Source organism: Leptospira abararensis (assembly GCF_016918735.1).
Classification (GTDB): domain Bacteria; phylum Spirochaetota; class Leptospiria; order Leptospirales; family Leptospiraceae; genus Leptospira_A; species Leptospira_A abararensis.
In genome coordinates this window covers 115,343-173,013 of the sequence record NZ_JAFFPR010000018.1, presented here as the reverse complement: position 1 = coordinate 173,013, position 57,671 = coordinate 115,343, and the positions used below count along the sequence as shown (strand labels likewise).

53 protein-coding genes and 1 tRNA gene (2 of these 54 running past the window's edge) are annotated in these 57,671 nt (G+C 40.4%); 26 read left to right on the top strand and 28 right to left on the bottom strand.

Annotation, left to right across the window (positions count from 1 at the left end; genetic code table 11):
• Window positions 1-1,646: the 3' portion of a PAS domain-containing sensor histidine kinase gene (locus tag JWG40_RS05635; protein WP_205284871.1), read on the top strand. It extends 388 nt beyond the left edge of the window; the window shows 1,646 of its 2,034 coding nt (coding positions 389-2,034); its start codon lies beyond the left edge, outside the window; it ends in the stop codon at window positions 1,644-1,646.
• The gene (locus tag JWG40_RS05630; protein WP_205284870.1) at window positions 1,633-2,028 is read left to right on the top strand and encodes a response regulator; all 396 of its coding nucleotides are present in this window, start codon (window positions 1,633-1,635) and stop codon (window positions 2,026-2,028) included. The genes JWG40_RS05635 and JWG40_RS05630 overlap by 14 nt, the downstream gene beginning before the upstream one ends.
• Before the next feature lie 13 nt (window positions 2,029-2,041).
• Here the strand turns inward: JWG40_RS05630 and JWG40_RS05625 are convergent, their stop codons facing one another.
• From JWG40_RS05625 to JWG40_RS05575, 11 genes are all read right to left on the bottom strand, one after another.
• The gene (locus tag JWG40_RS05625) at window positions 2,042-2,497 is read right to left on the bottom strand and encodes an EVE domain-containing protein (RefSeq protein ID WP_205284869.1); all 456 of its coding nucleotides are present in this window, start codon (window positions 2,495-2,497) and stop codon (window positions 2,042-2,044) included.
• A 9-nt stretch (window positions 2,498-2,506) separates the two neighbouring features.
• Window positions 2,507-4,459, bottom strand: a complete 1,953-nt coding sequence (gene ftsH, locus JWG40_RS05620) for an ATP-dependent zinc metalloprotease FtsH (protein WP_205284868.1) — start codon at window positions 4,457-4,459, stop codon at window positions 2,507-2,509.
• Window positions 4,460-4,488: 29 nt separating this feature from the next.
• A complete protein-coding gene (gene pth, locus JWG40_RS05615; RefSeq protein WP_205267925.1) occupies window positions 4,489-5,052 on the bottom strand; it encodes an aminoacyl-tRNA hydrolase in 564 nt (187 codons plus the stop codon).
• A gap of 19 nt (window positions 5,053-5,071) precedes the next feature.
• Window positions 5,072-5,704 carry a 50S ribosomal protein L25/general stress protein Ctc gene (locus JWG40_RS05610; RefSeq protein WP_002977145.1) on the bottom strand — a complete coding sequence of 211 codons (633 nt, stop codon included), beginning with the start codon at window positions 5,702-5,704 and terminating at the stop codon, window positions 5,072-5,074.
• Window positions 5,705-5,721: 17 nt separating this feature from the next.
• The gene (locus JWG40_RS05605; RefSeq protein ID WP_205284867.1) at window positions 5,722-6,663 is read right to left on the bottom strand and encodes a ribose-phosphate pyrophosphokinase; all 942 of its coding nucleotides are present in this window, start codon (window positions 6,661-6,663) and stop codon (window positions 5,722-5,724) included.
• Complete coding sequence (locus JWG40_RS05600; protein WP_205284866.1) at window positions 6,660-7,421, bottom strand: sugar phosphate nucleotidyltransferase; 762 nt, start codon at window positions 7,419-7,421, stop codon at window positions 6,660-6,662. Before JWG40_RS05600 ends, JWG40_RS05605 begins: the two co-directional genes overlap by 4 nt.
• 27 nt (window positions 7,422-7,448) lie before the next feature.
• A tRNA-Gln gene (locus JWG40_RS05595) sits at window positions 7,449-7,524 on the bottom strand.
• Between the two features lie 4 nt (window positions 7,525-7,528).
• Entirely contained in the window at window positions 7,529-8,449 is a 921-nt protein-coding gene (locus JWG40_RS05590) for a 4-(cytidine 5'-diphospho)-2-C-methyl-D-erythritol kinase (protein ID WP_205284865.1), read from the bottom strand.
• A 2-nt stretch (window positions 8,450-8,451) separates the two neighbouring features.
• The gene (locus tag JWG40_RS05585; RefSeq protein WP_205284864.1) at window positions 8,452-9,408 is read right to left on the bottom strand and encodes a WYL domain-containing protein; all 957 of its coding nucleotides are present in this window, start codon (window positions 9,406-9,408) and stop codon (window positions 8,452-8,454) included.
• Window positions 9,408-10,580, bottom strand: a complete 1,173-nt coding sequence (locus JWG40_RS05580; RefSeq protein WP_205284863.1) for an ACP S-malonyltransferase — start codon at window positions 10,578-10,580, stop codon at window positions 9,408-9,410. The genes JWG40_RS05585 and JWG40_RS05580 overlap by 1 nt, the downstream gene beginning before the upstream one ends.
• Window positions 10,581-10,697: 117 nt before the next feature.
• The gene (locus JWG40_RS05575; RefSeq protein WP_205284862.1) at window positions 10,698-10,841 is read right to left on the bottom strand and encodes a hypothetical protein; all 144 of its coding nucleotides are present in this window, start codon (window positions 10,839-10,841) and stop codon (window positions 10,698-10,700) included.
• A 178-nt stretch (window positions 10,842-11,019) separates the two neighbouring features.
• On the opposite strand from JWG40_RS05575, the gene JWG40_RS05570 reads away from it, so the two are divergent.
• A complete protein-coding gene (locus JWG40_RS05570) occupies window positions 11,020-12,612 on the top strand; it encodes a sodium:solute symporter family protein (protein ID WP_205284861.1) in 1,593 nt (530 codons plus the stop codon).
• 80 nt (window positions 12,613-12,692) lie between these two features.
• Window positions 12,693-13,004: a hypothetical protein gene (locus JWG40_RS05565; RefSeq protein ID WP_205284860.1), complete on the top strand. Its 312-nt coding sequence runs from the start codon at window positions 12,693-12,695 to the stop codon at window positions 13,002-13,004.
• A gap of 23 nt (window positions 13,005-13,027) precedes the next feature.
• On the opposite strand, the gene JWG40_RS05560 is transcribed toward JWG40_RS05565, so the two are convergent.
• The 5 genes from JWG40_RS05560 to JWG40_RS05540 form a co-directional block, all read right to left on the bottom strand.
• Complete coding sequence (locus JWG40_RS05560; protein WP_205284859.1) at window positions 13,028-13,795, bottom strand: M23 family metallopeptidase; 768 nt, start codon at window positions 13,793-13,795, stop codon at window positions 13,028-13,030.
• Window positions 13,752-15,170 carry a flavin-containing monooxygenase gene (locus JWG40_RS05555; RefSeq protein WP_205284858.1) on the bottom strand — a complete coding sequence of 473 codons (1,419 nt, stop codon included), beginning with the start codon at window positions 15,168-15,170 and terminating at the stop codon, window positions 13,752-13,754. The genes JWG40_RS05560 and JWG40_RS05555 overlap by 44 nt, the downstream gene beginning before the upstream one ends.
• A 174-nt stretch (window positions 15,171-15,344) precedes the next feature.
• The gene (locus tag JWG40_RS05550) at window positions 15,345-15,905 is read right to left on the bottom strand and encodes a hypothetical protein (protein WP_205284857.1); all 561 of its coding nucleotides are present in this window, start codon (window positions 15,903-15,905) and stop codon (window positions 15,345-15,347) included.
• A gap of 36 nt (window positions 15,906-15,941) precedes the next feature.
• Complete coding sequence (locus tag JWG40_RS05545) at window positions 15,942-16,415, bottom strand: thioredoxin family protein (RefSeq protein WP_205284856.1); 474 nt, start codon at window positions 16,413-16,415, stop codon at window positions 15,942-15,944.
• A 3-nt stretch (window positions 16,416-16,418) separates the two neighbouring features.
• Window positions 16,419-16,568, bottom strand: a complete 150-nt coding sequence (locus JWG40_RS05540; RefSeq protein WP_002972862.1) for a hypothetical protein — start codon at window positions 16,566-16,568, stop codon at window positions 16,419-16,421.
• Window positions 16,569-16,686: 118 nt separating this feature from the next.
• On the opposite strand from JWG40_RS05540, the gene JWG40_RS05535 reads away from it, so the two are divergent.
• The 6 genes from JWG40_RS05535 (at window position 16,687) to JWG40_RS05510 (ending at window position 25,241) form a co-directional block, all read left to right on the top strand.
• Entirely contained in the window at window positions 16,687-19,371 is a 2,685-nt protein-coding gene (locus tag JWG40_RS05535; RefSeq protein WP_205284855.1) for a valine--tRNA ligase, read from the top strand.
• Complete coding sequence (gene purD, locus JWG40_RS05530) at window positions 19,361-20,638, top strand: phosphoribosylamine--glycine ligase (RefSeq protein ID WP_205284854.1); 1,278 nt, start codon at window positions 19,361-19,363, stop codon at window positions 20,636-20,638. Before JWG40_RS05535 ends, purD begins: the two co-directional genes overlap by 11 nt.
• On the top strand, window positions 20,638-21,477 hold the full coding sequence (locus JWG40_RS05525) for a hypothetical protein (RefSeq protein WP_205284853.1): 840 nt from the start codon (window positions 20,638-20,640) through the stop codon (window positions 21,475-21,477). Before purD ends, JWG40_RS05525 begins: the two co-directional genes overlap by 1 nt.
• A 23-nt stretch (window positions 21,478-21,500) precedes the next feature.
• Window positions 21,501-22,628, top strand: a complete 1,128-nt coding sequence (gene prfB, locus JWG40_RS05520) for a peptide chain release factor 2 (RefSeq protein WP_205284852.1) — start codon at window positions 21,501-21,503, stop codon at window positions 22,626-22,628.
• Between the two features lie 4 nt (window positions 22,629-22,632).
• A complete protein-coding gene (locus JWG40_RS05515; protein WP_205284851.1) occupies window positions 22,633-24,129 on the top strand; it encodes a sigma 54-interacting transcriptional regulator in 1,497 nt (498 codons plus the stop codon).
• Window positions 24,130-24,191: 62 nt separating this feature from the next.
• Window positions 24,192-25,241, top strand: coding sequence for an OmpA family protein (locus JWG40_RS05510; RefSeq protein WP_205284850.1), 1,050 nt, complete (start codon window positions 24,192-24,194; stop codon window positions 25,239-25,241).
• Window position 25,242: 1 nt separating this feature from the next.
• Here JWG40_RS05510 and JWG40_RS05505 read toward each other — a convergent pair whose 3' ends face one another.
• Genes JWG40_RS05505 through lepB form a run of 3 tightly spaced genes read right to left on the bottom strand, consistent with a single transcriptional unit; the run spans window position 25,243 to window position 29,567 of the window.
• Window positions 25,243-27,153: a motility associated factor glycosyltransferase family protein gene (locus JWG40_RS05505; RefSeq protein ID WP_205284849.1), complete on the bottom strand. Its 1,911-nt coding sequence runs from the start codon at window positions 27,151-27,153 to the stop codon at window positions 25,243-25,245.
• Window positions 27,154-28,965, bottom strand: a complete 1,812-nt coding sequence (locus JWG40_RS05500) for a penicillin-binding protein (protein ID WP_205284848.1) — start codon at window positions 28,963-28,965, stop codon at window positions 27,154-27,156.
• A 2-nt stretch (window positions 28,966-28,967) separates the two neighbouring features.
• Window positions 28,968-29,567 (bottom strand): signal peptidase I, encoded by a 600-nt coding sequence (gene lepB, locus JWG40_RS05495; RefSeq protein ID WP_232369190.1) that lies wholly within the window; start codon window positions 29,565-29,567, stop codon window positions 28,968-28,970.
• 95 nt (window positions 29,568-29,662) lie between these two features.
• On the opposite strand from lepB, the gene thrC reads away from it, so the two are divergent.
• From thrC to JWG40_RS05480, 3 genes are read left to right on the top strand one after another with little or no spacing between them, the layout of a single operon-like run.
• On the top strand, window positions 29,663-31,012 hold the full coding sequence (gene thrC, locus JWG40_RS05490) for a threonine synthase (RefSeq protein ID WP_205284846.1): 1,350 nt from the start codon (window positions 29,663-29,665) through the stop codon (window positions 31,010-31,012).
• A gap of 50 nt (window positions 31,013-31,062) precedes the next feature.
• On the top strand, window positions 31,063-31,773 hold the full coding sequence (locus JWG40_RS05485) for a hypothetical protein (RefSeq protein ID WP_205284845.1): 711 nt from the start codon (window positions 31,063-31,065) through the stop codon (window positions 31,771-31,773).
• Window positions 31,773-32,933: an LIC10486 family protein gene (locus tag JWG40_RS05480; protein ID WP_205284844.1), complete on the top strand. Its 1,161-nt coding sequence runs from the start codon at window positions 31,773-31,775 to the stop codon at window positions 32,931-32,933. The genes JWG40_RS05485 and JWG40_RS05480 overlap by 1 nt, the downstream gene beginning before the upstream one ends.
• 661 nt (window positions 32,934-33,594) lie before the next feature.
• Here the strand turns inward: JWG40_RS05480 and leuS are convergent.
• Window positions 33,595-36,198 (bottom strand): leucine--tRNA ligase, encoded by a 2,604-nt coding sequence (leuS, locus tag JWG40_RS05475; protein WP_205284843.1) that lies wholly within the window; start codon window positions 36,196-36,198, stop codon window positions 33,595-33,597.
• A 552-nt stretch (window positions 36,199-36,750) separates the two neighbouring features.
• Between leuS and JWG40_RS05470 the strand changes: the two genes are divergently transcribed.
• Window positions 36,751-37,527: an ABC transporter ATP-binding protein gene (locus JWG40_RS05470; protein ID WP_205284842.1), complete on the top strand. Its 777-nt coding sequence runs from the start codon at window positions 36,751-36,753 to the stop codon at window positions 37,525-37,527.
• A complete protein-coding gene (locus JWG40_RS05465; protein WP_205284841.1) occupies window positions 37,524-40,067 on the top strand; it encodes an ABC transporter permease in 2,544 nt (847 codons plus the stop codon). The genes JWG40_RS05470 and JWG40_RS05465 overlap by 4 nt, the downstream gene beginning before the upstream one ends.
• A gap of 57 nt (window positions 40,068-40,124) precedes the next feature.
• On the opposite strand, the gene fcpA is transcribed toward JWG40_RS05465, so the two are convergent.
• Window positions 40,125-41,027, bottom strand: coding sequence for a flagellar coiling protein FcpA (fcpA, locus tag JWG40_RS05460; RefSeq protein WP_039925880.1), 903 nt, complete (start codon window positions 41,025-41,027; stop codon window positions 40,125-40,127).
• Between the two features lie 233 nt (window positions 41,028-41,260).
• Here fcpA and JWG40_RS05455 point away from each other — a divergent pair, with 233 nt between their 5' ends.
• The 3 genes from JWG40_RS05455 to panB are packed head-to-tail and all read left to right on the top strand — an operon-like array spanning window position 41,261 to window position 43,383.
• Window positions 41,261-42,124: an ATP-binding protein gene (locus tag JWG40_RS05455; protein WP_205284840.1), complete on the top strand. Its 864-nt coding sequence runs from the start codon at window positions 41,261-41,263 to the stop codon at window positions 42,122-42,124.
• A gap of 4 nt (window positions 42,125-42,128) precedes the next feature.
• Window positions 42,129-42,602, top strand: coding sequence for a 2-amino-4-hydroxy-6-hydroxymethyldihydropteridine diphosphokinase (gene folK / locus JWG40_RS05450; protein WP_205284898.1), 474 nt, complete (start codon window positions 42,129-42,131; stop codon window positions 42,600-42,602).
• The gene (gene panB, locus JWG40_RS05445) at window positions 42,577-43,383 is read left to right on the top strand and encodes a 3-methyl-2-oxobutanoate hydroxymethyltransferase (RefSeq protein ID WP_205284839.1); all 807 of its coding nucleotides are present in this window, start codon (window positions 42,577-42,579) and stop codon (window positions 43,381-43,383) included. Before folK ends, panB begins: the two co-directional genes overlap by 26 nt.
• Before the next feature lie 77 nt (window positions 43,384-43,460).
• Here panB and JWG40_RS05440 read toward each other — a convergent pair whose 3' ends face one another.
• Genes JWG40_RS05440 through JWG40_RS05425 form a run of 4 tightly spaced genes read right to left on the bottom strand, consistent with a single transcriptional unit; the run spans window position 43,461 to window position 47,004 of the window.
• Complete coding sequence (locus JWG40_RS05440; RefSeq protein WP_205284838.1) at window positions 43,461-44,510, bottom strand: 3-deoxy-7-phosphoheptulonate synthase; 1,050 nt, start codon at window positions 44,508-44,510, stop codon at window positions 43,461-43,463.
• Between the two features lie 2 nt (window positions 44,511-44,512).
• On the bottom strand, window positions 44,513-44,854 hold the full coding sequence (locus JWG40_RS05435; protein WP_020776119.1) for a rhodanese-like domain-containing protein: 342 nt from the start codon (window positions 44,852-44,854) through the stop codon (window positions 44,513-44,515).
• Window positions 44,854-46,794 carry an ABC-F family ATP-binding cassette domain-containing protein gene (locus tag JWG40_RS05430; RefSeq protein WP_205284837.1) on the bottom strand — a complete coding sequence of 647 codons (1,941 nt, stop codon included), beginning with the start codon at window positions 46,792-46,794 and terminating at the stop codon, window positions 44,854-44,856. The genes JWG40_RS05435 and JWG40_RS05430 overlap by 1 nt, the downstream gene beginning before the upstream one ends.
• Window positions 46,795-46,842: 48 nt before the next feature.
• Window positions 46,843-47,004 (bottom strand): hypothetical protein, encoded by a 162-nt coding sequence (locus JWG40_RS05425; RefSeq protein WP_205284836.1) that lies wholly within the window; start codon window positions 47,002-47,004, stop codon window positions 46,843-46,845.
• Between the two features lie 110 nt (window positions 47,005-47,114).
• Between JWG40_RS05425 and JWG40_RS05420 the strand changes: the two genes are divergently transcribed.
• A complete protein-coding gene (locus JWG40_RS05420) occupies window positions 47,115-47,951 on the top strand; it encodes a YihY/virulence factor BrkB family protein (protein WP_205284835.1) in 837 nt (278 codons plus the stop codon).
• Here the strand turns inward: JWG40_RS05420 and JWG40_RS05415 are convergent.
• Complete coding sequence (locus JWG40_RS05415) at window positions 47,936-48,349, bottom strand: hypothetical protein (RefSeq protein ID WP_205284834.1); 414 nt, start codon at window positions 48,347-48,349, stop codon at window positions 47,936-47,938. The two genes, JWG40_RS05420 and JWG40_RS05415, sit on opposite strands and share 16 nt — an antisense overlap.
• 152 nt (window positions 48,350-48,501) lie before the next feature.
• Between JWG40_RS05415 and JWG40_RS05410 the strand changes: the two genes are divergently transcribed.
• The 4 genes from JWG40_RS05410 to JWG40_RS05395 are packed head-to-tail and all read left to right on the top strand — an operon-like array spanning window position 48,502 to window position 51,380.
• Entirely contained in the window at window positions 48,502-48,942 is a 441-nt protein-coding gene (locus tag JWG40_RS05410) for a hypothetical protein (RefSeq protein ID WP_205284833.1), read from the top strand.
• Entirely contained in the window at window positions 48,923-49,495 is a 573-nt protein-coding gene (locus JWG40_RS05405; protein WP_205284832.1) for an LIC12231 family lipoprotein, read from the top strand. The genes JWG40_RS05410 and JWG40_RS05405 overlap by 20 nt, the downstream gene beginning before the upstream one ends.
• A 5-nt stretch (window positions 49,496-49,500) precedes the next feature.
• The gene (locus JWG40_RS05400) at window positions 49,501-50,526 is read left to right on the top strand and encodes a sulfite exporter TauE/SafE family protein (protein ID WP_205284831.1); all 1,026 of its coding nucleotides are present in this window, start codon (window positions 49,501-49,503) and stop codon (window positions 50,524-50,526) included.
• A gap of 53 nt (window positions 50,527-50,579) precedes the next feature.
• On the top strand, window positions 50,580-51,380 hold the full coding sequence (locus JWG40_RS05395) for an EAL domain-containing protein (RefSeq protein WP_205284830.1): 801 nt from the start codon (window positions 50,580-50,582) through the stop codon (window positions 51,378-51,380).
• Here the strand turns inward: JWG40_RS05395 and JWG40_RS05390 are convergent.
• Entirely contained in the window at window positions 51,377-52,561 is a 1,185-nt protein-coding gene (locus JWG40_RS05390; RefSeq protein ID WP_205284829.1) for an Acg family FMN-binding oxidoreductase, read from the bottom strand. The two genes, JWG40_RS05395 and JWG40_RS05390, sit on opposite strands and share 4 nt — an antisense overlap.
• A 52-nt stretch (window positions 52,562-52,613) precedes the next feature.
• Between JWG40_RS05390 and JWG40_RS05385 the strand changes: the two genes are divergently transcribed.
• Complete coding sequence (locus JWG40_RS05385; RefSeq protein ID WP_205284828.1) at window positions 52,614-53,285, top strand: DsbA family oxidoreductase; 672 nt, start codon at window positions 52,614-52,616, stop codon at window positions 53,283-53,285.
• 66 nt (window positions 53,286-53,351) lie between these two features.
• The gene (locus tag JWG40_RS05380) at window positions 53,352-56,438 is read left to right on the top strand and encodes an efflux RND transporter permease subunit (protein WP_205284827.1); all 3,087 of its coding nucleotides are present in this window, start codon (window positions 53,352-53,354) and stop codon (window positions 56,436-56,438) included.
• A gap of 6 nt (window positions 56,439-56,444) precedes the next feature.
• Here JWG40_RS05380 and JWG40_RS05375 read toward each other — a convergent pair whose 3' ends face one another.
• Window positions 56,445-57,476 (bottom strand): DUF2804 domain-containing protein, encoded by a 1,032-nt coding sequence (locus JWG40_RS05375; RefSeq protein ID WP_205284826.1) that lies wholly within the window; start codon window positions 57,474-57,476, stop codon window positions 56,445-56,447.
• A gap of 132 nt (window positions 57,477-57,608) precedes the next feature.
• Here JWG40_RS05375 and JWG40_RS05370 point away from each other — a divergent pair, with 132 nt between their 5' ends.
• On the top strand, window positions 57,609-57,671 hold the start of the coding sequence (locus JWG40_RS05370) for a GMC oxidoreductase (RefSeq protein WP_205284825.1). Its footprint extends 1,686 nt past the window's final position; 63 of the gene's 1,749 nt are visible here — the first part of the coding sequence; it begins with the start codon at window positions 57,609-57,611; its stop codon lies off the right edge, out of view.

Sequence of the window (57,671 nt, the reverse complement as noted above, 5' to 3'; positions counted from 1 at the left end):
TAATGGAAGAAATATCTAAAGTCGGTCTATCTCAAAGAAACGAATTGATTTTATTTGGACATAAAGCAGATGGAACTCACTTTTCTGTTTATGGCACAGAACAAGCGATAAACGAAATCAAAAAAATGGAAAAGGCTCTCCGTATCAGCGAAGATGCATTTCGCGGAAATTTTGATAACGCTGCGATTGGAATGGCCTTATTAGATGAAACTGGTAGATGGCTTAAAGTTAATAAACGAGTTTGTGACATCCTTGGGTATACTGAAAAAGAATTGATGGAGCTCACGTTTCAGGATATCACTCACCCCGAGGACTTAAACCTGGATTTAAGTTATTTAGAGGAACTCGTAACTGACAAAAGAAAGTTTTATCAAATGGAAAAGCGATATTTTCATAAAAAAGGCAATATCGTATACGCTATTTTAGCGGTTTCTATGGTAAAAAATGAAGAAGGAAAAGTCCTTTATTTTGTATCTCAAATTATCGATATCACGGAATGGAAGTTAGTTGAGAGAGAATTAAAAATAGCGTTAGCAAAAAACCAAGCTATTTTAGATGCGAGTACATTGGTATCAATTATCAGTACAGATACGGAAGGTACGATCACAGAATTTAATCATGGTGCCGAAAAAATGTTAGGTTTTACGGCAGAAGAATTAATTGGAAAGTTTACGCCTAAAATTTTTCATATTGAGAGTGAAGTAACAAATAGAGCCAAATTACTTTCCAAAAAATACAATCGAACCTTTGAGGGTTTCGAAATCCTAACTTATAATGCAAAAATTGGAGAACCAAATACACTGGAATGGACTCATAAAAGAAAGGATGGATCTACATTTCCTGTCCTTTTATCCATTACTGCAGTAAAACAGAACGATAAAATATCTGGTTACTTAGGTGTTGCGGTTGATATTTCAGACCAGAAAAAAGCAGAAGCGGAAATCCAATCGTTACTTGATATCACGAATGAACAAAACCATCGATTGAAAAATTTTACGAATATTGTCTCTCACAATTTGCGATCACATAGTTTTGGAATTAGTGGAATGATGGATATACTACAGAACTCTTATCCTGATTACTTCCAAAATGAAATGATGCAATTATTGTTTGGAGCCACAGAAAACTTAAAACGCACCATTGAGGATCTTACTGCAGTCATTAAAGTGAATCTTGCACAAGAAAATTATGAGTCTGTTGATATCGCTCAAATTGTTCAGAAAAATATCGAAAGTTTGGCCTTACAAATTTTAGAGTCAAAGTTAAAAATTGAATTTAACCTTCCAACACCATTTTTTGTAAGCGGAATCCCTGCTTATTTGGATAGCATAGTGCTGAACTTGATCACGAATGCAATTAAGTACAAAGCGAGCGATCGGAATAGTTTTTTGCAAATCTCTGGGTTACAAAAAGGAAAATTTATCGAAATTTATTTCAAAGACAACGGTCAAGGAATCGATTTGCGAAAACATGGAGATAAACTTTTTGGAATGTACAAAACATTTCACGAAAACAAAGAAGCAAGGGGAGTTGGATTGTTTATATCAAAAAACCAAATAGAGACCATGGGTGGAAAAATTGAGGTTGAAAGTGCGGTAGGAGTTGGTACAAAGTTTACGGTATTTCTACCCTATGAACAAAATTAATTTAGCATGTGTTGTTGAAGATGATCCCGTTCATCTTTTTTTGACAAAACAAGTCATCACTCTTTCTGGACTCGTCAATCATACTTTAGTTTGTCAGAATGGAAAAGAAGCATATGATATGCTTTCTTCACGAATTTCCTTAAAAGAAAGTTTGCCTGAACTAATATTATTAGATTTGAATATGCCTGTTTGGGATGGTTGGCAATTTCTGGATGAGTTCACATTGATTCCGTTGATTCAAAAAATTACCATCTATATTGTAACTAGTTCTTCTAATGAAGAAGATTTAAGAAAGGCAGAAAAATACAACCTAAGAGGCAATTATATAATCAAACCAATCACTCTGGAAAAACTAAGGGAAATCATCCATCAAATGAATTGATATTGGCTTTATGTTACTTTGCTAATTTGACTACGATATCGAATTCTTTTTTTGTCACGGGTTGAATCGAGAGCCTAGATCCTTTTTGTGTTACCACCATTTTTTCTAATCCCTTGGTGTTTCGTAAATCATCCAAAGAAATCAAATCTTTAAATTTGGAATGAGGTTTTAAGTGTACTCCAAACCATCTTGGTTCTGTTCCTTTCAATTTCGGATCAAAGTATTTATGGTTGGGATCAAATTGGTAAGGATCAGGGGTTGCTTCTTTGGCAACTTCTGCAATACCTACAATTCCTGGTGGATCTAGTCTGCTGTGATAGAATAAAACCAAGTCACCTAACTTCACTTCGTCGCGAAGATAGTTACGTGCTTGGTAGTTTCTTACCCCTTCCCAATAAGAGAGTTTTTCTCTGATTAGGTCGTCGATGGAAAACACATCTGGTTCTGTTTTAAAGAGCCAATACTTCATTAATGTTTCTTACGAAGAGTATGCCGGTTTTGTTGCCGAAGCACCTTTGCCTTTTTTAGCCCCTATACCAGATTTAGAATCTGCATATTTGTCAAAGGAAGGTTGGACAATGTCCATGAGCTCCTGTGCATCAATCGTTTCTTTGGCAAGGAGCGCTTTCGCAATGGAATCCAATTTTTTTTGGTTCTTTTTCACCAAATCACGACCTTTGTCAAGGCAGGTTTGGATGATGCGTTTCACTTCTTGGTCAATTAGGGCCGCAAATTCTTCTGAGTAAGGTTTACTTGTATGACCGTAGTCTCGGCCCATAAATGGGGAGGTTTCGCCTGATCCGTAATGGATGGTTCCGAGTTTTTCAGACATACCCCATTCACAAACCATACGTCGTGCAATATTCGTTGCTTGTTGTATATCGTTGGAAGAACCATTCGAAGGATCACCAAAGATCAGTTCTTCGGCAATGTATCCACCCATAGACATTACAATTCGATCCAAACAGTAGTTTTTACGATAGGAATGCCTGTCTTCCACAGGAAGGGATTGAGTGAGGCCAAGAGCACGACCTCGAGGGATGATGGTGACTTTATGAACAGGTTCGGTATACGGCAGTAAGGTGCCGAGTAGGGCATGACCCGCTTCATGGTAAGCTGTCATTTCTTTCTCTTTGTCAGAGATAAACATAGATTTACGTTCTGGTCCCATCATGACTTTATCGCGTGCTTCTTCGAGTTCTTCTTGGGTGACACGTTTTTTGTTACGACGAGCTGCAAGAAGTGCCGCTTCATTGATCAAGTTCGCAAGATCAGCTCCTGTAAAACCAGGAGTTCCGCGAGCAATGGAGTTCAGTGAAATATCAGAAACTAATGGGACTTTTTTAGAATGAACAGCCAGAATTTCTTCACGGCCTTTAAGATCGGGAAGATCTACAATCACTTGTCTATCAAAACGACCTGGACGAAGGAGGGCAGGGTCGAGAACGTCAGCACGGTTTGTTGCTGCCATTACAATGACTCCTTCGTTCATTTCAAATCCATCCATCTCGACTAACATCTGATTGAGGGTCTGTTCTCTTTCGTCGTGACCACCACCAAGACCGGCACCACGAAGGCGACCGACAGCATCGATCTCATCTATAAAGATGATACAAGGGGCATTTTTTTTCCCTTGGTCAAAGAGATCACGGACTCGGGATGCTCCCACACCCACAAACATTTCTACGAAGTCAGAACCAGAAATAGAGAAGAAAGGAACTCCCGCTTCTCCCGCAACTGCTTTTGCCAGTAAGGTTTTACCAGTTCCTGGAGGACCAACGAGTAATACTCCTTTGGGAATTCTGGCACCAATGGCTTGGAATTTTTTTGGATCTTTTAAGAACTCAATGATTTCAAGTAATTCAACTTTTGCTTCTTCACATCCAGCTACATCATTAAATGTGGTTTTGACTTTTGGATCCACATTCATTTTGGCACGAGACTTACCAAAGGTAAATGCTTTGTTGCCCGATGCTTGGAGTTGGCGCATCATGATAAACCAAATGATACCGAGGGCAAAGAGCCATGGAATGATTCCTGTAACTACACTCCAAAACTTGTTTTCTTCTGTAGACTTAGCAGTAAAACTTAGGCGTGACTTACGAAGTTTTGTCACCAAATCATCGTTCACCTGTGCGACGTTAGTTTTGAAAGGTTTTGGTTTGTTGTCTTTGCTGATTTCTGGAATGTACCAACCTTCAATCAGTTCTTTATCGATGATGATTTGTTGTTTAGAGGAGATATCCTTTCCATCTTTCGAAGTGATCTTTCCAATTGGCTTTTTCCCTTCGATGGGTTCCACCATATTCAAAAAATCGGAATAGCTGATTTCGTCGGGTTTACCGGCGAAGTCCTGACCTTTATAAACCGTTGCCAAAATGACAAGGAATACGAGCAAAAATAGAAATACGGTTTTGATGTTTTTATTCATGTAAAGACTTCTCGCTAGTTAGACTGAAATCAAAGGTGATATTTCTGAATCACTTCGTCAATATCCCCCATGGATATGGAACGAATCGCCGCTTCGGCGTCATTGATGATCTGTATCAAGCTCAGGTTCTCTAATGGCTCAAAATCTTCACGTAAAAATTCTTCTCTTTTTTTTGGATCAAAGGCTGAATTAAGAACGCCGATCCGAATTCGTATAAAATTAGGGGATCGTAATGAGACAGAAACCGAGTTGACCCCAGGGTTGACATCGTTTTCCCCACCTTTGGTGACCACGATTTGTCCGAGTTCTAACCCGACATCCTCATGGATGACCACAATGTCTTTTACCTGGATTTTTAAAAAGGAAGCAATGTACAGAACTGACTCACCGGAAAGGTCACTGAAGGTTTGTGGTTTGAGTAAAACCACTTCGTCCCCTTCAAAGTCACCTCGACCGATGAGAGATTTCTTTTTCTTCGTTTTGATTTCGATGCCAATGTTGTTGGCAATGACATCCAGAATTTTGAAACCAATGTTAGATCGATTGTTATTATATTTATCGCCAGGATTTCCTAGCCCTACAATTAACTTCATTGGTTCCTAAAAGTAGATCTTATTTCTTTCCAGCTTTTTTCGCTGCTGGTTTGCCTTTGGTTTCTGCTTCTGCTTTTTCGGCACGTTCCGCAGCTAAGATTGCTTTTGTTTTACTACAAGAAGCAACAATAGGATCACCATTCATTAGGATTTCCCAAGACGCCGGGTGTGGAAGTTCAGAAACTTTTATCATGTTTCCGATATCAAGACCACTCACATCAATTGTGATTACGTCCGTTAAATCTTCAGGAGTTGACTTCACTTTGATTTCGTGAACGAGGTGTTCGAACTGTCCACCAGCTTTGGATCCTTTTGCAACACCAGTTGTTTTGATTGCTACTGTTGTTAGGATCTTTTTACCAGGAGTTACTTTAAAGAAGTCGATGTGACGGATTTGCCCTGTGTGTGGAAACCTTTGGATTTCTTTTACGAAGACTCTTTCTGTTTTACCATCAAGTTCGAGGTCAATGAGAGTTGCCTTTCGGATTCCGGAGTCGATGAGTTTTTGGATTTCTTTTTCGACAACACTTGCCGATTTTGCTTCACCGCTTCCGATGATGTTCGCCGGTACTAAACCTTCCACACGCATTCTTCTTGCAGGACCTTTTCCTTTAGAAGTTCTTGTTTGTGCTTTGATACTGATTTTTTCCATGATTATGTTCCTTAAAGTTATGAAAACAGACTAGAGATTGATTCTTCGTTATGAATCCGCTCGATGGCTTTAGCAAAGAGTGGGGCGATGGAGAGCGTTTTCAAGTGATTTATTTTTTTGGTCTCCGGAATGGCGATAGAATTTGAGAGCACAATTTGTTTGAAGTCAGCTTCATTCAATTTGGCAGGTGCTTCCCCTGAAAGAACTCCGTGAGATGCACAACATAATACAGATTTTGCTCCGTTTTGGTACAAGGCAGTTGCTGCTTTTGCAATCGTTCCGCCTGTATCGATCATATCATCAAGTAATAAGCAGTTTTTGTCTTTGATTTCACCAATGACATGCATCACCACAGACTCGTTAGCTTTTGGTCTACGTTTGTCAATGATGGCAAGAGATCCGTTTACTTTTTTACCAAAGTTACGAGCTCTTTCTGCACCACCAGAATCCGGGGAAACAATGACAAGGTCATCCATTCCGAGTGAATTGATGTACTCGGCAAGGACTGGTGAAAAGTATAAATGATCTACAGGAATGCGAAAGAATCCTTGGATTTGGTCAGCATGTAAATCCATTGTGAGGACTCGGTCAGGACCAACAGTTTCGATTAAATCGGCAACCATACGAGCAGAAATTGGAACCCGCGGTTCCACCTTTCTGTCTTGGCGTCCATATCCATAATAAGGGATAACGGCAGTAATACGACGAGCAGAAGCTCTTCTTGCGGCATCAATAATGAGTAAAAGTTCCATTAAACTGTCGTTTGCTGGGAAACTTATGGATTGAACCACAAATACATCCCTTCCCCGAACGTTTTCTTCGATTTTTACAGAACTTTCCCCGTCGGAGAATCTCTTCACAGAGATTTGGCCGTTAGGAATGTCTAGGTGTTTACAAATTTCCTCGGCAAGAGGTCTGTTTGCATTTCCAGAAAATACAACTACTTCGCTGGGATTCATACTCCAACCAACCCTTTATCTATATATTGTTTTGCGAGAGCCAAATCATCAGGGGAATTGATACCGTGGCTTTCTAATGCATTTGCCAAAGTTTTTACCCCGACTTTTTTCCCTAAAGATCTGAAAATTTTGATCACATCTGTGAGGTAATATTCTTTTTGAGCGTTGTCATTACCGATTTGTTTTAGGGCACCGAAAAGATCTTCCGTTGTAAAACAATAGGTTCCAGTGTTCACTTCGGTTACGACCTTCTCTTCAGGACTTGCGTCCTTTTCTTCTACAATACGCAGAAGACTACCGTCATCGGCAGAACGAATGATCCGACCATAACCTGTAGGGTTTTCCATCTTGGCAGAGAGAACAGTCGCAGAATATCCGTTTGATTTATGAAGGTTTATGAGTTCAGAAAATGATTTTGCTGAGATGAGCGGTGCATCACCACAGGCAACTATCGTATAACCTGAATATGGCGAAAGGGCAGGTTCTGCCGAAAGGACAGCATGTCCTGTTCCCAATTGTTCTGTTTGTTCGGCAAATTCTACGCCAGAAAATGATTTTGCGATATCTGTAACGATATCTTTGCGGTAACCGACAACCACGACTTTTCGCTCTATGCCGGCGGATTCGATATTACGAAGAACGTGAATTAAAAGTGGAGATTCGTTCAGTACAACCGCAACCTTGGGAAGTTCACTCTTCATTCGAGTTCCTTTCCCCGCCGCCAAAATAACAGCAGTTACAGTATTATGTAGGTTCATCGTTCGTTCTATCGGATCTTTTAAAACTGGCTGGCCTGCTAGGATTCGAACCTAGGGAATGGCGATACCAAAAACCGCTGCCTTACCGCTTGGCTACAGGCCAGTTTCTAAAAAGAGAACGTTCGAAATTCCATATCGGGGAATCGATCGGAGACAATGCGTTGGGCTTCGTCTCTCTCTCTATCTGAAGGATAAATGCCATAAAAGCAAGAACCCGAACCCGATAAAGAAGCATAGACTGCTCCCGACTCATAGAACCCTAATTTCAATTCCTTTAGTAAGGGTTGGGTCTGAAAAGCGATTTTTTCAAACTCGTTCTCGAGCCTGTTTTGCAGGTATGCCCAATCCCCGACCTGAAGACTTCGAATTAAATCCTCTGCCAGAGATTTCCATACTTCGGAACCATAGGGTTTTTGTAAACTTTTTTGAAGGCCTAAATACATAGATGCTGTAGAAAGTCCGAAGGGAGGAATGGCCAAAATTCCTGACCCATTGGCGACGGAAATGGGTTCGAGGACCTCACCGATCCCACTCACATAGCAAGCCGAGGACTGTAGAAAAAAGGTGACATCGGCACCGATAGATTTTGCTAAGGGAATCTCTTCTTCTTTCGGAAGGTGGGTCCAAGGGAAGAGTTCTTGTAGAAAAAGGCCCGCATTGCTACTGCCTCCACCAATTCCCCCTTCGGGTGGTAGGTATTTTTGTAAATGGATGGAGATAGAAACGGGTTCTCGCAAGTACGAAGTTAACTTTTGGAAGGTTTTGTAGAGTATGTTTCGGGTGAGGTCTCCCCTTTCCGAAACTTCTTCGAATTTTTCATAACGGTAACCGTGGAGATGGTTTTCGGAAACCAGTTGGAAACTTGGGATTTGGCTTTCCGGGAGAGGAGTGATTTGAATTTCCATGGGATCACCAAAATTAATGGGGACAAAAACACTACGGATTTCGTGTAACCCGTCTTCCCTTTTGTAAGGAACTATTAAACCAATGTTAATCTTTCCCTTTGCAATGGACTTCAAGGAATTCATCCCTAAGATAGCGTTTGAAGATTCGGTTGTGAAGGAGCTATGGATTGTAAGTGGAATTGAATGGAGTCTTTTAATTCCTTCGGTTCTGCAACGAGTATGGAGGTTCCATATCCTAGAATGGTTTGGACAAACCAGTTTTGGTCTCGGATGGGAGCCGTGAATTCTCGGTAAAGAGTATCCCCAATTTGTTTTTGGACTCCGGTGGATGTTAGGGTGAGTTTCATTCCCAAATGGTAGGAAGCAGAATCAGTAATCCATAGTTTGGCCAAGTTTGTGTTCTCGGAATCGGCACCAAACAGTTGTTTGAATCCTTCTAAAAATTCCCCTGCCGTGTCAGGTAGGGTCGGGTATTTTGTATCAGTAATGGTAATATCTAAAATGTAATCCAATCGAAAGGAGCGGAATCCTTTTTTGGTAAGGTCATAGGCCAAAAGATAAGAATCATTTTCTTCCCAGAGAATCCACGGAGCTAGAGTTCTTGTTTCCTTTTCTTGGTTATCCCTTTTCCAGTAAACAATTGTTAGTATTTTTTTTTCGTTTATGGCATTTACAATCGTTTCTTTTGATTTTTGATAGGGAGACCAATCACCCGAAGGAATTACCGAATCGATTTTACTTAAGATAGAATGATTTAGTGCGGAATCTTCTTTTGTTTTTTGTGTGAGTAAAAGTGATCTTAGAAGTGACCATTCTTTTGGGGTAAGGGGGAGTGCGGAATCAATAGCGATGGGGAGTCTGATTTTTACCTTCTCCCCATCAAAATCTAAATCCACAGCATCGGTCGGTGAATAAGGATACATCTCAATCATATACAATTCACCCAAATCTTTTTTGAGTGCTGAGATTGATTTGTGTCCCGTTACGCTTTGGATTTCTTCTAACCCAAGACCTTCTGGATGTGAAGCCAGAAGGCGGATTAAATTTAATTTGGAAGCGGCCCGAAGAGTGGATGGATTCATTATGCTTCTAGAATTACTTTTAATTCCTTAGCATTTGAAGCACATAATGATTGTTTTTCGATGTTTTTTGCCTTTAGGTGTCCGCCAGTGAGTCTTTGGCTCACAACACTTGGTCCAAAGTCAATGATTGTGTTAATCGCACTGTCATTAAAAATCGGCGCGATCGCCAAATCCCAGTAAAGTGGTTCAATCAATACCATCTTAAAAAGGATGTCACGAAGGTTTCCGTCTTTTTGCAAGTTATGACCATCAAAGATACTATACACAGGAACTTTTAAATCAGCACCAGTATAAGGAAATGGAACTACAGATGCATCTTCTGAATTGAATTTGTCGAGAGAGGTTTCCATAAATGGGCAGTGGAAAGGTGCTGTTGTTTTTAAATAAACAAACTTGAATTTTTTCTCATCCATCTCGGCTTTCCATTGTTTACGGAAGGCAAGAAGGGAAGACGGAAGTGCCGAAAGGATCATGGAATCAGGAGTGTTATAAAGAGAAATAAAAACTGTGTCTTGGCCTTTGAGTCCAAGAGAGTCATTTGTTTTTTTCACTCTTTCTTCTAATTCATCTTTAGTGTAACCAATCACGGCAACCATAGGAGCTGGATTTTTATCGCCGTTTGCTTCGTTTTCTTTTACGACTTCTTCAGATACTACAAAGTTAGGATAAACTTTTTGACCGTTAAATCCTAGGTAAAAAACAAACTTTAAAAAGTCGGAGTATGCTTTAAGAAAATCGGCCCCATCTAATCCAAGACCCACTAAGGCAGAAGCAATGACCCCTTGGCTATGACCACTGAGTGCTCCCGTTGCTTTGATCAAATCTGCTGTTGGGTAGCCACGTTTGGAAACCAAAACATAATTTGCAATTTGAGTCATAAAGATTCCCGGTACAGAGATGGGGGCACGGGCTAAATAATCTTCGGAAGGAGCAGCGTCTGGATTTTCAATCCAAGATTTGAAATCGAATCCCTCATTGAGGAGGGGACTTTTGCCATCACGTGCGGCAATTTCAGCTATAGTGTTGAAACTAGTTTCGAAAAATTCTTTGAGTTCTGGTTCTGCGTACAATTTTACGAGTTCTTTTAGATAAGGTGAACCCTGTCCCCCAAATTGAAGGAAAAATTTTTGAGAATTTTGGAGGGTAGCAGTAAGGAGTTTGGCCGATGTCATTTAATCTTCCTGAGATGTGATTTTTCTGTTACCGTACAGAGAGGACTTCCTAGAACAAGGAGAAAATTCCGTAAGGAACCTGGCAGGAAACCCCAGGTTTTTAGTGTAGGATTCGAATTAAGCGGCTTTACTTTGTTCTAGATTGGATTTGATGCGTTCGTGGTCTAGGGCGAGAAGGACGGTATTTTCGAAATAGGTAGAGTAATCGATTCTTCCTGAAGAATAGTCTTCGTGAAGCAGGGCTAAAAGAAGATAGAACATAGGTCCTCCTGGTGGTTCCGAATCTATCAATGTGACATAATTCGAAAAGTCTTTTTCGGTCAAAGAGTTACAATGAATGTCGGTAAATCTTCAAAATTTTGAAGGAAAATAAGCAAGGGTAGGTGAGATTCGGGATTTCCACTTTACAAAGGTTCGTTTTCTCATCTTTTACGAGCTTATGTTCGTTACCCTTTCTCTCATCGATTATCTCATCCTTTTTGTTTTTGTTGGATTTATGGTGGTGATTGGAGTTTTATTAAAGAAATCCATGAACCAGTCCAGCGATTTCCTTCTCGCAGGACGGAATATCCCCAGTTGGATTACGGGAATTGCTTTTATCTCGGCCAATATCTCCGCCTTAGAATTGTTAGGAATGAGTGCCAGCGGGGCAGAATATGGTTTTTTGACCTTCCATTTTTACTATTTAGGGGCGATCCCCGGAATGATCTTTCTTGGGATCTTTATGATGCCATTTTACTATTCCTCAAAAATCAGAAGTGTTCCCGAATACCTGCGTTATCGTTTCAATAGGCCCGCTCATTTAGTCAATTCACTGATTACCTTGTTATCACTGGCACTTGGTTCTGGAATTTATCTCTACTCATTGTCTTTGGTCTTTGAAACTATGTTTGGTTGGAATCCTCATTTCTCCATTTTGTTTAGTGCCGGTATTGTTCTCATTTATACTTACTTTGGGGGACTCAGTTCTTCTATTTATACAGAGGTAATGCAATTTTTTTTAACTGTCCTTGGTTTGTTCCCACTAGTTATCATCGGATTGACTAGGTTAGGCGGTTGGGATGGGCTTATGCAAAAAATTCCAAATTCTCACAAACATATGTGGCAGGGGCTTGTGAGTGGACAAAATGAACTTGGATGGGATTTGTTAAGTGTAACAGTCGGCCTTGGTTTTGTATTATCTTTTTCCTATTGGACTTGTGGGTTTACAGAAGTGCAGCGGGCCATGGCGGCTAAAGATTTTCGAGCCGCAAGAAGAACTCCTCTTATCGGAGCTATGTTCAAATTATTTTTACCATTTTTAACAGTGATACCGGGATTAATTGCCTTAACAGAATTTTCGAAAGAGATGAATGGCGAATATAATAAAAGTTTTATCATCTTATTGAAGAACTTTTATCCCTCTGGAATGTTAGGTCTTGGAACGACAGCACTCCTTGCCGCCTTTATGGCAGGTATGTCCAGTTCCATTACCGCCATGAATACTATCTTTACTTATGATATTTATCAAACATATATTAGTAAAAACAAAGAGGATAAAGACTATTTAAAGGTAGGAAAACGTTCCACTATGTTTGCTATTGTATTCGCCATTTTTGCTTCTTACATTGCCATGCAGTTTGAGAACATTATGAATTACATCCAACTTCTGTTTTCTTTTTTTAATGCACCTCTCATTTCGATATTTTTGCTCGGGATGTTTTGGAAACGTGCTTCCGGTTGGAGTGCCTTTTACGGTATGATCCTTGGAACATCTAGTGGCCTCGTTCATTTTATCCTATATTCATTGGGAATTTTATATTACAAATCGGATATGGTTTCTAATTTTTATGGGGCGATTTATTCAGGTTTAGTTTGTTTTCTCTCGATGGTAATTGTGAGTTATATAGAAACAGAGGATACCACCAAAGATCTTCATGGTTTGATTTATTCAGATCGGGATAAAACAAATCCATTTTGGGATCCTCGAATTTTAGCCTGGGGAGTTGGACTCATTGTCCTTCTTGCAGGATTCAATATCGTTTTTGCATAAAGATTTATAGGAACGTAATAAAATAGTAATTGAATGAGAGTATCAATGATACTATGTTTGTTGCAATATACACCAAGACTATGAAACCAAATCATTATACTGAAATCCCCGCCACATTCGAAGTTCAATTGGAACACCTAAAGGATTATGATTCTAAAAAACATATCAGTGCCAGGGGGATTATGTTTTTCCATCCTTATGACATCGAAGTGCCTTCGATATTGAAAGTTTCCTTAAAAATGATTTCTATGACAGGTTCTGTCGACTTTCTTGTGAAAACTTTGAAGTGCGAAAAAGTGGGAAGTGAACCTCTTTATGAAATCCATTGTAATTTTTATGACACAAATGCTGAGAAAGAAGACGAAGTGTTAGGTTTTATCAGCAGTTACTAAATTCGTATATAAAAAATAATAGATCAGAGAGTTCCTCCCTTTTCGATGAGAAACTGAAAACTATCCTCAGAAAAAGATTTTTCTTTTGGTCCATACTGCATAAGCCACCGAGTGGGTGGCAAAAAACCTTCAGTTTTCAGAGCATATCCTCCACCTAACGGTGCCCCAATGACCGAACGAAGTTCGAAATGTAAGTGGGCCGGATAATTTCCACCTGCATCTCCAATGGTTCCAATCCATTCGGTTTTTTTTACCAATTGTCCAGGTTCTACATCAATCGTGTGGAGGTGGGCATAGACCGTTTCTAAAAACCAAAAATCTCCATTGCCGACATTATGATGGTGAACGATCCGAACCACTTTTCCCCAACCACCCCCGTAGTCGGCGATCTCGGAAACCACTCCGTTTCCAAACGCATAAACAGGGGCAGCAAAGTCACTATCCCCGCCAGTCACGGAATTCCAGTCTTCCCCCAAGTGTTTGCGACCGCCAAACTTTCCATTTTCAGCGCCAAATTTTTGGGCCAAATAATACCCTTCGGCATACTTTCCCCCTACGGGAAATTCGAAATCAGTGGCTTGGAAGGAGGGATACCGTTTGAGAATGGGATAAGGGTCTGTGGTTCGAATTTCGCCTGAGGATTCCATCCATCCGAAGAGAGGGTTTCCTTGGTAGGAATACCCTTTGGAAGCACAACCTGTCCCGAGTAGAGAAAGACAGGTTGTGAGGAGGAAATGAAGGAATGGGTTACTTACGCACCAATTTCTTTTGTGAGGATTTGGAAGATACATGAAGGCTTTCCGAAAACAATCCCGCTCGGGCTTCGATTGGCAAATGGTTTCCGAGTTTTGCGGCTCTTTTTTTACCAGCTTTCATTTCCTCTTTCATATTATAAATGAAGGTATCGTAATCCACTTGGATGGTATGGCGTGTGCTACTCACATAGCGTTTTTTCATATCCGCTTGGTCCTTTTCTATGGCCTTCTCCATATCTTCTTTGGAAGGCAACACATAATTTCCCGTGAGATATTGCGCGATCCATTTTCCTTGGCATTCTGCCAGTGGCATGATAGCACCTAACGGTTGCATAAGACCGACAAAAAACAAATCTTTGATTCCGGGTTTCATCATTTTATAAAATAGCGGGATGTAGTTATTGGGTGCAGATAAAAAATCTTCCTCAAAGAAAGGAAACTTGATATTGTATCCCGTACAATAGATAAGAACATCTGCTTCTTCTTCTGTTCCATCGGCAAAGGCAATTTTTTTACCTTTGAGTTCGGTGATCACCGGTTTTGGTTTGATATCACCACGCCCTAATCTTACCAGTAAATCTTGTGAGATGGTAGGGTGAGCTGATCCAAACTTATGATCTGGTTTTGGTAAACCAAAGTCTTCCATTTTCCCTACGCCGAAACGAATGAGAAGGTGAGCGAGTGTTTGTTGGATAAAAAACGGAACCCAATGTGGTGTATACTCGGTTAGTTTATCTAAAGGTTTTCCAAATAGATAGTTGGGAATCACATAAGCGCCGCGTCTTGCTGATAAAAATACTTTTTTAGCAACACCGGGCCTTGAAAGTTCTACAGAAATATCCATCGCACTGTTACCCATTCCAAGAACCACGACATTTTTTCCTTCGCAATTAACAGGTGTTTTTGGGTCAACGTATGAATGGGAATGTATGATTTGGCCAGAAAATTTTCCAGGGAAGGCGGGATCGGGCCAACGTTCATTCCAATGGTGTCCATTGGCGACAACTAACACGTCGTAGTATTGGACAGGTCCTTTTTCGGGAGTGATTTTCCAAATTCCCTCTTCGGTTCGCTCCGCTTTTTTCACACCATTTTTAAACTGGATGTGTTTACGAAGCCCAAAGTGGTCTACAAAAGATAAAAAGTATTTTTGAATCGGTTCGTGGTTGGGATAATCAGGATAATTTGCGGGCATCGGATAATCACGGTATTCCATCCGGTCCCGATGCGTGTTGATATGGAGAGACTTGTAAATATTACTCAGGCCATTGTCGTTTTTGTAACGCCAGTTTCCACCCACATCACTTCCTTTTTCATAACAATCAAAAGGAATGCCATGTTCCTTTAAGGATTTAATGACTGTGATTCCGGAGGATCCGGCGCCAATTACACAAACTTTAGGAAGTGCCATAGTATTTCTCTCGTAACGAAAAAGATAGGTTCAGGGAGAGATTTTGTGAATAGAGAACGTCGTTTTCAAGTAGATTTTACATTTTAATGGAAAAAAGAGGTATTTTGACACAAATTCGCCGGTATGCGAAAAGTAGGATCTAAGTTGGTTCTGGAAAGGAAGAGATTTCACTTATTATTTGCCTTGCGGTGTATCCAAAAAGCTACGAATCTCCGTTTCCAAATTTGTTATATGGATTTTTGTGATCTTTCCCTCTTTTAATTGGATCATGGTCACAGATCCTTTTGTCCTTGGGAATGGATCGGCTAGTTTTTCCTCTCTCACCAAACGAAGAGTATACGGATAAGATTTCATTTTTGGTAGGGCCACAAATTTTGAAATGAGTGATGGCATTCTATGAATGTCTGATATTAGAACTGCTTGTTTGGATTCCAAATATCCTTTTCCTTCTTTCTCTAAGATCGGGTGGATGATTTTACTCGCATCCATATCGGCGATAAACAAAACCTTTGTGGTTTCCACTGGAATGGGACAAAGTTCTTCCCACTGGTTTGTATAATTGATTTCGGGAAGTGGATTTCCAACCACTAGAGTGGGAGTAGCCAGTTCTTCCGCAGAAAGAGAAAAAGTCAAAAGGAGGCTTAGGGATAAGAGTGAGTTTCGGATAAATCGTAAATGAGTTTTTAATTTGAATGAAAATATATTATTTGTTAGTTGGTTGTTGTTTCTGTGCATTGATCTAAAGTGGTTTTTTTGAAAACAAACCATCTCCTAAAGTCGATATAGATATTCTAAAACTTGTTCTTTTGTCATCTTACTGGCGTTAGAGAATTCCCCACCTTTGGTCGAGGTGAGAATATTTCCTGTTGGATCAATGACAACCAAAGCTGGAATTCCATTTTGGATGGGATTTCCAAGTTTGTCATTTAGACTTAAGTTTTTGTCGAAGCGACCCACATCTACCTTGAAGACGATAAAATTCTGAGAGAGTAGGGCCTTTGGTTCTGGCTCCTGAAAAATAAGATCTAAGGCACGACAATCAGGACACCAATCGGCCCCGAAAACCACAATGAGTTTGCGGTTGGAGTCTTTGGCGATAGCCAAACTCTCTTCGTATTGGGAAAGTATTATGTCACTTTGTTTGGAGCAGTGAGTGAGACTAACAAGGGAAGAAGCAAAGAGTAGGAGAGAGAAAAGAATTCGAAACTTACGTTCCATAAAAAGAGCGGAAGGAAACTTCCGCATGTCTTATTTTTTAGCGATTTCTTTAAGGATTTCTTGTCTTTTTTTATCTTTATCGATATGGGAAAGAGACAACCAATCGCGTTTCAATTGTTTTTCTGAAACACCTTTGAAGGTTGCGTATTTGCCGAGAATTTTTGCTGTTTTTGCGTTCATGCCAACCAGATTCTTTTGCCACCCCTTTCTGTCAATGCGAACCTGATGGTTGCTGTTTCATCCTTGACCCCTAAACTCTTTACGAAACATAGTAAAGTGCAAGAAATCCAAAGAGCCTATGAAATCACAGCTACCTGACCGTTACGATCCCGAATCCGTAGAGCCCAAATGGATAGAAACCTGGGATGAAAAAAAAACCTTTGCCCCTGATTCCTCTCGCAAAGAAACATTCTCGATCGTCATCCCTCCACCGAACGTAACTGGAAACTTACACATTGGGCATGCACTCAATCATACCATCCAAGACATCATCATTCGCATTGAACGTAAAAAAGGTAAAAACGTAGTTTGGGTTCCAGGAATGGATCACGCAGGAATCGCCACACAAGTGGTTGTGGAACGGGAACTGGCCAAAGAAGGAAAGTCACGAACCGATTTCACCCGCGAAGAATTTATAAAAAAAGTTTGGGAATGGAAAGCACACTCTGGTGGAATGATTGCCAAACAACAGCGGTTACTCGGCGAATCCGTGGACTGGTCTCGGGAAAGATTTACCTTTGATGAAGGATTATCCAAAGCAGTCATCAAAGTGTTTCGCAGTTTGTATGATGAAGGTTTGATTTATCGTGGGGAACGAATCATCAACTGGTGCCCAGTTACCAAAACTGCCATCTCTGACATTGAAGTCGAATACAAAGAAAAACAAGGCAAACTCTATCATATCAAATATCCGATAGCAGAATTCCAATCTAAAGATCCAAAAACTCTAACCAAAGACGAATACATTGTTGTGGCGACCACAAGGCCCGAAACGATGTTTGGTGACGTGGCAGTCTGTGCTCATCCGGATGATGCGCGTTATGCGGCATTAAAAAATAAGTTTGTTTTTCTCCCGATTGCAGGAAAAGAAATTCCTGTTTTATTTGATTCCTTTGTGGACAAAGAATTTGGATCAGGGCTTGTCAAAATCACTCCTGCCCATGACATCAATGACTATGAAGCCGGACTTCGTTTGCAATTAACACCTATCAATATTATGAATTTGGATGGGACACTAAACGAACAAGCAGGCAAGTACAATGGACTTGACCGGTTTGAAGCCCGCAAACGGGTTGTGGAAGAGTTGGAAACCAAGGGTTATATTGAAAAAATAGAAACCCATGTCCATAGTGTCGGCCACAACCAAAGGGGTGGGGCTGTCATTGAACCGCTGTTATCGACCCAGTGGTTTGTAAAAATTGAATCATTAGCGAAACCTGCAATCGAAGTGGTAAAATCGGGAAAGGTGCAGTTCCAACCCAAGATGTGGGAAAAAACTTACTTTGAATGGATGGAAAACATACGTGATTGGTGTATTTCTCGCCAACTTTGGTGGGGACATCGAATCCCTGCATACTATGCACCAAACGGGGATATGGTGGTCGCTGAATCCATTGAGGAAGCCGTATCACTCTTTTCTAAAAAAGGAATTTCTGTTACAAGAGAGACCATCAAACAAGATGAAGATGTTCTCGATACTTGGTTTTCTTCGGGACTTTGGCCATTCACTGTATTTGGTTGGCCTGAGAATTCCGAAGAACTTAAAAAATACTATCCAACATCGGTTTTAGTCACCGGCTTTGATATTATTTTCTTCTGGGTGGCGCGGATGATTATGAACGGTCTGAAATTTATGGATGATGTACCTTTTCAGAAAGTTCTCATCCATGGCCTGGTTCGGGATAAAGACGGGAAGAAGTTCAGTAAGTCTCTTGGGAACGTAGTCGATCCATTGGATATGATGAGTAAATACGGAACGGATTCGTTCCGATTTTTTCTCGCGGCCGTGTTACCGGAAGGAAAAGACATCCTTTTCGACGAATCTAGGTTAGATGGTTATCGTTCCTTCTGTAATAAAATTTGGAATTCGAGTCGGTTTATTTTTATGAACCTACCGGAAGAGTTCACAGCCAAAGAACCAGAGATTAGTACCTTAGAAGACACTGACCTTTGGATTCTAAATGAATTTGATCGGATGTTATCTCGTTACGAAAAGGCTTACTCGGATTACCATTTTTTTGAGATGGCCAATTCCATTTATGATTTTGTTTGGGGATCTTTTTGTGATTGGTATTTGGAATTAACGAAGGCTCGTGTGTATGGAAATGTAACTCCCGAATCACAAGAGAAAGCACGACTAGTTCTTATCAGTGTATTAAAAAAATCACTCGGGCTTTTGCATCCCTTTATGCCTTTTATCACAGAAGAGATTCACTCTTTACTGGAAACAACCGAACTAGCCAAAACAGATTTTCCAAAAACCTATGGGGTTTCTGATTCCGCACCAGCAGTGGTTCGGATGGAGCTTGTTCGTGAGATCATTACAAAGATTCGCAATATGCGTGCCGAACTCGGGGTCAAACCTGAGAAAAAATGTAAGGTGATTCTCAAGTGTAACCATAACGAACTAAAGGCGATGATGGAAAGAGAAATTAAATCCATCCTTCAACTTTCGAAAGCAGAGAGTTTGGAATTTATCGATTCGTATGAAGCAAAAAATACTGATTCTGTAGGGGCATTTTCGATTGGAGAAATTATTCTTCCATTAGAAGGTATTTTTGATTTTGAAAAAGAAAAACAACGATTGGAAAAAGAGAAAAAACAAATCCAATTAGAAATGGAAAAGTTGGAAAATAAAATCAACAATCCAGCCTTCTTAGAAAAAGCAAAACCAGATGTTGTAGAAAAAGAAAGAGAAAAGTACAATACTTGGAAAGAGAAACTAGATAGCACGGTAAGGGCTTTAGAAAAAATTGGAACATAAATTTAAAGTTTTACTCATTGGAAGTGGCGGAAGAGAGCACGCGTTAGCCGATGCCATCTCAAAATCAAATTCCTTGGAATCCCTTCGGGTATTTCCAGGGAATGGTGGATTTTCGAAAGAGGTACTTATTGATCCTTCAGAGATTTCAATCACCGATAAATCTAAATTTATTCATTATATAAAATCATCGGGAACAAACCTCGTTGTGGTTGGCCCAGAAGATCCTCTTGTGAATGGTCTTTCTGATTGGTGTGCGGAAATCAACCTTCCTTGTTTTGGGCCTTCCGCATACTGTGCGCAAGTGGAGGGGAGTAAACATTTCGCAAAAGAAATGATGAAACGAGCCAAAGTTCCCACTGCGTCCTTTGCCGTTTTTACGGATCATGAAACAGCCTGGAGTTATGCCCAAAAAGAGATCTTACCTTTGGTGGTCAAAGCGGATGGACTTGCTGCAGGAAAAGGGGTCACTGTTGCCTTTGAGATCAAAGAAGTCAAACAGGCATTAGATGAAATCTTTTTAGAATCAAAGTTTGGGGAAAGTGGCAATAAAGTCGTGATTGAATCCTTTTTAGAAGGGGAAGAAGCATCTTTATTTGTGATCACCGATGGGGAAAGGTATATGTGCCTGCCTGCGGCCCAAGACCATAAACGTGCCTATGACGGAGACATTGGGCCGAACACTGGCGGAATGGGAGCCTATGCCCCCGCACCGATTGTTACTGATTCTGTTCTTTCGAAAGTGAAAGAACAAATCATCGAACCAATGTTAGATGATTTTCGATTATCTGGCCATCCTTACAAAGGACTTTTGTACGTCGGCCTGATGATTACCAAAGAAGGAATTCCCAATGTCGTGGAATTCAATTGTCGATTTGGGGATCCAGAAACCCAGTGTGTACTTCGTCTCTTAGATGAAGATATATTGCCAATTTTTTATGCATCGGCGATTGGCAATCTTCCGGAAAGAAACTTAAAATTGAAAGAAGGATCTTCTGCCATCGTTGTCCTTGCAGCCAAAGGATATCCCGATTCGCCAGAAAAAGGAATGTCTTTGGAGATTCCACCAAACGAAGGGAATGTGGTTGTCTATCATGCAGGGACCAAACGCCAAGAGAATCAAATTTTGGCAAATGGGGGAAGGATTCTCGGAATCACTTCCTTTGGGACCACTTTAAAAGATGCCATTAGTGATTGTTATACGTTCCTCGCAAAAATCAAAGCACCCGATACGTTTTACAGAAAAGACATAGGTAGGAGAGCTCTCTAGTGCCATTTAGTATCTCTGGAAATTTTAAAAATTGTGAACGTACAAACCTTCGCAATTTTGAAAAACATCTAGGGATCATTTTGTCTGAAAACCAAACCCAACTCCAACAACATCTTATGATTCGTAGGGCCCTCCAGAATTTAAGTGGTTCTGTGAGTGTTCTTTCCGGGCTCAGTCGTCAGGAGTTATTATCTTTTATTTTTATTCTCACTCAGTTTGGTGATATCATTCGTTCAGAAACACCACCGGAATACCTTTTGTTAGAATCCATTCCTTATGTGGTGGAATGGACGAAGGGTCATTACATGATTCCTATGGAAATTTTGGAACATTTGGCCCATGAAAGAATCTTTAAGGACCAAGGGTATTTGTTTGCACTGATTCCTGCCTTATCCATCAAAGAAAAAAAATCCTGGATTCGTTGGATCGGTGTGGATTTTGAAAAAGGGGGAGATCGAGATTTAAATTTTGAAATTTATTCGCAGTGCCGGGTATTACAAAAACCATTTCTTGGCAAGTCACTCGTCCAAGAATCGGAAATTCGATTGGAACAAATTTGGCCTCGTGGTAAAAACGAATGTATCGATTGGTTCTATAAAGGGCTTTCTACTTTTTATTATTCGATGGAAGAGATGAGTCGAAAGGAAAAAGATCCTTTTTTGCTTCATATCATTGAACTCATTAAGTCAGGTAAGTTTATACTCAAACGTTTGCCTGACACCTATGGAAAAGAATCGAGTTATTCTCTTGTAGGAACTGTGGAAGGAAATACACCTCAACTCAGAGAAACCACCTTTCAGTGGGAAGTGGAAAGACTTCGTAAAGATTCTTTATTTTAAACTTCTATTTCGGTTTTACTATTATGGATAGATCACTCAAAGACTTAAAAAAACAAACATCCGAAATGATGGAATCCTTTCAAACCTATTGGACGGCTCAAAACTTCCAAGAAGACTATGACAGGTTAAATTCACTCATTGAAAAAGCAAACGATCCAAAATTATGGGACTCACCTGACCAAGCAAAAACTGTCACTCAAAAACGAAACGAGTTACAACTAAAGTTAGATCCTTGGTTGGAATTAAAAAAGGAACTATTCGATTTTCCTGATTTGATTGAACTCACTTCCGAAGAGATGGGCGAGGTTGGATTAAAATCATTAAACGATGATTTTGATCGAATGTTTGAAGCCTTTGAAAACTTGCAAATGTTAGATGCACTTGCAGGTAAAGATGATGGAAAAGCAGCTTTTATCAATATCCATCCAGGAGCGGGCGGAACAGAATCACAAGACTGGGCTGATATGTTACTTCGAATGTACACAAGGTTTTGTGAACAAAAAGGTTACCGTGCAGAACTTGTGGACTACCAACCAGGAGAAACGGCGGGAATCAAAAACGCCACGCTTTACATCCAAGGCGATCATCCTTTTGGATACTTAAAATGTGAGTCTGGGGTTCATAGACTCGTCCGAATTTCTCCTTTTGATTCCAATAAACGAAGACATACTTCCTTTGCTTCCGTGTATGTAACACCAGAAGTTGACGATGATATCCAAGTGAACATTGAAGAAAAAGACCTCCGAGTGGATGTGTATAGATCTTCAGGGGCAGGGGGACAGCACGTAAACACGACAGACTCTGCTGTGCGAATCACACACATTCCTACGGGGGTTGTTGTTTCTTGCCAAATGGAAAGATCCCAAATCAAAAACCGTGATACGGCTATGAAGATGCTTCGTGCTCGTTTGTATGAGATGGAAAAACAAAAGGCCGAAGAAGAAAATGCTAAAAAAGCCGGTGAAAAGAGAGATATTTCTTGGGGATCACAAATTCGAAGTTATGTGTTCCATCCTTACAATTTGGTAAAAGACCATCGAACTGATTTCGAAACAGGAAACGTTCATGCTGTGATGGATGGGGATTTAGAAGATTTTATTATTGCCTACTTAAAATACCTGACAAACCAAAAGGCAAACGCAAAAGTATAATCCCATGTCTGTAAAACAGGATATTTCCGGTACTTTAAGGAAGATCCAAAAGGAAATTCAACAACTTCCGAATATTACGGATCGCTTGAATTTCATTTTGGACATGACTCTGACTCTGTTTGGAGCCTCTACCGGTAGTATTTCCATTATGGACCAGGAAGAAAAAGTCCTTACCATTGTTGCCGCCAAAGGGATGGATTGGGAAAAAAAAATTGCTGCCAAACTTCCGTTTAACTTGGGTGTAACTGGTCGTGCTGCCTCCACCAGAGAAATTATCTATGTTCCCGATGTCACTTTAGACAAAGATTATGTAAAACTCATCGAAACCGTTCGTTCGGAGCTTGCGATTCCACTGGTCACTAGAGATTCTACTATTGGAGTCCTCAACCTAGAGTCGGATAAAGTGAATTTTTTCTCATCTGATATTATCAACCAAGCCACACTATTTGCATCTCAGTTGACAATTGTTATACTAGAAGAACGGATTGCCAAAGAAGCTTTTGAAAAATCTAAAAGAGAAGAAGATCCGGTTGAAGAAATTTTAGGGTATGACCCGAGCATACTTTTTTTAAAACATAGGATCAGGCAAGTGGGTCCCTCAGATACATCGGTGATGATCATTGGGGAAGAGGGTTCTGGAAAAAAATTAATCGCTAAGGCCTTACATTATATATCTCAAAGAAAAAATGGTCCATTTCTTACTGTAGATTGTTCCGGTCTTAGTTACGAACTATTGGAAGCAGAACTTTTTGGTGTTTCCAGTGGCAAGATATTCAATCCCGGAAAATTAGAACAAGCCAATGGGGGATCCCTATACGTTGAATCCATTGGAGATTTACCATCAAATTTACAAACAAGACTTTTCCAAACCTTACGAGATAAAACGATGCCGAACCCCTCTATAAAAAAGAAGGATGAGGTTCTGAACATTCGAATTTTTACCGGAAGCAAACGGGATTTATTAGAAGATATCCAGAAAGAAACTTTTTCTATGGATTTGTATTATCGCTTAGCGGAAGTTCCGTTGCGCATGCCTCCGTTACGCGAACGAAGAGGGGACGTTCCACTTCTTGCTCACCATTTTTTATACCAATACAACAAACAATACGGAAGGAATAAAACTTTTTCGAGAGAGGCTTTGAAGGCACTGACAGGAATGCCTTGGAGTGGAAATGTTAGGCAATTACAAAGTGTGATCCAGTATGCGGTTCTTGTTCCACCCGAAACCGTTTTGGAGCCACATTCCTTCCTGCAGGATGGGAAACGAGAAACCGAATCAACTTCAAAAGTGCAAAGTTTTGCAGTGGGGACGGAGATTCTCTCTCCTTCGGAAAATCTATCACTCAACATTGCCATAGAAAGATTGGAGGCCATCTGGATCAAAGAGGCATTCCAGCGAGTATCCACACAGGAAGAAGCAGCCAAACTTCTTGGAATTAGCCGCGGTTCTTTACAGTATAAGATCAAAAATAACCAATTTCTGGACGGATTCAACACCTAAGTCGAAGAAAAGAATGGATAGATTGGCCTGATCTGTCGATATGATTACAAAGGAGCTTTCACGTGGCAGATAGTTATTACCGTACCATAAGTGGTAAACAATATGATAATGAATTGTTAGAAATCGCTGAGAAAGCCACCAAACGTAGCAAAGCTCCTATTGGCAAAAATATTGCAAAGACCCTTTTTGATGCCATTAAAGATGGTGGGGACTATACGGAAGTTGAAAAGCGGACTGTAAAATACATTCGAGATAATTTTAAATTTAGCCCAGAGGCCGATGAATACCTTCGCTCGGAAATTCGCAAGTGGGCAGCAAAGATTTCTGTTCCTGCTGCGAAGAAAAAAGCAACAAATAAGGCATCCTCTAAAAAAGAAACCACGGCAAAGCGTAATTCCTCTCGTTCTGCAAAATCTTCCACTGAAGGTTTCACTCCGTACTATGAAACCTTTGAAAGTGATGATAGTTCACGTGACGAAGTGGCTCCAACTCCAGAATACAATGAATTGGTAGCCTTGAATAAATTTCAAATCACTCCCAAACAAAATCGTTTAGGAAGAATCATCTTACTTACATTGATTCTTATATTCTTTATTGTTTTAATTATTTTTGGAATTCGCAGTTGCAATCGAAGTTCTAATATTTCTGAAAACACAAATCAAAATTCTAATATTTCGGGAGATGTTGGAACTCGGTCTTTGGAGCGAGTGGCCCTAACAGAAGGAAAAGCTTCCGACCAATTTGAATCCCAAGCTAGAGCGATTCGCTACATCAATGACCTTCAAATTCGTTTTATCAAGCAAAGTATGCAGACAGAAGAAGCCGCAGCAGACAAAATTGTTACTTTAGCAGAAGCTTTGAAATCCTATCCAGGAATTCGTGTTCGAGTCAAAGGACATACTTGTTTTATTGGTGAGATGGATGAAAACAAAATTCTATCAGATGAACGTGCTAAGTTTGTATATGATGAATTAGTAAAAAATGGTGTAAGTGTTAAACAGCTCGACTATCGTGGGTTTGGTGAAACGGCGGAAATTGAATCCAATTCCACAGAAGCCGGTCGGATCAAAAATAGACGTGTTGATTTTACTGTTCTATCTTTAACCGAATAGCCTATTGTAATCTATATAAAGATTTAGTGAGCATCCGTTTGGTGGACCGAACGGATTCGTACAACCCTTCGTACAAAAGAAGTGACTTTTTAGCTACACCGAGTTGGGTATTTTCTTTTTCTTCTAAACTCAAATGATCATCATATCCTTCCGTGATGGTTAAGATCACCCTTTGGATTCCTAAACTCAAAATTTCATTCAAACCTTTTTTTCCAGAGACTTGTTCATCAATGGAGTCCATTTGTTTGATATCTTCTGAAAAAGTTTTAGGATTGATTTGGTTTCGTTTGATTTGGTTATAAATCCTTTCGGACACAACAAGTCCTCGTTTTACAGTGATAACAAATTCTGATAAAGATTCTGTGGTGGAAAGAATCTCTGAAACCAATCCTGTTTTATCGAAAAAAGATTCTTCTTTTTTCAGTTGGGAATGAATTTGGTTTCGAACTGACTGAACTAAATGAGTTTGGTTTTTTACTTCACTTTCATCATTCGAAAATTCATTTCCAAATTCGGAGTGGGGAATTCCTTCGAGTTTAGCACCAAACTTAGTTAAATTGGTCCAAGGATTTTCTTTGGCATGGTCTTCAAACCATTTTTTAAAGATCAACATCTTCTCATTGGTGATATAGGTTTCTTCTAAATTCCCTATAACTTTTTTCCTCGGTAAAGCAAAGAGTTGTTTGTAGTTGTGTTTTTCTCTGCGAAACTTTCTAGTTTCTAAATAGTTCAATCGTTCTTCGAGAACTGCCCCTTTCGAATGGGCAAGGCCTTTGGTAAAACTCAAATCCTGTCCGACTAAATAGACAGACTTCGCACCCATAAGCGTAGCAAGGCTTGCGGCATTGGTAGAAACAGATCCACCAAAGGGAACAGAACCAATCTCAGAAGATCCTGTTTTTTCCAATAACCGAATGAGTGGAAACGGGGACGAGGTCACAAAACCTTTGTTTGGCCCTTTATCCAATCGTAGGCTTAAGTAAGTAGAAGTTGGATCAAAGACCAAAATGGCTTCTCCAGAATAATCCTCTAGGTATTGGCTGTTGAGCGCTTGCGGATCGACAGAAAAAATTAAATCAGGTTCTACTCCAAAGGAAGTAAGGATAGGAAGAGCCGTGTCCACAGCTAAAAGTAAAAATTGATTTCTGTAGGCGACAAGGTCGGGTATGGACTCGGAAAGACTAGGGCCAGCGCAAGCGACAACAATGGAGATCCCACTGGCGATTCCAAAAAGGTCCGAGACAGGTCGAAACTGGGATAACTCAGGGAGGTTATAACAAATGTTCTTTGCCCAAATTTTTTCAAAACGAGTGAGAGTGGCAAGGTTCACATCTTTTTTGTGAAACATTTGTTCGGCGGTATATTTCAATCTCTGGTATTCGGCTTCTTTCCATTGCCAAGAACCACGGTGAGGAACAAAACTAATAGGATGGGTTCCTTTTCCTTTCACAGCTTCGGTGAGTTGGTCCTCCATTCCATCACCAGTGATAAGGATTAATTTTCCATCTAACAGTGGTTTGGAAAAATCAAAGATTTGGAATGCTTCCCAAATAAAAAAAGGATAGGGTTCCATCCAAATGATTGTGACTTTCTCTTTGTTTATCAAATATGGAAGAATATATCCTAAACCGGCACCAAACAATAGATAAATGCGCTCAGTTCCGTCATGGGGAAGTTCGGTGGCAAAACGTTCTGCTTCTTTTTTAGGATCAAAACGACTATGAATCCACACACCATCCAATTCTAAAGTAGGATCTCCTGTTTTGGATTTGGTCAGTTCGTAAGAAAAATTGGTTTCTATAGATTCTGAATTGGAATCCAAGAGACCGAGGGTTCCTTTTTTTTGACGCACAACCTCTGCCAATTTTGATGGGACGGCCGCTAGATTTTTTTCTAAGAAAGATTCGTTCACTTACGGTTCCAAAACAATTTTAATCGCGGCATTGGGAGAAAGCGAAGTTCCCGCTTTCGGGTCTTGTGATTTGACAAATCCAGAACCTTCCAGTTTGTATTCTGCTTTGAGTTGTTTTAAAATTTGAATGGTTTCAGAAGCAGTGAATCCACTCAGATCCGGCATCACCTTAGGATCCAATTTATAGATTTTATTTCTTTCTCCCTTTAATCGGTAAACTAATGCCTTTTCACTTTTTTCTACAATGGGAATGATACTTTCTACCACCTCACGAAAGACAGGTGCTGCAATCCCACCACCTGTATGGGCATCCCCACCAGGTTCATCAAAAACAATAAGGCCCACATACTTAGGTTTTTCTGCTGGGAAAAATCCAAGAAAACTAGCGGTAAATAAACCTGCTTGGTATCCTGCTCCCGCTTTTGCTTTTTGTGAAGTTCCTGTTTTTCCTGCGATAAAGTAGTTCTCTAAATAAGCTTTTTTTCCCGTTCCTTGCGAAACGGCCTTACTCATGGCATTTAAGGTTTTTTTGGCAGCACCCTCTCTAATACCAAGTAACTCTTGTTTTATGGAAAATTCATGAACGAGTTCCCCATATGAATTGGTGATTTGCGAAACGACAGAGGGTTCAAATAAAATCCCACCATTCACAACAGCGGCGGCCGCAGTGATGAGTTGGATCGGTGTGACAGATAAACCTTGGCCAATCGATAAAAAGTAAGGTGTACTTTTATTCCATTTGTTTAGTGGAGGGAGGTATCCTTTTGCTTCATGGATGGAAAAATTAGTTCGTTTTCCAAATTTAAATTTATCCATATAACTGTAGTATGTCGCTTCATCAATTTTTTGAGCAGCTTTGATGATTCCTACGTTACAAGAGTATTGTAAAATTTCATCCAAATTGACATGGCCATGATTGTCTGTACAACGAATGGTGGTTTTTCCAATTTCAATATAACCCGGACAATGAAACCTTTCTCCTGGCAGGATTTTACCTTCATTCAGTAACATCAGGGCAATGAAGATTTTCATTGTCGATCCCGGTTCATAGATATGACGAATGGACCAATTGGAATGAGATTCCAAAGGAAAGTCTTGGAAATGATTGGGATCAAAATTGGGAAAAGAGGCCATCGCCAAAATTTTCCCAGTTTCTGTATCCATAATCATTCCGATGCCTCTTTTAGAAGCCGTTTGGATAAAAGCTTTCTGCAGAGACTTTTCTAATCGGTATTGAATGATACTATCAATGGTTAGATGGACGTTGTTTCCTTTGCTAGACTCTGCATCGGGTGTGGATAAGAGTTCCAAATTGAATAACATCTCAAGTCCTGAAAGGGCTTTGTCATCATCGTAACCTGTAAAACCAAGAAGGCTTGCGGCCAAACTTCCTTGTGGATAAATTCGTTTGTACTCTTTTTCCACACGAACACCGGGAAGTGCCAATGCTTTGATTTTTTCTGCTTTGGTAAGTTCGATTTCTCTTTTTAACAAAAAGTAGTTTTGTTTGTCTCTGATGGTTTCAATCAGTTTGTTTGGTGTGATTCCAAGAATGGGGCCAAGTTCCTGCGCAGTAAGTTCTGGATCATAGATGTTAGTGGGATCGATTCCAACTGTAGCCGACTCGCGTGAGATCGCCAGTTCAATCCCGCGTCTATCATAGATAGTTCCGCGTTGGACATACTTACTCGACTTTAAGTTGATGATATTATCATTAAAATAAGTGAGAAAAACAACACGAAAGAGTAGGATCACGAACAAAGAGAGTATAAATAGAATGATATACTTAAAACGTTGTTTGTATTCGGTCATTGTTAAAAATAGAAGATTACTTTGCCTTTGATTTTTTCTACAGGTACGAGTCCAAACGAACGGGAATCCGTTGAATACTGTCTGTTGTCACCAAGAAGAAGATAATAACCCGGAGGAATTCTACCTTGTTTGTCCATAGCAAGAAAGGGTGAGTTATGACGGTTTAAAAAAATGGAAGTACTTGGTTCGCTTGTGTAAGTACCCTTGGGAAGATAGTTTTCTAACAGCTCGGTAGAATCAATCAGAACTCGTCCGGCTTCAATGGAATAAAATTCACCCGGTAAACCTATCACTCGTTTGACGACAAGTTCCTCTTCCTGGCTCACAAAAAGCACTAAGTCCAATTTATCGATTTTTGGATCCGTGTATAGAAGTTCCGTTCCAAAGAATTTGGCAGAAATGGCAAATCCCCCCTTCCATACGAAGACGATCGACCCATGTTCTAAGGTCGGATACATGGAATTTCCCTGAATGGAATAGATTTGGAATAAAAAAATGCGCACAAATAGCAGAAAACAGAGAAAGAGAAAAATCAGAAGGCTCCGACGGGTATAACGTTTGAATTTTACCCACCACCTAGAGACTTTAGTTTCTGTTTCCATATCCATCAAAAAACGATAAAAATCATTCGTGCATTTTTCCCCTTTCTCCAGAATGGAAAAGGAACTTTCCGTAAATCTGAAGCCTAGAGAAGTCTATGTCACTTACAAAATATCAATTCCGAGCACAGTTTCGTTGCACCAATGACTCTTGTCGCAAAACCTACCCTCTCCACCAAGTGATTTATTCCTGCGAATCCTGCGGGGAACTTTTAAATGTTGAACATGATATAGACAGTTTGAAACAAGTTTCCGCGTCTGAATGGAAATCGGAATTTGAATCCAGGTTCCGTTCTAGCCAATTTCCCAATGCCTCCGGTGTTTGGGGGAAAAAGGAATGGGTACTTCCAGGCATCAGTGATGAAAATATCATCACTTCGGGAGAAGGGACAAGCCACTTGTACGATGCTTCTCGTTTTGCTATGGATTTGGGACTAACAAGCCTTCATGTCAAACAATGTGGTGTATCCCATACCGGTTCTTTTAAAGATTTAGGCATGACGGTTCTTGTGAGCCAAGTCAAACAAATGATCGCTGATGGGGTTCCCATCCAAGCGGTTGCTTGTGCATCTACGGGAGATACTTCTGCCGCTCTCGCTTCATATGCAGCCAAAGCAGGAATTCCATCGATCATCCTATTACCAGCAAACAAAGTATCAACGGCTCAACTCATCCAACCTGTTTCCAATGGGGCCTTAGTTTTAGCACTGGAGACAGACTTTGATGGTTGTATGGCGGTGGTAAAAGAACTCACTAAAGAAAAATCAATTTATCTTGCCAACTCCATGAATTCTTTACGAATCGAAGGACAAAAAATAATTTCTGTAGAAATCACACAACAGTTAGGTTGGAAGGTTCCCGATTGGGTTGTTATACCTGGTGGAAACTTAGGAAATGTTTCTGCGCTTGGAATGGGATTTGAAATGATGTATGAGCTCGGACTTATCGATAAGTACCCAAGAATTATTTTAGCCCAGGCAAAAAATGCAAGTCCACTCTATGAATCGTTTAAGAAAGGTTTTGCGGACTTCTCTCCTGTGACCGCAGAAAAAACTTTAGCCTCTGCGATCCAAATCGGTGATCCAGTCTCCGTCAAAAAAGCAATTCGTGTCTTAAAAAAATTCAATGGAGTTGTGGAAGTGGCAACGGAAGAAGAGTTGGCAAATGCAGCAGCTCGCGGGGATCTTTATGGACTTTACAATGATCCGCACACGGGAGTGGCTCTTGCCGCTCTATTGAAATCGGTGGAATCGGGAGTAATCAAAAAGGGTGAATCGGTGGTTGTGATCTCCACAGCGAATGGACTGAAGTTCACTGAATTCAAACTTGCCTTCCATGAAGGGAAAATCCCTAATATTGATGAGAAACTGAAGAACCGAATCCAATCATGCAAACCAAATCTCAGTGGAGTGATGGAAATCCTAGGCAAACAACTGAAGAAATTATAAATCGCTAGACAAATCCCCTACATGTTGGCAAATTTTTTCAGTTTACCGGTATGTACCAAGAGATCCAACTAAGCTCTGAGTTCTGCACGTCTGTGGATCGCGCCGTGGCGTTAGGGAAGAAGGTTTCTATGATCACGTACGTGCTGGGGGATATTGGTGAGGCCAAACTTAAATACATTCTTTTTCGAATTTTAGGTTCTGTTGGTCGTGAAGATTTGATGGAGTTATTTTATACGGCTGCCAAGGAACTCATTGTCAATTCCACAAAGGCCGCAATCAAACGAATCATCTTCGGAGAACTCAAACTCAATATCCAGAACTTACAGGATTATGAAGAGGGGATGAAACTTTTTAAGTCTAGTCTCAATGAAAGAAAGTTCCCTGCTTATAAAAAGAAAATGCGGGAGTCTGGGCTCTTTGTTAAGATCACTTGTATCTACCAAAAGGATAAAATTGACCTAGAAATCAGAAATAATTTTCCATTATTGCCAATTGAGGCCGAACGAGTAAAAGAAAAGTTTATTAATGCCAAAAAGTATGATAATCTATTCGAGTTCTTTATGGAACATGGCGACAGTACGGAAGGAGCAGGAATGGGTATCACAATGGTAGAAATATTGTTGTCTCAATCAGGTTTTGACCGTCGTTTACTCTCTATATATTCATCAGAAAGGAAAAAGGAAACAGTAGCGCGTGTGGAAGTACCTCTCAGTGGGATTCCAAAATCCTCTGAAACACACGAACAATTGTTTGTAGAATAATGTCCGAATTAAGTTCAAAAGCAGACCAACTCAAACGACAAGCAGACCTAATCGGCCTGACAAGAGAAGCCGTATTTACGGACGAACAAGCCAAGGAAGTTTTACAAGGTAAAATTACAGACGGTTATCTTGTGAAAGTTAAAATCGACTTGGACAGTTTGAACGGTATGGTTCTTATCCTTGTTTCCTCCATTCGGAAACATATTATGGAACTTTATGCTGTAGTAGGAACTTCTCCCACATTTCGACGGATTCGAACCTTTGCAGATCATTTACAAATTTCTACAGACTTAGGTGATATTGGAAAAACTGCTGGGTATGATCCAGCGATTTCCGAAAATATTGGTCGCGCTGTCCACAGAGCCTTCACCAAAGAGAAGTTAGAGGAACTCCTTCCCCTTTGGCAAAAAAAAGATCCTTCCCATATTGCTGAAATTTTAGAAAAGCCAATCCTTGCAGCAACCAAGGGAAGAAATATCAAACTCCAAGCAGAAGTGGATAAACTTTCGACAGCAAAGTTTCGTTATGAAAATCCAATGAAAGGGGTGATTTTACCCATTCCGAAACCAGAAGATGAATCAGCATCAGCCCAAGATGCTTCGGTTCCAGGGGTCTCCACCGAACCAGCCAGAGGTGAACTGTCATCCTTAGAACGCCAAATTGCTCAATACAGAGCTTCCTTTCCTAAAGAATTAAATATGAAAACAGTGATTTCTCCCATCAACGGTGTTGAGTTTGATAATTTAATGGAAGGGATGGAAATTCTTTTTCGTGTTCCTACTGAAACTCCGGAAGGTCTTACCAATGCACAAATTCTTGGGCTCATTGATGAAGAAGGAAAAATTTCGAAAGAACCAGTCGTGGGGAGATTTCTCGGAATCGCGGGAAACAAAACAGAATACCATATTTTTGCCGAAGGCCCAAACCAATACTTACTTCATTCTATAGAAGAACATCCAGTGAAGGTGGCCATTCCAAAACCAGCAGCGATGGCAGGAACAGCAAACAAAAGTTCTGCGGCACAAGGGCAAAAGAAAAAAGTGGGAAATGCTCCAGCCCAGGAATCCAAGGGTTCAGGCACCAACTTATTTATGTTAATGGGAGCGTTTGTCACCATCGTCCTATTTGGAGTTTTAATTTTTGTAATGGTGATTTTATAAGCACTATTAATTGCTCGTTAGTGGATTTCGTAAAAACAGAATCTGATCATTCGTTTTTAAAAATCAGATTCTGTTTGTCTTTCTTAGTTCTTTTTCCAGGTGGCCCATTGGACGCGGTTTGTTCCCGTTCCATCAATCGAAACGACTACCCAAGTATCCTTTCCATCCGTTGGAATTAGCTGCTGTAGATTTTGCAGTCCAAGAAATACCATCAGTGGAAGTCATCACCCGATTCGTTTTCCGTCCTGCGAAACTGCCACAAACTGATTGGCTGCATACAAAATGCCCGCCCATACATTTGCCTCAGTTGCTTGTGCTAAAGTAAAATCACTAAGGGTGCATGACTCAGGGTTTGTTTCACATGTTTTTGCAGCATTTAATAAAAGCAGAAGGCATACGAAATATAGTGCTATATAAAGAACGAAACATCAAAAACTCCAAAAATATGATTTGAATCCATCCCTAAACTGGAAAGGATTTCGATTTTGAATCAATTTCTTATTATTGAAGGTTTAGAATATAATAAGCTTAGTATCAATAAAGTTCAGTCTTGTATTGTGATTGTTTTTGATTTGTAACTATAATATAATTGTTACGTATCAAAAAAAATTTCCCAAATATAATTAAGAATTCTTATTTATTAAAATTAGAATCGAGATTTTTAACCTGCAACCACAATGTTCACAAGTTTTCCCTTCACGTAGATTTCTTTTTTGATTTCTTTTCCTTCCCAAAATGGTTTTGCTTTTTCCACTGCTTTGGCAAGAGTCAAAACTTCTTTCTCTTCAATGTCTCTTGGGGCAAGAAACTCTCCTCTCATCTTTCCATTCACTTGGATTACAATGGTGATGTTCGCATCGAGCAAATACTTCTCATCCCATTTAGGATAAGGATGGTAAGCGAGTGATTCTTTGTGTCCGAGTTTTTCCCAAAGTTCTTCTGCCAAATGGGGAGCATAAGGAGAGAGAGCGAGAACAAACGGCTCCAAAACTTTTCTTGGTTTTCTCGGATTCGTTGTAAACTCATTGATGAAGATCATCATCTGAGAAACAGCTGTGTTGAAGGAAAAATGATCGATATCGTCTTTTACTTTTTTAATCGTACGATGGAGGGTTTTCAGTTCGGCTTCGGTAGGTTCAATATCTTCCACAAAGAAGGATTCGTTTTCGCCTGAATGAAAAAGTCTCCACACTCGATTTAAAAATCGGAAGACTCCATCCACTCCGTTTTTACTCCAAGGTTTGGACATTTCGAACGGACCCATAAACATTTCAAAAAGTCTTAATGTATCGGCACCAAATTCTGAAACTACATCATCGGGATTGACCACGTTTCCACGAGATTTTGACATTTTCCCTTTGTCTTCCCCCAAAATCAATCCTTGGTGGACTAACTTTTGGAAAGGCTCTGGGGAAGAAACATGACCCAAATCAAAAAGGATTTTATGCCAAAATCTAGAGTATAATAAGTGTAATACGGCGTGTTCTGCCCCACCCACATAGACTTCCACAGGCATCCATGCTTTTTCTAATTCTGGATCAATCAGTTTGTCGTTGTTTCTTGGGTCAATGTAACGAAGGTAATAATAACAAGAACCAGCCCACTGTGGCATGGTATTGGTTTCTCTTTTTCCCACTTCTCCCGTTTCCGGGTCAGTGTAAACAAGCCAATCTTTCGCAAGGGCTAGAGGAGATTCTCCCGTACCAGATGGTTTGAATTCTTCTAGGTCTGGTAGTACTAAGGGAAGTTCAGAATCAGAAAGAGCTTTCGGTGTTCCATCGGCAAAGTGAACGAGAGGAATGGGTTCTCCCCAATACCTTTGTCTGGCAAATAACCAATCTCTGAGTTTGAACTGGACTTTTTTACGACCGATGCCTTTTTTTTCTGCCCAAGTGGACATAGTTTGGAAGGCATCTTTGTAAGATTTACCATCTAACTGCACTTCTGCGGATGAGGAATTGATACAAACGGAATCTTTGGAATCAAAAGCAAGATTTGGTTCCATCTTTCCATCGATCACTTGGAGGATCGGAAGTTGGAACTTCACGGCAAAGTCGTAGTCTCTTTGGTCGTGAGCCGGAACCGCCATAATGGCACCGGTTCCATAGGAAATTAATACATAATCAGAAATATAAATGGGAACTTTGATTGAAGCATCTGTTGGCAAACTAGCGTAGGAACCTGTAAACACACCTGTTTTGTCTTTATTCAGTTCGGTGCGTTCCAAATCACTTTTTAGCGAACAATCTTTTTGGTATTTTTCCACGGCCGATTTTTGTTCAGGAGTGGTGAGCAGAGAAACAAGTGGGTGTTCCGGCGCAAGAACAAGATAAGTCGCTCCAAAAATGGTATCGGGTCTTGTTGTATAAACAGTGATTTCTTTGGAAATTGAGGGAACAGGAAAACTGAGTTCCAATCCTTCTGATTTTCCAATCCAATTCCTTTGCATCTCCAAGGTAGAAGTGGGCCATTCGCAAAGAGAAAGATCATTTAACAGGCGTTCGGCGTAAGAAGTAATGCGCATCATATATTGGCGCATAGGTTTTCTTTCGACAGAATACCCTTTAGATGTCCATTCTTCTACTTCTTCATTGGCAAGAACTGTGCCGAGGGCTTCACACCAGTTGACGGGAATGTTTGCCTCATACACCAAACGGAAATGGGAGAGGATATCTTCCTTTTCCTTACGGGATTTGGCTTTCCAGTCGGAAGCCGAGAATTGAATTCCTTTGGGGAGTTCCTTTCCTTCAAAAGCGGCGGATCCTTCCGATTCTAGGGTTTTGATGAGTGTGGTGATGGGTAGGGCTTTGTTTTCGCTGCGATCAAAGTAGGAATTGTAGATTTGCAGGAAAATCCATTGGGTCCAGCGGTAGTAGTCTGGATGAGTAGTAGAGATCTCTCTCTCCCAATCATAAGATAAACCAAGGCTTTTGATTTGGCGACGAAATGTATCAATATTGTTCTTTGTGGTAGTGCGAGGGTGGACACCCGTTGTCATCGCATACCTTTCAGCAGGTAGGCCAAAAGCGTCCCATCCCATGGGATGAAGGACTTCAAATCCTTCCATTCGTTTGAGTCGTGAAATGATGTCGGTGGCAGTATATCCCTCAGGGTGGCCTACGTGCAGTCCTGCGCCACTTGGGTAGGGAAACATGTCTAAACAATAGTATTTAGGTTTGGTTGAATGGGCGTTTGTGCGAAAGGTCTGGTGGTCGTCCCAGTGTTTTTGCCATTTTTGTTCAATATCTTGGAATGGATAATTCATCGACTAACGTAGAGAAAGTGTAGTAATTCTACTTTCTCACGGAGTCGATGATTTTTACAAGCTTTTTGAAACTCTTGGACAAACAAACTTTGCAGAGATTGTATTGATAAAGGTTCGTGACGGATCCACATTCCGCACAAGGTTTAAGATTATTGATTTTCACATTCATAAAGTCTGCAGTTTTTATCTTTGTATTGCATTCGAGCATTCTATATTTACCTGTATGAGTCCGCTTATCGACAGTGCTGTTCATAACTCCCCAAATTTCCCAAAAACAGGGAGAGGGGAAACACTACGATGAAGTTACTTTATATGAAACCCACCCTTTGGGGTCAAAAAAAATTAGGATGTACGCTCAAAAAGATAAGTAAAATTTTGTCAGATTTTTTTTCAATCGGTGCAATATAGTTGGAACGGAAATGAAAATTAAAAAAATTATAACTGTTATGGAAAAAATTGAAAAATCGTTGTTAGGTGGTATTTTTCTGATAAATGCCCGTTATTAGTCATGTCATTTTTGTTAGGTGATAAAATCTTTGGGGGAAAAACCTAGTGTTGGAATTTAAAAATGTGTTTAAGTCATTTCACAATGAATCGGAAACGATTGATGTGTTGAAAAATATTTCATTTCGCATGGAAACAGGTGAATTTGTAGCGATTATAGGCCCATCAGGCTCAGGTAAGTCAACACTACTTGGTGTAGCGGCCGGTCTAGATAAACCGGATACAGGGAGTGTTTCCTTAGATGGTGTTGTGATCACAGAGGAAAATGAATCGAATTTAGCTGATTTGCGTGCCGATAAAATTGGTTTTATCTTTCAAAACTTCCAATTACTCCCTGGCCTCAATGCCATTGAGAATGTAGGGATTCCATTGTACTTAAAATCATCACTTACAGAAGCAGAGATCTTAAAAAAATCAGAAAAGATATTAGAGTCTGTATCTATGTCCCATCGTGCCACTCACTTCCCAAAACAGTTGTCAGGTGGCGAAGAGCAGAGAATCGCCATCGCAAGGAGTTTTGTGAATGATCCCAAAATCATATTTGCCGATGAACCCACTGCCAACTTGGATTCAAAGAATAGCAAAACTGTTTTGGATCTATTGTTATACAGAAACAAAAGCCAAGGTACTACTCTTGTTGTGGTAACTCATGACCCCGATGTGGCAAAACTAGCCGATCGTGTGTTAGAAATGAAAGATGGGGAAATTATTTCGGATTCTAGAAACAAAAAGAAAAGTAATTCTTCTTCTTCCTCGAAATCGATCACTAAAAAGACCACCAAACAGAAGAAAACGACCCGAACCTCGAAGCAGGTCAGTCGATGAAAGCATCTCTCTTTCGTTTTTACCTGAAACGGGAACTTTTCTCTCGGTTTCGGTATTCACTCCTCATTGTGGTATCGATCACTCTTGGTGTGGGTTCTGTGATTGGCATCCATTCCTACAAAGACAATACCGCCAGTGCCATCAAAAGAGAGGCAAAATCGATTATGGGAGCGGATATTGCCCTCCAATCCCCCCAAGAAATCACAAAAACTGCCGATACATTGGTGAAAACCACCCTTCCGAAAGGCTCAGAGACCAGTGCTTCCATCCAGTTTTTATCCATGATTTCCAATGAATCGGGGGAAGAGAATTCACTTAGTTTTATCAAAGCAGTCGAAACAAACTATCCCTTCTACGGAGAAATGAAAACCGAACCGGAAGCGGCGTACCGCAATCTAAAACCAAACCAGGTTTTACTGGATAAATCCCTTGTCGAAAACCTCAAATTAAAACTCGGCGATCGTGTGCGGTTGGGCGATAGTCTTCTCGTGTTAGCTGGTATTGTGGTAAAAGAACCAGGGGCTGTGGGATCATTTGTGGGATCGGCTCCCGGTTCCATCATTCGCAGAGATACAGCCAACAAAACGGGCCTTGTGCAAAGAGGAAGTCGCATTCGTTATACCATCTATGCCAAATTTCCAGATTCCGTTGATAGTTTAGATTGGAAAGACAAAGAGTTTGAAGCCCTCATCAAAGAAGACTTAACCATCTATCACAATACAGAAGTGAACTCAGGCTCCCAACAGTTTATCAAAAACACTTTTGATTATATGGCTCTTCTTGCCCTTGCTGGTTTTTTTCTAGGAGCCATCTCTGTGTATACAGCTGTCAGGACAAGGTTACTGGAAAAACGAAATGAGATTGCCATCCTGATGTGTCTTGGTGCCAAACCGAATGTGATTTTACTTCTTGTCTTTGCAGAAATTTTGATTCTTTCTATCTTCGGCACCACACTTGGATTGGCGCTTGGGTATGGAATCCAATCTATTTTACCGGATCTCAGCGGGCTTATGTCTGTAGAAACAGCGATAGTATTCGGATTATCTTTTTCTTCCATTCTTTGGAGTGTGGTTCTTGGAGTTGTATTGCCACTTCTCATTTCCATTCCTCTGGTGTTGGAAACAAGATCAGTGAAACCTCTTGCGGCATTAAAAGAAGTAGAATCACAAACCAGCGGGAATTTATCCACATCCAAATGGCAATTTGTTTCTTTTCTTTTGATTTATCTTCTCTTTACCAGTCTTGCCGTTTTGGAAACAGAAAGTATCTTTAAAGGAATTCTGTTTACACTGGTTCTATTAACCCTACCAGTTCTTGTGTACGGATTGTACATTTTACTTGGACTCTTCATCACTAAAATTTCTAAACTCGGATGGCTATCGAAGGAGTGGAGCCTTGTGACAAAAAAAGTCACCCGTAAATCGGGAGCACTCCGACTATCCATCATTGGACTTGGGTCTGCTTTGTTTATTTTGACATTGTCTCTGATCTTACAAGAGAGTTTGCTCGAACTGAGTGGTGCGCGGGAAATTGAACGAAGACCCAATATGTTTCTTTTGGACATCCGAGAAACGCAAAAAAATGACCTTCTAACAGCCATTCAAAGGTTTCCTGTGGAGAAACAATATTTGGCTCCAGTGATTGGGGCAAGGCTTTCCAAAGTCAATGGAGAACCCATTAAAAAAGAAGATACCATCAAAAACGCGATGGATCGCAATTGGCGAGCCACTGCCAGAACACGGGAATACTTTTTATCTTACCGCGATGCATTGTATGATACAGAAGAGGTGACCAAGGGGAATTGGTGGAATGAATCGGGAAGAAATGAAGTTTCGGTAGAACGGGATTTTGCAGGGTATTTGCAAGCAGGAGTGGGGGATGAACTCACCTTCAATGTCCAAGGCCGTGAAGTTTCAGGAAAAATCACAAACCTGCGTTCGGTGAACTGGGCCGATATGAAACCTAACTTTGTGGTTCTCTTTTCCAAAGGAATTTTGGAAAAAGCCCCTCGGTTTTATATTGTTTCCTTACTCATTGACACAAACGAAGACAGATACCAATTACAAAAAGTAATCGTGAATCAGTTTCCGAATATCACCGTAATTGATACGGAAAAAACCATCCAAGCCTTTATGGGAATTTTGGAAAAGGTAACACAGATGATGGCACTGATGACTGCTTTTATATTAGCGGCATCCTTTGTTCTCGTCTTTACCACCCTATATGCAAGCCAATCAGAACGAAAAAGGGAATTTGCTTTGTTACGAGTGATTGGTGCCAACAGTCGGTTTATGGGAAAACATTTTTTACGAGAAGCACTGCTTGTTTCCGTGATTTCGTTTTTACTGGGACTCACCTACGCAGTTGTTTCCAACGAAGTGCTGAACCGATCGGTTTTGGAACTTCGAAGTGTGTATCCTTATGGACAACTCACTCTTGTGTTTCTGGGAATTTGTTTTGTGACGGTAAGTTTGTATGCACTCGGGCTTTTTAGTTTCTTTCGAATGCCAACAAAAACAGTGCTTAAAGAGATCAAATAAAACAAAAAAGCCCGGGGTTAAAGCCGGGCTTTCTCATTGAAAGAGATGTTTTCGGGATTATTGTGCTACCGAAATAACCTCATCTCGGTTGATTACGTTAACAATATGTTTGTATTCAGGTGAATCCTTTCCATATTTTAACTCAGTGGCACGTAGTAAGTGAACGTTCTTTTTGTAACGATACTTGAAGAGCATATCATCTGGTCCTTTGGACTTTTTGATCATGTTTTCTTCGAAGCTGTATGCACTTGCTAGATATTTGTGAGCAGGATATTCTTTCTCGTTATCATCAATTTCGATGTAAAGTTCAAGAATGGGGATGGTTTGAGGAAGATTTTGTAAGTCATACTCAGCCATTACCCAAGAACGGTAAACATCAGAAAGAAGTCTTTTAAACTCAGGTCTTTCTCTTAAGTCAGGGTTTTTAATTTCGTCAAGGTGGTTGATCGCTTTAGAGAAGTAGTTGAGAGCGTCTTGTTTCGCTTTCATTTTTTCACGGTAAACTACACGTTCTTCTCTGGATTTACGATCCACTTTTTGCCAGTACCATTTTTCATCTAAGCGTTTCTTTTCCGCTTCTTCTTTGCGGTACTGTTCAACCCAATCTCTATTTTTCATAACGGTATTGATACCGGATTGGTAGTTTGAAAGAGCCAAACGGAATTGGTTGTTTGCGAAAGTTTTAGAAAGTTGGTGTAACTCTTGGAAAGTTTTGTTATACCCTTTGAAATCAGGATTCTTCCAAAGAGATTCCTGTTCCATAATTTCTTTCTTTCTCTTCTTTTGGTCTTCGGTAAGTTCCGCATCGTCATTCTCAGGAACGAGTTCGCCTTTGAGAAGTTCGTCGACTTGGTCTTTAGCCGCTTGGCTGTCTTGAGCGTTCGCAGGCTGAGTTTGTGCGAAAAGCACACTAAAGCCGGACACCAGTTGGAGAATAAGGAGATACTTTATAATCTTCATAGTCGTGTGACCCTTTTGTCTCTTTCAATATTTTGAAGGAATAGGTTTATCTATTTCTTCAATGAAAGTATCGGAATGGCAAGAGTCAATAATAACGATTTAATGCGGAAAAAAACCTAATCCTGAACTTTTTCTTCCGATTCTCTTTGGTTTAAAGGGACATAAGTCCTTAAACTCCTAAAAAATCTCATTCCTTGACAGCTTAGAGAATTCGAGAAGATTGCTCCTTGGAGATGAATTTATCCGAAATTACTTCCATCCGAGACGGAAATCCGCAGTGTAAAACCTGTGGCGGGGTCGGAATTACCTTAGCAGAACATGTCCGGGGCTCGCGTTCTGGGGCACTTGTCCTTTGCCATTGTATAGGTAGCGACTGTAACACTTGTGAGTCGAAAGGGCAACCACCCTATATGACTTTTGACAGGAAGTTGGACAAAATGCTCCCATGTGTTTGCCACAATGCTCGGTTTTCCCTTCGAAACCTAGAGAATTTAGTCGAAAAGGCCAACGTTCCGGCACGCTACCGCTTCCAATTTTTGTCCACAATTGACATTGGAGATACGGCAAACGACCCTGATATGTCTTTTATCATCGCTCACGACTGGGCCAATGAACTGGTTCATAAATTTAAAAATCCTGATTTTTCCCCACAAGGATTTTATCTTTGGGGTGGGACTGGGTCTGGGAAAACCTTACTCGCTTGTGTGATTTTAAATGAACTTATCTTTCGTTATGGGATTACTTGTAAGTATGCCAAGGTAAACAAAGACTTTTTATCTGCGATCCGGGATACATACCAGTCCGATAGCGAAACTCATGGACAAGAACGTTCCATCGAAAAGGAATTTGCGAACGTGGATGTTCTCATCATTGATGACTTTGGAGTTCAGAAGGAATCCGAATTCAACAATCGTAAGTTATACGATCTGATTGATAGTCGATATGAACAAGAAAAACTCACACTTCTCACTTCGAACCACTCGCTTGTGGAGTGGAGGGATCGGGGCCAAGGTCGGATTTACTCGCGGCTTATGGAAATGACAAAAGAAATTGAATTAAAATGTCCGGACTATCGCACTAAGTTTGTAAAGAGGTAAGATGATGAAATATTCCAACATTGCCTTTTTGTCTCTCGGATCCAACATTGGTGACAGACATCATTTTATGGATCAGGCAATCTGGGAAATTTCGACTCTACCCGAACTTCAAATTTTAAAACAATCCGAAAGATTGGAAACCGCACCTTTAGAAAACACCAACCAACCTTTCTTTTTAAATCAAATCTTAAAAGTGATGGTATCTTCTGCCTTCACACTTCCTTGCCTATTGGATTCATTACAAGGAATCGAAGATAAACTCGGTCGTAAACGTAGGTCTTGGAAAGGACCACGTGAAATTGATATCGATATCTTAACTTATGAAGCGGTGGTGATGAAAACAGATTTTTTACACCTTCCTCATCATTCGCTCTATTCTCGACCTTTCATAAAACAATTGATAACCGATATGGGAGAAATTGGAGTGTATGCACTCTTTTTGGAACTAAACCATGAAAAACATTATTCTACAGTATAAAAAAAAATACGATGCCGGGGAACCAATCTCCGTTGTCACTTGTTACGATTATACATTTGCTACACTTTTTAACCGAACCGAAGTGGATTGTTTACTCGTCGGAGATTCTCTCGGGATGGTGATCCAAGGAAACCAGTCCACACTTCCTGTGACTTTGGATGAAATCATCTACCACACAAAAGCGGTTTGTAAAGGTGCTCCCGACAAAACCATCGTGGCTGATTTGCCATTTTTATCTTACCAAACTTCGATTGAAGACGGGATTCGTTCTGCCGGCCGTGTGTTAAAAGAAACCAACGCTTCTTGTATCAAACTGGAAGGGGATTCTGATTTTATCATCGAACTTACCAAAAGGATGACAGAATCAGGGATTCCTGTGTTTGCCCATTTGGGTCTCACTCCTCAGTCGGTTCACACCCTCGGGGGACACCGTGTCCAAGGAAAAACCGAAGCGGCTCGCTCCAAAATGATTCGGAAATCTAGAGAAATTGCAGAGGCAGGCGCCTTTGCCTTGTTACTTGAGATGGTTCCCGAATCCTTGGGTAAAGAAATTACCGAATCCATCCGCATTCCAACGATTGGAATTGGGGCCGGAAAGTATACCTCGGGTCAAGTGCTTGTGATGCAAGATTTACTGGGCCTAAATGAAGACTTTCATCCTAAGTTTTTAAAGAAGTTTGGGAACCTCAGTGGAGCCGTAAAGGATGCGGTGAATCTTTACCACCGCGAAGTTTCTAAACGTGAGTACCCATCGGAAACCCACGTTTTTTTAGATACTTAGGAATCCGGCCTTTGGTTCGTTTGAGGATGGATGAATGGTATCTTTCACTCAAATAAATCTAAATCGGAATCTTACGTTTATTTTCTTTTTCTCGCTGCTTCCGCCAATCGTTCGAACATAGGAACCGTAGTTTCCCAAGAGACACAAGCATCGGTAATGGACTGACCATAAACAAGTGGTTTTGCATCGATCGACTGATTTCCTTCTTTGAGATGGCTTTCAATCATCACACCTAAGATATGATTGCTACCTTTGGCAAATTGTTCTGCCACAGCATCTATCACAGCGGATTGTTTTTTGAAATCTTTTTGGCTATTGCCATGAGAACAGTCCACCATCACTTTAGGAGGAAGGCCGGCTTTTTCAATTTGGGCACAAACTTCCGAAACAGACACCTCATCATAGTTAGGCCCTTTGTTTCCACCACGTAAAATTACATGTGTGTCTTTGTTCCCAGCTGTGCGAAAGATAGCACTGCTACCTTGGTTGGTGACAGATAAAAAATGATGGCTCGATCCTGCGGAACGAATCGCATCCACAGCAATTTGTACATTTCCATCAGTTCCATTTTTAAAACCGATAGGTGCAGAAAGTCCCGATGCCAATTCACGATGGACTTGGCTTTCCGTGGTTCTGGCACCAATGGCACCCCAAGCCACTAAATCAGCAATGTACTGGGGAGATATCACATCTAAAAATTCGGTTCCGCAAGGGATTCCCATATTATTCAAATCTAACAAGAGTTTGCGGGCAAGTTGGAGGCCTTTGTTGATATGAAACGATCCATCCAAATCGGGATCATTGATAAGTCCTTTCCAACCCACAGTGGTTCTTGGTTTTTCAAAGTACACTCGCATTACAATGAGGAGTTCGTTTTTAAATTCTTCAATTTTTGGTTTGAGTTTGGCCGCATATTCCATCACGGCACCAATATCGTGAACAGAACACGGGCCAACAACAACTAACATACGTTTGTTGTCTTTGCCATGAATGATATCAGAAATTTCGCTTCTGGTGCGAACGACTACTTCGCAAGCCGTATCCGTTAATGGAAATTCTTCCATAATCACAGAAGGAGGGATCAAGTTATGTTGTTCTAAAATTCTTAAATTGGCTGTAGGTTTCATAATTAATACTTTTGCATGGAAGGGTCAACTAAGTCGGAATAGGCGAGAGTTCCGCCAGCTACGTTTTTGTAGGACTTGAATCCTGCTTGGGCTAAAATTCCGCAGGCCATTCCTGACCTTCCACCAGAGCGGCAGTACACCAAAATTTCTTTATCGATTTGATTTTTGATTTCTTCGATGCGGGCAGCAAGTTCACTCACTGGGATGAGTTTGTCTGTGCCTGGAACGAGAGCAATTTGTTGTTCGTTTGGATTTCTGACATCCAATACAAAAAAATCATCTTTCCCTTCGGCACGAGCATCCAATCGTTTTTTAAAACTTACTACATCAATTTCCGGTACCATTATGTAACTCCGCCCATTTCTTCTAGTTCGAGTGTTGCATCCTCCCAACGTTTTGTGAGGAGAGCCACTTCTCTTTTAATATCGTTATAAGTGTCCATTTCCAACTGAAAACTTCTGTTTTTAAAGAACTCTGGGTCCTGTAAAAGTTCCTCTTTGTCCTTTTTATTTTTTTCCAGTCTTTCTATTTGGACTTCCAAATCGGAAATTTCTTTTTCTAATTTTTTACGTTTGTTTTTACTGGCTTGCGGATTTGTCTTTTTTTCTTCAAACTTCGCTTTGCCAGCCGGGTTTTGGGCCGGGGACTCTTTTTCATCCTCTTTATGGAACTTAAGGTAGTCGTCAAAACTGCAATTTAGGTTTTGTAAAACGCCCCCGGAGAGTTGGAAGGTGCGGTTACAAAGTCCCTTCATAAAATCGGGGTCGTGGCTTATGATGAGAAGGCTTCCTGGAAAGTCGATGAGGGAACGTTTGATGGCTTCTCGAATGACGATGTCCAAATGGTTTGTGGGCTCATCTAAAAATAGACAATTGGTGGGGTGGTTCACAAGAAGGGCCAATCGGAGTCGACTCTGCTCTCCACCAGACAAGTGTTTGACGGACTTAAATACTCCATCCCCCGGGAAGGCAAAATGGCCAAGTAGGGTTCTTGCTTTTTCAACACTCAGTTCCGGGTATTTTTTGAGTACCGTTTCCACTAGGTTCAGGCTTTCGTCTAAATCTTCGCCGTGGGTTTGGGAAAAATATCCGAGTTTGGTTTTTGGGCCATAATAGAGAGATCCAGAATCCAACTTATGCCTTTCCAAAAGACAACGCATGAGAGTAGATTTTCCGGCCCCGTTTGGACCCACTAACGCCACTTTGTCGCCTGAGGAGATTTCAATCTCTGCATTTTCGAAGATTCTTTTTTTGATCCCTGTATTTTTATCAGGATAAGAGAAGGAGGCATCTTCTAAACGAAGGATGATATTACTCGAAGGGACAAATTGGAATTGGTAATCTGGTTTTTGGTTCCAAAAAGATTCTTCTGGATTGTCCACTCTATCTCTTTTTTCCAATCGTTTGATGACCGATTGGACTTGCCTTGCTTTGGTTGCTTGTGCGCGAAATCGTTCCACCCATTCCATTCGGCTTTTTAGATATGTTTCTTCTTTCTCGAATTGGGCTTTGAGTTGTTCTTGGATTTCGTTTTTAGCTTCAAAAAATTCTTCCAAACTTCCTTGGAACTCAAAAGTACCATGTGGATTGATTTCAATGATGGTATCAACCGTTTGGTTTAGAAATTCAGGATCATGGGTCACAAGAACAAAGGCTTGGTTTTGGGAAACAAGAAAGTCGGCTAACCAAGATTTGGTTTTATCATCCAAATGGTTTGTTGGTTCATCGAGTAATAATAAATTATGGGGATTGAGAAGAGCAATGGCAAGGCCGATGCGGTGGTGGTAACCTGGTGAAAATTCTTTGGTTTTGCGTAGGAAGTCAGCCGTAGAAAAACCAAGTCCTGATAGAATTTTTTTGGCTCTGGCTTCAAGACCGTGTAAGTCGTGTAAGTGGGCAAATTCTTCTAAATCACTTTGTTCATGCAGGAGATCCTCAAAGGCAGGGTCTTCATGGTCTATGGTTTCGAATTTGGATTCGATGAGTTTTCGTTTCCCATCATACTCGGCATAGAGTTTGTTTTCATCGAGGACAGTGTCGATGACCGATGTCTCGGGACTGAATTCTGGGATTTGTTGGAAAAGAGAAAGGACAGTGTTTTTGGAACGAATGACTTCCCCGGATTCGGGTTTCATTTTTCCTGCGGCCATTTGGAAGAGGGTGGTTTTCCCAGAACCGTTGGGTCCCACAATGGCAACGCGGCACCCCGGTTTGATATGCCAACTGAATCCCTCAAATAGGACTTTGGGGCCGAAGTGTTGGTGGATTTGGATGAATTGGATCAAGGATTGTGAAAACCCGCCGATGCGGCGGGTGATTTAAGCGGACTAACCTTATTTTTTGGCTAGAAGTTCCGCCTTTCTTTCGCGAAGGTGTTTCACATATAGGCTTGATTCGCCGTTCATGGTTTCCACAGACTTTTTGATGGCTGCGTCAATTTCGTCTACCGTCATCTTCGCGATTTTTTTGTTCTTATTTTCTTTTTCTTCTGACATGGAAGTTTTCCCCTTTTAGGTACGTCACTGAGATTCTTCCAGGGTTTCCGTAGGAATGGAGACTGCAAGAAAAATAAGACAAAAATACAGACAAGTTCCAAACTGACCGCATGAAACGCCTCCGCCGATTTTTCAGTGAAGTGTATTTGTACGATGTCCATGGCCTGGCTTCGGAACTTTCGTTTACCTTCCTTTTGACTCTGTTTCCACTCCTAGTAGTCTTTGTGACCCTACTCGGGCTTTTGCAAGATCCAAAAACCATCAATTTGATGACAGACCAAATCGGAAAATTTTTGCCTGCACCCATTTTTCAACCCATAGACAAAAGTGTTGAGAATCTAACGAAGGTTAAAAGCTATAATGTAATTGCTCTTAGCATTGCGATTTCGTTTTTTTCTAGTTTGACTATCTTTGGAACGATCTCCAAAGCACTTCGTTTTATCTCGCGGGACGAAACCAAGGTGGGTTTTATCGCTTCGCAGTGGATTAACTTTCGATTGCTTGTGATCTCAATCCTATTACTGGTTTTGTATTTTTATATCACTTTTGGCCTTGTCGCCACAGAACGATTTTTGTTTCAAAAGTTTCGGTTTGGTTTTTTTCGGAACCATCCATATCTTTCGGTTTCCCTCATCACTTTGCCATATAGTGTGGGACTTTTTACATTCTATTATGCTTATATTACCAAAGCAAAAACTACCTTAAAAGAAAATCTTCCTGGTGCCATTTTGGCCTCACTCTTGGTTCTGGGAATGAGTTTTGGATTCCAATGGTATTTAAAAATGAAAAACGTAGGAGTGAATTATTCTTTAGCCTATGATTTGATATCGAAGATGGTGGTGTTGATGTTGTACACCTATATTAATTCCACCTTTTTTATTTGGGGTTTTTTATGGAACCAAGTCCTTGGGGATGATCGAATGAAAAAATCTCAGTCTAAAAAATAATCGGGCTCTAAGATCCTCGGACAAAAAGAAATGATGATTCCGAAATAGTGGCGTGCCAAGGAATGGAAGAGCCATTCGCCGCCAGAAGAAAGGATGTCGTCGGCATCAAGATCGGTGTATCCTTTTTTATGAAATAATTGGTCAAGGCTCCAGTTTTCTTCTCCAGGAATCACCTGTACTTTGAGATGGGCGTAGAATTTATTCTCTAACCTTTCATAACGAAATACTAATGCTCTTCCACCTAACGGATTTCTGATGGTGAAAGTAATCCAAGAGGGAAAATCATTTTCTGGTTCTGAACTTAAATGGTAGAGTTCCCATCCTACATCCTTGGCGTTTCCAAAAAATTCTTGGAAGCTGGAAGCAAAAGCGGATTGGTATTCGGTTGAGATTCCCATTTGTTTTTGATAGAAATGGAACCCCAGATTTAAGGCAAATTTTATCTGAATTTTCCTTATAAAGATTTGAATTGTTTTTTGGAAAAGAAAAGGAAATTCCGGTTTCCCTATGAATGAGATTCGTTAGGATGGGGACTTGAGGTTTGTAACCTATGATCGAAACCATCAATATCAATTGGCCGAGCGGAGCCATCGATCCCGTCATCCATTGTCCTGCTTGCGGTAGTCTCGTTCTTAGTCCCCTAGAAGAAGAAGGACCCGGTTGTCACCACATTCAATTTATCATTGATAGTGAATCTGGCGAATTTAACTACATCACAGAACCCTTCGATGAAATTTTAAAAGAATTCCGTAAACCTGAGGTAGAGGGATTTGATGAGTGGGATGCGACAGAAGGATTTTTAGAAGAGGCAGAATCCAATACATTCTATGTAATGAATTTAATTTTACCAAGTAATGTTTCGATTGAGGATGATCCTGTTTGTTTACGCATTGGCTTCGAATTATTTTTTTCAGAAGACCAAGAAGAGTTGTACGAAGAATTAGAAAGAAGACATGACGAGGAAGGTTTACATGACCACAGCCAAAACTAAAGTATCAACTATTGCGACAGTAATCGTTGCACTTTTCATTTTTACCAATTGTTTGATCAGTTATAAGGACCATCCAAAAATTCTTCCCCTTCCTTCGGAAGAAAAAACCAGTGATACAAATTTTGTGTATGCACTTCCCACATTTCCTCAAATGAACTTGGGAGGAAGGGAAGCTCTGAAGAACTACTTTCAAAACAAAACTCGTTTTAAAAACACGGTAGAAGGTGTGGATGTTCCGAAGTCTGGGTATTTAGTGAATGTAAAAGTCAATTACCGTTCTCCGTCTCCAGAAGCGACGGTCTTTCTTGGAATTTCTACTCTTACCGCCACATTACTTCCCGCTTGGTCCACTCAAGATGGTTACGATGTACAATACCTTCTCTACAAAGATGGAAAGAAGGTAGGAACGTATGATTATCATATCTTTAGAAATTATGCACAGTGGTTACTGTTTGTTCCTATTTCTTGGTACAACTTTGAAACTGCAACCGAACGAGAAGTATTTGAAAGAACTACTCATAAGTTTTTTGAGGATGCCAAGGAACATTTCTAAAACCATTGGATTTTAACTTTCAAATTTATCATGATTTTGTTTGGGGATTTTGGCCTGGAATCATAGTAGTATTTGGAGTTGGATTTTTTGTTGGGTATTTAGCTTCATTTTTAGGACTTGGGGGAGGGTTTATTTACACTCCCTTCTTTCATAGTTTTTTCCACCTAACTGCTGTCCAAGCCGTGGCAGTTTCTTTAGCACAGATGCCGGTCTCGGCCCTTTCCGGCCTAGTTGTGTATCATAAAAACAATAAAATCCGATGGAAACAAGGACTCCTTTTGTTATGTACATCCATTCCTTCGGCCCAGTACACAGCCTATAAATTTGGTAGGTTTGAAGACACAGAAATCGGCAAACAGTTGTACTATGGGATTCCTTTGTCGGAATTTATTTATCTCATTGTGTTTACCTTTTTTTTGGGAATCCTTGCAGTTTATAATTTAATCACAGCCTTAAAGAGAAGGAGGAAATACTACCAAACTCTGGCAGTCCAGACTGAAAATTTAAATCCAGCTGCCAATGAGGTTTCTGCAAAATCTAATTCGGATCTGGAAACAAAATTAGATTCTGATGCGAATATGGATTTGTCGGCTAACGTAGGTAAGACGAATTTGAAAGTAGAAACACATAAAAACCAAACAGATTTGTTTTTCTATTCTCCTAAATCCGTTTTGATTGTTCTTTTCACTGGAATTTTTTTTGGTTTGTTTTCTTCCCTTTTTGGGATTGGCGGCGGATTCCTTGCGGTTCCCCTGTTTGTGTATTACTTTCGGATGAGTCCTGTGGAAGCCGTAGCCACTTCTTTCCTCGGAATTTTTCTCACTTCTTTGGGAACGAGTGTACTTTTTTTTATGCAAGGAAAGTTGCATTTGGAGCTGGCACTGGTGGGAAGTTTTGGTGGGATCTTTGGAGCAAGGATTGGTTCAGGTAAGGCAGTGAATGCAAAACCTTATAGCATCTTACTTGTCACTGCGATCTTCCAATTTTTAGTAGTGATCTGGTATGTGCTCGGAAAACTTCCCAAATTCTAGTTTGCAAATTTTGTTTTTATCTTTAGATTTCGTCTAAATCGAGTAACGATATTATGAAATTCAAATTTCCCGAAGACCAGTTGGTGAACACTCCCGAAGGGAAAGTGCCCAAATTGTATAGTTGTGCTGAATGTCGCAGCGGTGCCGGCCTAGACTTTTCATTTACGATGGCTTTCCAACCCATTGTAGACTGGAACCAAAAAACTGTTTATTCTCATGAAGCATTGGTGCGAGGAATTTCAGGAGAATCTGCTTATTCCATTCTTTCTCGGGTCAATGCAACTAACAGGTATCAGTTTGACCAGGCCTGTCGGATCAAAGCCATCCAACTCGCAAGCCAGATCCAAATTCCTTCTTATTTGAATATTAACTTTTTACCCAATGCCATTTACCAACCAGAAACTTGTATTCGTACAACCTTAGAAGCCAGTCGTGAATTTCAATTCCCACTCAACCGGTTGGTGTTTGAGTTAACCGAAGGGGAAGAAGTACAAGACCACGATCATATCATAAAAATTTTTAAAGCATACAAACAATATGGATTTTTAACTGCCATTGATGATTTTGGATCCGGTTATTCTGGACTCAACTTACTTGCAAAATTCCAACCGGATCTGATTAAACTAGATATGGAATTGATACGAAATATCCATCTGAATCCAGTGGCCCAAAAATTAACGAATGCAATCGCAGGTGTTTGTCGAGAAATCGGAATTGCTGTCATTGCGGAGGGAGTAGAAACGCATGAGGAACTAAAAGTGTTGGTAGATATGGGAATTCATCTCTACCAAGGGTATTTGTTTTCCAAACCTGCTTTTGAGTCGGCAGGTGTTGTGACCTTTCCCACTCTCTAAATAAGGAAACTTTCTATCTCCCGTCTCGGAGAATCATAATCATAAGAACTTCTTCCCATTCTTGCAATCAATTGAATCTGTTCGTTTGCTTTTAATCCAAGTATCGTTTTTAGTTGTTTGGTGAAGGTTCGACTCTCTGGGTAATCTTCGACAGCTTGGTTCATGGTATGGAAGGCAATGTTACGCACAGCACAGGCCAATGTTAGGCGCATAAAATCCCTACCCGTTTCTATCCAAGTACGTTCTTCATCGGATCCTTCTGTGATAAAGAAAACCAATGCCTTGGAAGAATACACTTGGTTCTGGAACATTTGGATTCCCGCTTCTTTGGCAGATTCGGAATGCCAAGCATCCTTCGATAAATCCACAAAGAATGTTTTGGCTAACCAGAGTTTGATTCCCGAAAGTCCGTTACCTTCTAGTGTGAGTCCATCTCGTTTCTTGTAGATGTCCTCTTTGGAAACACGAAACCACTTTCGATTTAACTCATTGGATGCAGTACGATTAGTTTCCATCGCAAAAGCAGAATCGAGTAAGGGAAGGATGGATTCTAACTTTTTTGGATCATTGAGAAAGAGTAATTTATGTTTGGATGGTCCTGTTAACATTTTTAGGTCAGCCATTTCTTCCTCAGTAATCATGGGGCCCGAGTAAACGGACCGATTCATTCGGCGGTGGGGAAGACCGGAAAATAAAAAGTCATGAACACATTTGGATTTGGGAGAAATTTCAAATTTGGCAACGGGGTTTAGGGGAAAGGTTTGGGAGCTAGGTTTTCCTTTGGGGAAGTAAGTAATTTTTGTATCATACATAAGTTTATCGGCCGTTAGATGAGCTAACTCTAAAAAAGCCCCCTGTGTATGAAAGAATTGGCGATTTAGGGAATCTATTTCCAGGAGTTGTTTTTCTCCATCCCCAAAAAGTAAAAATTCCGAATCCGATACCCGCTTGATTTTCCAAGGTTGGGAATTATGAGAATTGGGAGCGAGGAGGGCTGTGATGAGAATTTGGTCTAAGGGTTTGGTAAAACCCAAAGATTCCGCATACCCGAGGGGGTCTTTCCTGTGAAGGGTCGCATCCCCCGACGAATAGGCATACAATTCACTTTGTATTGTGGACAGGGAAACCAAGGCACCGGAGGCAAAACTGTTAAATAGAAATCTTTTTCTTGTGAGCTTCATAATTTTCCCATTTCTGGTTTTAGACCTTAATTGAAAGGGAGTCTAACCTTAAATGTCAACCAACTCTGAACCTTTTTCTATTGATATCGTGTCCGATGTAGCTTGCCCTTGGTGTTATGTAGGAAAAAAGAAACTGGAGTTGGCTCTCCAAACAGTAGGAGATAAAATCGATCCACAGGTTCGATGGAGACCTTTTCAATTGTCTCCCGAAATTCCGGAAGCCGGAATTGATTATAAAGAACACCTAACACAAAAATTTGGAAGTTTGGACCGGTTGGATGGTGCTTGGCAAAGGCTGACCCAAATAGGAAAGGATGTTGGCATTTCTTTTCAGTTCGATGCCATTCCAAAGGCTACGAACACATTGGTATTACATGCTCTGGTTGCTGGGCTTTCTAGCTTAGAAGAACAAGCTAAGTTGGTAGATTTGTTTTTTGCTGCTAACTTTACCGAGGGAAAAGATCTCACGGATAAAGAAATAATTTGGCAAGTAGCTGAACCAGTTTATAAAGATCGTATCAAGTTTGATGCAGTATTTGCAGATCCAGAACTCAAAGAACATATCAGGCAAGAAATTTCCTACTACCACCAAAATGGAATTAGTGGTGTTCCATATTTCATCGTCGGGGGAAAGTATGCGGTGAGTGGGGCTCAAGACACTTCGGTTTTTGTGGAAGTGATTGAGACTGTATTAAAAGAACGCGAATCAGAAAAACAAAGTTAATAAATTTCCATTTCATCTTGACCAGGCATTCAAAATCATTAGGTTGATTAAAATCGAATTATATTTATGAAAAAAATTATCCATTTCTTCGTCTATAAACCATTAGTTGCTAATTTGGTTTTTATCTTTTTGTTCCTTGCAGGGATGATCTCTGTGCTTTCTATGAAACGAGAAGCATTTCCAAGAGTAAACTTTCGTCAAGTGCGTGTTCTTACTGTTTATCCTGGTGCCAGTCCCGTGGATGTGGAAAAAAAAGTCACCATACCCATTGAAGAAAAGTTACGCGAGGTAGAAGGTTTAGACTCGGTTCGTTCTATCTCTCGAAACTCTGAATCCGATATTAGCATTAAAATCGATTTAGAACACAATAACCCCGACGGTGTTGTGAACGATATCAGACGTGCTGTCGATCGTGTAACCAACTTACCATCCACGGTGAAAGACCGACCCATCGTAACAGAACAAAAGAGTTCCAATTTTCCGGTGTTAGAGATCGCGATCCATGGTGCCATGGATGAGATGGAACTTCAAGAAATGGGACGTTTTATTGAAGATGAGATGCGTAAAGTCTCTGGGGTATCGCGAGTGGATGCTTTTGGAAAACGAAAAGAGGAGTGGCGGATTCGTGTTGATCCAGATTTAAAGAAACGTTATACTCTTGGTTTTTCTGATATCATCAATGCAATCTCTAAAAGAAATATCAGTGTTCCCGCCGGATCTTTTTTGCGGCCCATCACCCAAGACATTCGAGTGACTGGAGAGATCAGTGAAATCAATGATATTAAAAATATCCCCATTCGTTCGAATGAAACAGGAAATACGATTCTTTTATCACAAGTTGCCAATGTAAAAGATACGTATGAAAGGCCACGGGTGATTGCCATTGTAAATGGGGAACCGGCTTATGTTTTGCAAATCATTAAAAAAGATAGTGCGGACATCATTCGCACAGTGGAAGCGGTTCAGGGACGAATTGCAGAATTAAAAAAACAAATTCCGGCTAACATTCAGTTTACGGAATTGAACAATGAAGGAGCTCGTGCGATCAAACGATTGGATGTGGTGATTACCAATTCACTTCAAGGTTTGTTTTTGGTTGTGGTGGTCCTCATTCTCTTCTTTAGTTTTAAGGATTCCCTACTCACAAGTCTTTCGTTGCCATTGACTCTTTTTGCAGCAACCATTGCGTTTCCTATTTTTGATGTTTCCTTTAACTTAGTGTCCATGCTTGGGATTATCATTTCCCTGGGGATGTTAGTTGATAACAGTATTATTATTTCTGAGAATATCTATAAACATAGATCCAGAAAAATGGATTCAAGAGAAGCCGCAGTTCTTGGTGCCAGCGAACTTTTTGTTCCCATCATTGGTTCTTACCTAACAACCGTTGCTGCCTTTTTGCCCATGGCATTTATGTCAGGAATTATGGGTAAATTCATTTGGCAGATTCCTTTTATGGTGATTGTTGCTTTGACTTTATCCTTATTTGAATCTTTTTTATTACTTCCTGTTCGGTATGCACAGTTCACGTCACATGAAGTCAAAAAACGTTCCAAACACCGCGATCGTTTTCGTGCGATTTTAGACAATGGGTTTGAGTCTTTAAAGTCAGGATTTACACGTTTCATTACTCGAGTTGTCAAACGTCCATTCCTTACATTAGGTTCGATCCTTATTGTGTTTTTGTCCTCTTGTGGACTTGTCGGACTGATGAATTTCAATTTGTTCCCGAAAGAAGGGATTGATTATGTTTTGGTTCGTGCGGAATTTCCTCCCGATTTTTCTTCTCAAGAGACCGCAAAACAACTGCAATACTTCCAACCAATTTTGGATAAAATTCCAAAATCAGAAGTGCAAAGTATCATTCTAAAAATAGGAATCCAACAAACAGATCCTACGGACCCACTCACTAGGATTGGGGAACAACTAGGAATGGCACAGATCATTTTAGTTCCAGAAACAGAAAGGAACCGTACAGCTCAGGAAATTTTTGGTGAATTGGAGCCGGATTTAAAAAAACTACCCAATGCGGTTTCTGTGATGGTCGATTTGGTTGTGAACGGCCCGCCAATCGGTGCTGCTGTAACGGTTGCCATCGAAGGTCGTGACTACAAAGTTTTAAAACAAATTTCGAATGAGATGCAAGGTTTCCTTAAAAAACAAGAGGGAGTGATCAACATCAATGATGATTACAAACCAGGTAGAGAAGAAATTCAAATTCGAGTGAAGGACACAGCCTCGGCCATTACCGGGATCGATACAGAAATTACTGCCTATTATGTTCGTACAGCTATGGACGGACTCGAAGCATCGAATCTTCGTAAGGGAAAGGATGAAGTTCGAATCATAATCCAAAACGATGATAGGTTCCGAGATGGAATCGAAGATTTAGATACGATTCAGATTTCGAATAAATTTGGTCTTCTAACACCAATTACGGCAGTCACTACAAGAACTATTGTCCAAGGAATAGAGGCTTTATACCATAATGATTATGAAAAAGCCATCACTGTCCTTGCTGATGTCAATGAAGCCATTACAAGTTCCTCTATTGTGAATGGAAAAATTGTAGATGAGTTTGGAAATATTGGTAAAAAGTATCCGGGTTATAAAATAAAATTTAGAGGGGAACAAGAAGAAACTGCTAAGTCCATGGTTTCCCTTCTGGTAGCAGGAGTATTGGCACTTTTCGGAATTTTTGCCATCCTTGCGATCATCTTCAATAGCATCAAAAAACCAATTCTCATTTTGTTATCGATTCCGTTAGGATTTGTGGGAGTGGTATTTGGATTTTTGATTTCCGGTAAGGCACTTAGTTTTCTTGCTATGATTGGTATCATTGGTCTTGCGGGAGTGATTGTAAACGCATCCATCGTACTTGTGGATACCATCCAAGAATTCCAAGCGAAAGGAGAAGGGTTGTATGAATCTCTCATTACAGCATCTTCTGAAAGGTTCCGGCCCATTTTAGTCACCACCATGACCACTATGGCCGGTATGATCCCGACAGCCTACGCTATTGGCGGATCGGATCCTCTACTCATACCCATGACACTTTCCTTGGCTTGGGGACTTGGATTTGGAACCTTTGGGTCCCTGATCTTTATCCCGGCCAGTTTCTCTGCTTATTACAAACTAAAGAAAAGAAAGTAAAACTCTTTAGTAATGATTCAGAACATCTTCGGCAAAACCGAGGATGTTCTCGAGTTTCAGTTTTTCCCCATTATCTAAAACTACAGTTCCGTTAAATCTTCCAAACACTTGGTGTTGGATGGTTTTAATGACTAAAAAATTCATATAAGATTTTCTATCGACAATGGGTGTAAAATCCAATTCCAAACGGTTGTTATTGGATGTGAACTTCCAGGGGGCCATATAGTTTTCGGTATCAATGATAAATTTGACTTCATCCAATTTATGAATTTTGCCATCATAAAGGATGGTATTTTCAGAAGCCGGTGTCCTATCTGTAAATCCATATCCTAAATTGAGGCCAAATGGTTTTCCTTCAATCCAAGCGGATACAGAACTCCAATACCATCTATTTTTATAAGTCCATACACCTCTGCCCCAATCCAAAGCACCAAAATCTTTTTTGGGATCAAATTGATACATTGTATTCCCAACTTGCACTTGGCCTGAGGCCGGCATACAATTGATTTTCGTATTATAATAAAATGCTTTTCTGTTTTCTTTCCAAGAAGTGGCAATATTCATCGATTCCATTTTTGGTTCTGTTAGTTCAATTTTTCCTTGGATCCTTTTGGCACCATCCGGTGCATCAAACGATTTGGATTCAAATTCTAAAATTCGTTTTCCATTGATCACTTCAAATCGGAGGCGAAGTTTTTTATCTGCAAACTGAACAACCCCACTGCTGTTCACACGAGGGAATCCTGTTTTTCCTAAAGGTAGAACAGAAAGAGTATCAATTTGTTTGAATATTCCTCGTTTAAAATCTAAGAAACAAATAGCAAATAATCCCGCATAACCTAAGTCAGATGCAGTGAATGTAATTCCAAAATCTTTAGAAGGGGATAGAACCGAATAATAATCCCATTCTTTAATTTTTAGCGCGGAAGCTGCGATACTTTCGCGATTGTAAGTCCAAAGAGGGGACCGTGCCCAACCTTCTTCTGTGAGGGTTCCGTCAGATTTGAGTAGAGGGATTTGTTTTTTGATCTCAGGCATGAACCGATTTAAACGGATTTATACCTTTCGGCTAGAAGTTTTTATCAGATTCGGTAAGAGCGAATTGACAGGAATTGAATTCCTTTGCAGACTCGGTTTCGCTTACGCACCACAAACAAGGAAAAACGAACCATGAGTCAATCCATTCCAAAAGAGCTAAATTATGAGTACGATTTTATTATAGTTGGATCTGGC

Bases quoted from the DNA above. Each gene is read 5' to 3' on its own strand.
- JWG40_RS05630 (WP_205284870.1), top strand. From the start codon at position 1,633: ATGAACAAAATTAATTTAGCATGTGTTGTTGAAGATGATCCCGTTCAT.
- JWG40_RS05625 (WP_205284869.1), bottom strand. From the start codon at position 2,497: ATGAAGTATTGGCTCTTTAAAACAGAACCAGATGTGTTTTCCATCGAC.
- ftsH (WP_205284868.1), bottom strand. From the start codon at position 4,459: ATGAATAAAAACATCAAAACCGTATTTCTATTTTTGCTCGTATTCCTT.
- pth (WP_205267925.1), bottom strand. From the start codon at position 5,052: ATGAAGTTAATTGTAGGGCTAGGAAATCCTGGCGATAAATATAATAAC.
- JWG40_RS05610 (WP_002977145.1), bottom strand. From the start codon at position 5,704: ATGGAAAAAATCAGTATCAAAGCACAAACAAGAACTTCTAAAGGAAAA.
- JWG40_RS05605 (WP_205284867.1), bottom strand. From the start codon at position 6,663: ATGAATCCCAGCGAAGTAGTTGTATTTTCTGGAAATGCAAACAGACCT.
- JWG40_RS05600 (WP_205284866.1), bottom strand. From the start codon at position 7,421: ATGAACCTACATAATACTGTAACTGCTGTTATTTTGGCGGCGGGGAAA.
- JWG40_RS05590 (WP_205284865.1), bottom strand. From the start codon at position 8,449: ATGAATTCCTTGAAGTCCATTGCAAAGGGAAAGATTAACATTGGTTTA.
- JWG40_RS05585 (WP_205284864.1), bottom strand. From the start codon at position 9,408: ATGAATCCATCCACTCTTCGGGCCGCTTCCAAATTAAATTTAATCCGC.
- JWG40_RS05580 (WP_205284863.1), bottom strand. From the start codon at position 10,580: ATGACATCGGCCAAACTCCTTACTGCTACCCTCCAAAATTCTCAAAAA.
- JWG40_RS05575 (WP_205284862.1), bottom strand. From the start codon at position 10,841: ATGTTCTATCTTCTTTTAGCCCTGCTTCACGAAGACTATTCTTCAGGA.
- JWG40_RS05570 (WP_205284861.1), top strand. From the start codon at position 11,020: ATGTTCGTTACCCTTTCTCTCATCGATTATCTCATCCTTTTTGTTTTT.
- JWG40_RS05565 (WP_205284860.1), top strand. From the start codon at position 12,693: ATGAAACCAAATCATTATACTGAAATCCCCGCCACATTCGAAGTTCAA.
- JWG40_RS05560 (WP_205284859.1), bottom strand. From the start codon at position 13,795: ATGTATCTTCCAAATCCTCACAAAAGAAATTGGTGCGTAAGTAACCCA.
- JWG40_RS05555 (WP_205284858.1), bottom strand. From the start codon at position 15,170: ATGGCACTTCCTAAAGTTTGTGTAATTGGCGCCGGATCCTCCGGAATC.
- JWG40_RS05550 (WP_205284857.1), bottom strand. From the start codon at position 15,905: ATGCACAGAAACAACAACCAACTAACAAATAATATATTTTCATTCAAA.
- JWG40_RS05545 (WP_205284856.1), bottom strand. From the start codon at position 16,415: ATGCGGAAGTTTCCTTCCGCTCTTTTTATGGAACGTAAGTTTCGAATT.
- JWG40_RS05540 (WP_002972862.1), bottom strand. From the start codon at position 16,568: ATGAACGCAAAAACAGCAAAAATTCTCGGCAAATACGCAACCTTCAAA.
- JWG40_RS05535 (WP_205284855.1), top strand. From the start codon at position 16,687: ATGAAATCACAGCTACCTGACCGTTACGATCCCGAATCCGTAGAGCCC.
- prfB (WP_205284852.1), top strand. From the start codon at position 21,501: ATGGATAGATCACTCAAAGACTTAAAAAAACAAACATCCGAAATGATG.
- JWG40_RS05515 (WP_205284851.1), top strand. From the start codon at position 22,633: ATGTCTGTAAAACAGGATATTTCCGGTACTTTAAGGAAGATCCAAAAG.
- JWG40_RS05500 (WP_205284848.1), bottom strand. From the start codon at position 28,965: ATGACCGAATACAAACAACGTTTTAAGTATATCATTCTATTTATACTC.
- lepB (WP_232369190.1), bottom strand. From the start codon at position 29,567: ATGGAAACAGAAACTAAAGTCTCTAGGTGGTGGGTAAAATTCAAACGT.
- thrC (WP_205284846.1), top strand. From the start codon at position 29,663: ATGTCACTTACAAAATATCAATTCCGAGCACAGTTTCGTTGCACCAAT.
- JWG40_RS05485 (WP_205284845.1), top strand. From the start codon at position 31,063: ATGTACCAAGAGATCCAACTAAGCTCTGAGTTCTGCACGTCTGTGGAT.
- JWG40_RS05480 (WP_205284844.1), top strand. From the start codon at position 31,773: ATGTCCGAATTAAGTTCAAAAGCAGACCAACTCAAACGACAAGCAGAC.
- leuS (WP_205284843.1), bottom strand. From the start codon at position 36,198: ATGAATTATCCATTCCAAGATATTGAACAAAAATGGCAAAAACACTGG.
- JWG40_RS05465 (WP_205284841.1), top strand. From the start codon at position 37,524: ATGAAAGCATCTCTCTTTCGTTTTTACCTGAAACGGGAACTTTTCTCT.
- fcpA (WP_039925880.1), bottom strand. From the start codon at position 41,027: ATGAAGATTATAAAGTATCTCCTTATTCTCCAACTGGTGTCCGGCTTT.
- JWG40_RS05455 (WP_205284840.1), top strand. From the start codon at position 41,261: ATGAATTTATCCGAAATTACTTCCATCCGAGACGGAAATCCGCAGTGT.
- folK (WP_205284898.1), top strand. From the start codon at position 42,129: ATGAAATATTCCAACATTGCCTTTTTGTCTCTCGGATCCAACATTGGT.
- panB (WP_205284839.1), top strand. From the start codon at position 42,577: ATGAAAAACATTATTCTACAGTATAAAAAAAAATACGATGCCGGGGAA.
- JWG40_RS05440 (WP_205284838.1), bottom strand. From the start codon at position 44,510: ATGAAACCTACAGCCAATTTAAGAATTTTAGAACAACATAACTTGATC.
- JWG40_RS05435 (WP_020776119.1), bottom strand. From the start codon at position 44,854: ATGGTACCGGAAATTGATGTAGTAAGTTTTAAAAAACGATTGGATGCT.
- JWG40_RS05425 (WP_205284836.1), bottom strand. From the start codon at position 47,004: ATGTCAGAAGAAAAAGAAAATAAGAACAAAAAAATCGCGAAGATGACG.
- JWG40_RS05420 (WP_205284835.1), top strand. From the start codon at position 47,115: ATGAAACGCCTCCGCCGATTTTTCAGTGAAGTGTATTTGTACGATGTC.
- JWG40_RS05415 (WP_205284834.1), bottom strand. From the start codon at position 48,349: ATGGGAATCTCAACCGAATACCAATCCGCTTTTGCTTCCAGCTTCCAA.
- JWG40_RS05410 (WP_205284833.1), top strand. From the start codon at position 48,502: ATGATCGAAACCATCAATATCAATTGGCCGAGCGGAGCCATCGATCCC.
- JWG40_RS05405 (WP_205284832.1), top strand. From the start codon at position 48,923: ATGACCACAGCCAAAACTAAAGTATCAACTATTGCGACAGTAATCGTT.
- JWG40_RS05395 (WP_205284830.1), top strand. From the start codon at position 50,580: ATGAAATTCAAATTTCCCGAAGACCAGTTGGTGAACACTCCCGAAGGG.
- JWG40_RS05390 (WP_205284829.1), bottom strand. From the start codon at position 52,561: ATGAAGCTCACAAGAAAAAGATTTCTATTTAACAGTTTTGCCTCCGGT.
- JWG40_RS05385 (WP_205284828.1), top strand. From the start codon at position 52,614: ATGTCAACCAACTCTGAACCTTTTTCTATTGATATCGTGTCCGATGTA.
- JWG40_RS05380 (WP_205284827.1), top strand. From the start codon at position 53,352: ATGAAAAAAATTATCCATTTCTTCGTCTATAAACCATTAGTTGCTAAT.
- JWG40_RS05375 (WP_205284826.1), bottom strand. From the start codon at position 57,476: ATGCCTGAGATCAAAAAACAAATCCCTCTACTCAAATCTGACGGAACC.